Source organism: Yersinia sp. 22-579, from assembly GCF_030433455.1.
GTDB classification, from domain to species: domain Bacteria; phylum Pseudomonadota; class Gammaproteobacteria; order Enterobacterales; family Enterobacteriaceae; genus Yersinia; species Yersinia enterocolitica.
Genome location: NZ_JAUJTZ010000005.1, coordinates 115,344 through 173,014 on the forward strand (window position 1 = coordinate 115,344; position 57,671 = coordinate 173,014).

The following is a 57,671-nucleotide window of genomic DNA, read 5'->3' on the forward strand; positions in this document are numbered from 1 at the left end:
AACCTTCCCAGAATTGCACTGGGAAGGGCGAAAAATAGGTTACAGCACCGCTATTGGCTGGATGGGTTTTAATATGGCAGCTAATTGTGCTTGATGCTGCTCGCTGATTTCACTGCTGGCGGAATAACCCTCATTGTGAATAATCATTTCACCTAAGCCTACCAACCAATCATAAATATAAAATGCCGTATTATTGGTGGGTGTGGGGGCCAATTTGGTCAGCCTTTGTGCTGCGCCTACCGGTGTTGCGGATGTCGGGATGCGCGCAAAAATCTTATAACCCCGGTTAATGCGGCTATCTGGCCGTTGAGTTTCACTGATTTGTAGGAATCCGAGCCAGGCCACGAAATCACCCAACACCGTCAGGGCGCGAGAGACTTGACGATCGGCCTTAGTGTCGCGATGCAAACTGATTTGCTCATTGTCAGCCAGTATTTTAACCAATTGCCCGGTGACATCTAATCGAATGCTGGCGGTTATTAACTCAGCGACTAGCAACTCAATAGTCGGTTTGGTGATCCCCAATAACTCAATGAGCGGCCCGTTATCGGGTAACTGCCGTAGGTGATTAACCCAGTAGCGTTGCACATTCGCGGCATATTGAGTTTCATCATCCCCACCAGACTGCATAGCAGTTGGCGTCGGTTGTTCTGGTGATAAAGATGCGTCGCTAAACAAGTCAATATCAATGCCAATACTGAACGGATCGTGATGACTGTCACCAGCGGTTATCAGCTCAGCAACCCGATTTTGTTGTTGCAAATACAAAGCCCGCAACTCATCGTGCGCAGGTAATAATCGCTCCAGCAACTCACCATGCAGGCCGGTTCGGGTTTGCAGTGCTTTAAGCAACGTTTCTGCGATGCGCTGCTTTTGTTGTGATTCATTGGTGACTGGCTGATACCAACTGGCCAGCATGTTCTCAGTCAATTCGCGTTGCAGTTCATTAAGCTGCTCGGTGATGCGTTCGGCCTTAATATCACGGCGAATTTCTTGTGTCAGATAACTCACCATGCGTTCTATGCCGCGAGTATCCAATGCCAGCAAGGTACCCCAACTGCTATCACCGGGCTGACCAACATAGCGCTGTACCGCTTCGTCATGGTTTTTTGCACCATCTGAAGCTTTTGCGCCATTAGAAGCAATACGCTGGTCGAAAGGTGTTAGCGCCCAGATAAGGCCAGGATTACGGCGCGAACGCACTTGGGCATTTTCGCCCTGAGACTGTTTAACCCAATAATCCAGTGACTTACCCGCAGTTTTAACGTCGCTACGGTGACTCACGGCATTGCAGACCAACAGCATATTGATTTGTTGCCTCTCCGTATAACGCTCAAGGAGATAGGCGTTTTTTGCCCATGATAACGACGACGCCAGCGCATAGGGCGAATGCGATAATTGCGTTGGCGTATCGAATTCATCACCAAAATCAGGAAAATCTAATAATTCTACCGATTCGAATACATTTTCAGTGGCAGACATCCGTAATGGGATCTGTAGTTCCACTGCTAAAAATGTTAACTCAGCTAGTGACAATGTCACCGATTTTCCGGCAAGAGTTTCTTTCAAGGGTAGTACTTGAATCTGAGTATCAGCAGGGGTGTTCAGATCATTGAGCGTGGCGACATTCATAATGCCGTTGGCAGGCAACAACATGTCGTCGACTAACACACTTAGCGGGGCCAGTAATTGTGGTGCGCTATCCAGATGCTGTAATGTATAGGCAAAATGACGATAAGCATCCGTCAATGGCTGCGATTCGGCCCACAGCAGCGAAAATAAACTAGCCCGATCATCAATTCGTAAATAAGGTGCCAATTCAATGGCGACCGGCCAGAAGTGCGCTTCCAATCTCTTTTGGCGCGGTGCATCATGGCGAACCAGATAATCCCAAAGGCTAATGACATCATCAGGGGTTATCCCGGCAATCGCAGTCTGTTGCTTGCGCAGCGTCAATTGCTGGAGATGATCGGTAATATGTTGCTCACTCAGTGAGTGCTGCACCACGTCTTGCTGACTATCGCGCAGATACGCGCCCACCACTATTTTGACCAGTTCAATTTCATTCAGTAGCGAAAGTTGTACTGGATAAGTTTCATGATTGATAGCCACCTGGTGGCTAAATCGCGTCACCAGACCACTGGCTTGGTAGCCGGGTTTAATTTGCTGCCAAAAGTTAAGTGTCTTTCCCGCCAGGGTGGTTTCCAACTGACCGTTTTCATCGGCAATCAGCGCTGAAATCAAATGCTGTTTTCCGGCAGGAGATTGTCCAAAAAAGCCAATACTCATTGGTGTTAATGACATTTCAGCCAGATGGCGTGCCTTATTACGCTGGCGACGCAGTTTGACGGTCAGTTGATCAGCTTCAATATCCAAACGAATGGCATGTTGGCGCGTATTGTTAATCCAATCAATCGTCTGATCAATGCCTTGTGTAACCTGTTGCAACTGGCTATTGAGCTGTCGGCTGGTTAATGATTTCATTTTTTAAATACGCTCCCACTATCAATCCAATAATGGGTTGATGCTGAACCATTGCTGGCTAGTGTGTTTAATTTAAGACGCAGATGATGTAGTGGAACACGGCTGCCATCTTGCAGTACCGCATCAGCTATCTCAAAACGTTCCGGGCTACTGTTTTTATCAAAGCCAGTTTTGTCAAAGCCAGTTTTGTCATCACCTTTGACGAGTTTCAATCTGACATACAAGGCACCGTCTCCAGCAACTTTACGCGCCAGTTCTTGATCGACAATCGATAAGGTATAGAGCGGGGATGCTTGCCAGCGGTCATTATCAAGCTGGCGGAACCCCAGACATGATGTGCCTCTGACCTGAAAGCGCACGTCAGATGGCAGGGTAAAATCCGTACTATCAAGATCGATATCGCGATAGTAGACATTTTCATCGGTCAGGGCATCATTGCTGTCCAGCATGCCAAGATAGCGGATGGTCGAATAAGGCTGGAAGTCACCGGCTTTGAAGTAAAAACCGGCTAGCCGTAAATCGAGTGACAACAAACACAGCATTGCCCCCACCGCAGCGGTGGATTTAGGATTATCGATTCGGCCCTGTTTGTTAAATGGATACCAATCGTTGGTATGGTATCCATCCAGCGAAAGAATACGGTTATTCGGCAGCGGCTGTAAGTGGCGGAATAGGGCCTGAATGCCTGGGAAGCGCGAAGGGCGCCCCGTCAATAACAACACATCGCAACTGTAGAGCGATACCACTTCGGACAGCGAACGCAGGTTTTGAGTAATACTCATCCGGTTAGATAAAAACTCGCCGTGCAATTTACTTAATTTCAATACCAGCGGCACCTGCAAGATATCAAATGCCCCAGCATCGGCGGCCAGTTCACGCTGAACTTCGCTGTTAATGTATTCCAACACCTTCGATGTTGGTTGCTGCGATAATAGCTCACCAAAGCTGGCGTCGATCTCTGCGTTGGTATCCAGTGGGTCAAAGCTTTCATAAGCTTCCAAAATAGCTCGGCCTACTGGCATAAATATCTGTAAGGTGGCTTGCTGACGTAACGCCGATTGCCCATCCATTCGGCCATCATTACCGAACAGCCTATCCATCAGCGCATCAGTATTGGCAATAGCAACTTTCTTCAGCCGAGCCTGTAGGGCTGGCAAAATATAGAGCTGAATAACATCCAGCAAAATATCGTCACCCGCGACTTTAAACCCCTCGCGGAACAGTAGACGCGGGCTGATTTTGACATTATTGCCCATACCATCATCCAACCAGTATTGCGTAATGGCTAGATCCGTGGTGCCGCCACCAATATCAATTGAGGCGATTCGTAAGGTTTTCCCTGCGGTTTCGCCCGACTCCAGTTGCTTGTCTGGCCGTGCCATGCTGGCAAAAAACGCGGCAGTACGCCCACCGAAGTTAACCTGGGTTTCGTTATACAGATAAACCATCTGACCACAGGTGGCTTCATCCCATTCCATCTGAACCGTCGGCACCAAGACCAGGCTTTTAGCGCGGTCTTGCTCAGAGACCTGTTTTTGCTCAAAGATAAAATTATCATCTGCTGGATGCCAACCCATGGATTTCCACACCAGTGCAATAGCTTCATTCATCCGACGGCGGAAAATCTCCCGCTCGGGTTTGGGCATGGCTGACGGCAGAGTGAGAATAATGGCCCGCAGCTGGCGCGGGGCGTTGGCATGAGTCATTTTCAAGCGCTGTGCTGCGCTGTTTATTTGCATCAGCGCCTGTGCCAGTAGCTCCGATAACATAAATGTCATCAATGAACTACGGCTATAATGTGGCGAAAATACTGGCAGCCGCTCATCAACTGGCACGCTGTACAGGGGCTGGCCGTCATCATTCACCAGATGGGTCAGCGGCAATGCGGTGGCTAAGGGTTCATGTAGTTGCGCAGTTTGCGTTTCATTGAAACGCCAGCCTGGGGCATAGGTTTCTTCATCCCACAAATAGCGGCGTGGGCTAGAAATACCGGTAGAACCTTCGGTACCCAATCGGTGCAGCGCCATACGGCTGGCTTCATTACCGACACGAGTAATAGACGGCCAGACAAAAGCATCATCACGGCCACTTTCTACTGAAAAATTCTGTTTACCGAACTTAGCTTGAGCGAACTCAACCCGGCTCTCAAACAACTCATTATAAAGGTGGTGAGGCTCACTCAAATCGCGGATTTGTAATTCATAGGTTTGTTTCAGACCATGGCTTTCGTCGCTACTGTCTTCCACCAAAATACCGCAGGTATGAGAGTTACCGACATCAAGAATAAGGTCGACATTCACTGCGGGTTCTTGCAGGGTGCTGGTATTGATTTTGATCTCTGGCACACCCACTTGGCTGCCCAGTAATTCCAGTAAATTAAGATAGTGGGCTTGATATTCAAACTCGCGCAGCGATGCACTAATATGGCGAGCGGTGCGTTCTTCTTGCTCAGAGGCTTGCTGAATAAAGACTTCGCGTAACCAGCCATCCACCCAGGTCAAATCAAGAAATTCGGCTAATTCTTCATTATGGTATGCCAGCGCGAAACTTAATCCGGTTTTGATATCGTTTTCATTGGGCGCGAGATATTCGTTAGCATGACCTTCAGCGTAAACCTTGGTATCAAAAGCAAGGGTAACCCGTAAGGTATTGCCATCTTGATCAGGGCTATCCAACACTAAAATTTGTACTCTGGCCCAATTATCCGGCCCATTAGTGAAGCTGCGCGGGGGATTAAAACGCAGGAACGGTAGGGGGAGCCAAATTTTATTCAGCAGCTTAAGTGACTGTTCCAGCGGGAAGCTAAATTCCGGTTTTACAATCTCAGGGGCCGCGCCCGGTACCATCAGTGAATATTTGCCATTATGTTCATGGTAATTCAGCCGTAATAGCGGGCCATTGGCACTTTTGCGTACAAATTTATTCGGCAATTCGCTATCAAATTCAGGTTTTAATGCGAAGTCCAAAAACTGGATGCCACTATTCTGAATCAGCGAAATTTTCTGTTTATAGTCAGTGATCGTTGCCAGCATAATATTATTTAGTCTCGCGCTTCATCGTCATTGGAAGTGTGGTATTGGCATCATAACGGCCTTTGCAATCAGCAATACCGGTAAGACCTTGCTTACAGACGATCTCAGGCATTTGATATTTTGAACCATCACTACACTGCGCCCTATAGCGGCTGTTAATCACCAAATTCCCCGACTTCATGAGTCCGGCGGTAATATTGGCCTGACAGGTGACGTTGTCACCGTGGGTAATTTTTACCGTGCCTTTACCATTCTTAATCTGATATTTCAGGCTCGGTGCTCTACCGGTCTGGGCGGCTTTAATATCGGGGCTGACGCGCCAGTTGCCATTAAGGAAGGCGGTCGAACCCACCTTGACCGCATCGAACGGGAGGATCAGCGCACTCTTGCTCTGTGCGGCAGTTAACTCTGGTGCAGCAACCGGCTGTTCTACTACGACAGGTGCCGGGGGAACAATAGTGGCATGTTCTAGCGGGAGTTTTGGCTCCAACTGCGGCTGAGTCATCTTGATAATCGGTGTGCTGGCTTCAGGCTCGGCTTTATCTTTAACTGCCTTATCTTCAGCCACCTTATCTTTAGTCACCGCAGGCTTAACCTCTGGAGCCGCTGAAGCACTTTCCGGTATTCCGCCACTGAATTGCACGAATAAGGCGATAATTAATGCCACAACGGGCAATGCCCAGCTAAAGCGCAGCCAACGAGGTGTCTTTTTCTCAGGCAGCGACGGCGGTGCGGGTTCTGGCGTCGGCTCGATGGCTGGCGCAATGTCGACTGGCGGTAGTGGTTCGCTAATCGCGGCAACCGGCGGCGCGACCGGTGCAGGTGGTGCAACGCTCAGTGGTGAGAACGTCGGCTCAATAGCTTCAGCCGTTTGTCGTAAGCAATCGAGTGGGTCAGTTCGTGTTTTCTGATCCTGACTGACAAATCCCCAAAAAGTCAGTACCGGTTTGCCTGCCACTAGATAAACATGATTCTGATCGGGAAATTGCAGGGTTTTGGCCAGTAACACACCGAATAACCGCTGAGCGGCTTTATCTGATTTTTGGGCACGCTGACATAAATCATTGGCACTGGAGAGGCAGGCAGACAGTTGTTTTATCGCGGATTTTCGCTCTGTGGTGCTGGCTGCAACCCAAGAGGTGACTTTACCTTCAATTGGCGCATACCAGTCAATACGGTCACCTTGTTCATTGAGCTGAGGGATCGCCAGGCAATCGGCAATCGGCTGCTGTTTCTTGAGACGCAATGCCTCTCTAATCTGAAGTGCAGCAGCATAAACCGGTTGTCCGTTTTCGCCCAACGCCAGAATATCGTCCAAACTACCACTGCGTAAAAATGATTTCGCCACGCAAAAAGACCTTTTCAAAGCAGAAAATAAAGTGTTATCTGCGACAGCGACTATTTTAAGATCAGCGAAGGGGAATCAAACGCGGGAATAAGTGGCAAAATGGGGCGTTGTTTACCAGTAAAGCGGGTTCTCAGGAGTTACCCTGCAACGAAACTGGTTTTTCCGTTACAGGGTATTATTGACTGACCCAAAGACAACAGACGTGACAACACCTTTTGCAATAGCAACATTTAATCAATTTTGGCACGGTAAAATAGGTTGGAACGCCGCATTAAGTCAGCTATATTTTTAATATAAATAAGTTACTTTATAAATAAGCTGTTTTATAAATAAGTTGTTTTATAAATAAAGTGTCATGTCAGACTCTCAACCTGTTTTGTTGTTTGTCTTCTGGCCACAATACCTGCGGTAATAAAAGTGAGCAGGGCGGAGAGCAAACCGGTAACAATCCAAAATATTGATAATGTATGGAAGTTATAAAGTGTTTTGCCTGCTTCTATCACGGAGGTTTTATCAATAATAACCCCAGTAATAAACTCACCTAACCCGGCACCAGCATAGCTGGCAATGCCAATCGTGCCCAGCGCTGCGCCGGCAGCCTTCTTGGATGAAATATCAACGGCAATCAAGCCGCCAAGAAAACAGGTTAATGCACCTATTGTGGCACCGAAAATAATCATCGCTAGTATATCGGTATAATGATTTCGAGGCATAAATATCATTAAGGCAAAACCAAACGTATTTAATAAACCTATTATTCCGGCCATAACACTGCGATTACGCGGAAAGAATTTGTCTGATAAAATACCGGCGATAATAGTGCCAAATATACCGGCGATAGCATTTACCCCGATGATGCCTGATGCTTCCAGCGTGGTATATTGTTTCGCTTGTTGCAGGAAGAAAATACCCCAAGAATTCACCGCATAGCGGTCGATATACATAAATGCTGAAGCTAATGCGAGTGTCCATAATGCCGGATTACGCAGTGACCAAAGTTGGCTTTTCAATACTGAGGTTTTCTCTTCAGCCACACTTTCTGGCTCATTTCGAATCACACTGATAGGCGGGTAGCTGGCGCTTTGTGGCGAGTCAGTCATAAACAGCAAAATCAGGACAATCCCAACCACGCCCAGCATGGCGGTGGTGAAATAACCAAACTGCCAGCCAAAACCGGCAATAACAGCAGCAATAACCATATAGGTGACAGCCTCACCAATATTGTGTGCCGTTGACCAAATGGAGTAAAACGTTCCCCGTTCTTTATCGCCATACCAACGGGCTAATGAAACCACACAAGGGCCAACTCCCATTGATTGCGCCCAGCCATTAATACCCCAAAATAGTGTCAGCAGTAGGGCATTGGTAGTGGTGCCCATCATAAAGTTCATACCGGCACTGAGCAGCAGCCCCAAACTCATAAACCGCACGACATTGGCATGGTCAGCAATAAAACCATTAACTAACTTACCGATGGCGTAACAGAAAAACAGCGCCGAACCAATCATGCCCAATTCGGTTGGGGTGATGCCAATTTCCACCAATGCACTCTTGGCGACGGTAAAAGAGAGACGGCAAACATAAAACATCACATAAGCCACCGTCATCGACAAAAACGTGCCCCAGCGTAGAGTGATAAACTTCTTCTCATTAAACACCCCTTGCGGGGCTATCGCCGGTGCAGCTTTAAAGAAAGCGAAAATACCAGACATAATTTCACTCCAAATAGCGGATAAGCAAAGTGCATGCTGATTAAGCATTCTCCCGAGATTCCGTAAGGGGAGCGATTCATCCTTAATATTGTTGTGAGTGTGTAGGGTACATAATCAGAATGATGTTGCTGTTCCAGACAGTAAGTTAGTAGTAAGTAAGTAAGTAAGTAAGTAAGTAAGTAGTAGGCACCGCCCACGACTTCGATCAGCTATGACTTCAATGGTTGTTTAACAAACTCAGTTAGTTGCTGATAAACCTGTGGGTTGGCCATCAAGACCACATTGCCTTTTTGCAGCCCGCCATCAGCCAAAAAGTTATTGGTTATGCCGCCGGCTTCACGTACCAGAACTATCCCTGGCAGGCTGTCCCACGCATTCATATGGGGCTCGTAGTAGCCAATCAACCGCCCGGCAGCCACCTGCGCGGTCATCAATGCGCCGGAACCACTGCGCATAAACATGCCTCCGGCATGCAGCAAATGGTTGAGGAAGGGTAGGAAATCCTCTGGCGTGACACGGTGTGAGGTGCCAACTCCCATCACTCCATCGCGTACATCTTTGCCCGGATGAACCTGGATAGGTTTACCATTGAGAAATGCACCGCCCCCCCGGCAGGCATGAAACAGTTCCTGATGATTGGGATCGTAAACCACACCAATAACCGGTTCGCCATCGACAATTACACCGACAGAAACACACCAGGTATGCAGCCCGTTCAGGAAGCAGGCAGTTCCATCTATCGGATCGACCACCCAGGTACAAGCGGCATTGGTATGACCGCCGCCGGTTTCTTCCCCCAAGAAATCATCCATTGGGAAGCGCTGTGCAATCATATTGCGGGTCAATGCTTCGACTTCGCGGTCAGCCATACTGACCACATCTTGCAAATCATTACCTTTGTGTTGTATCTCTAACTCTTGCCGTTGCTGGTAAAAACCGAATGCCATAAAACCAGCAGCTTTCGCGACATCACAGGCAAATTGATAACGGGAATCAATGTCCGTCGCGCTTAATCTGGTCATATCCAATACTCCTTGTTAATTTTGCACTCGTGTGCAAACAAAGAAACTTATGTAGCCGATAACAACTCTGCTACATGATAATGGCGATAATGAAAATATTATTCCGTGATCACTTGCACATAAAACAAATCATTCATTTTATGCTGATTGTCGAACAACCAATTCCACTGGAATGGTCTTTTGTACCGACGGTTGTTCAAAGCGACGAATGCGATTTACCAGTAAATTTACCGCAGTTTGCGCCAAACAGTCGGTATCTTGCCGGATAGTCGTTAATTGGTAGGCGGCGTAGGTTGCCTGTGGGATATCATCGAAACCGATGATTCGAATCGGTTGCTGGGGCAGATGGCGGTGTAAATAATCCATTGCGCCCATTGCCAGCATATCGGTGGCACAGAATAGCCCATCGAGATCAGGGCACTGTGCGACTAAGGCCGCAGCAGCATCCCAACCCGCTTCATAACCACCTCTCTCACAAAAAATGCTCGCGAGTGGTTGCCCGTGGGCTGTCAATGCTTGCTCAAACCCCTGATGGCGCTGGCGGGTACTGAAATTGTGGGCATTTTCACCAATAAACCCGGCGACAGTCACCCCCTGAGCTAACAAATGATGGGCCGCCAAGGTCGCACCTTGCGCATTATCACTGCAAACCTGGTCCGCTCCGTCCAGTTCGGTCTGGCGATTGATCAAGGTGACAGGGATTTTTCTGGCGAGATACTCTTCGGCTAACGAGAGGGGGGGAGCGCCAGAGGTTAGGATCACACCGGCCACATGGTAACTCAGTAACTCTCGTAGCTGAGGTTCCAATTGTTTGGGGTCATCGGCGTTCATCAACAGCGGCATAAACCCTTGAATCGCCAGATTATGAGCCAATGGAGCCAGCAATTTACTGCGAAATGGGTTATCAAAACCCGCTGTCACTAATCCGATAAAATTACTGCTGCCGGTTATCATTGAGCGCGCAATAATATTGACCTGATAGCCAAGTTCAGTTGCTGCCGCCTGAACGCGCTGGCGTGTTTTTTCTGAAACAGAGGCTCCGGGAGTAAAGGTGCGTGAAACCGCGGAACGAGACACACCCGCTAACCTGGCAACATCACTGGCGGTAACCCAACTGTTTTTTGCTTCGCTCATCTTACTGGCTCGGTATTGTTTTGCGGTGGGCGCTTGCGGCAAGTATACGTTTCTGTAGATGTTGAATCATTAGTATTTTCGCGCTAAGACATTTAGATTATCAAAACAGCAAATCAGATTGCTGACAAAGCCAACGGAAGGAAATACCGTGAATCAATCACAAGCGACAACTCATCTCTCGGCCGTTGAGGCAATAGAGAGGCTGGAGACATTATACGAGGCGGCGCTGAGCGCATTGCGTGATGCTATCAGCGCCTATATTCGCGATGGGGCTTTGCCTGATGTGGGTGACCGGGCGAAGGGCTTATTTTCATATCCACAGTTGAGTGTCAGTTGGGATGGCCGATTCCGCGATCATCAACGCACCAGGGCTTATGGCCGTTTTTCGCGCACCGGTCAATACAGCACCACTATCACTCGGCCGACATTATTCAAAGAATATCTGACTGAACAGCTGACATTACTCGAAAGTGAATACAATGCGGTGTTTGAAGTGACACCGTCACAACAAGAAATGCCGTATCCCTTTGTTATCGATGGCTCTGACCTGATTCTCGACCGCTCGATGACCGCAGGGCTGGCCCAACATTTCCCGACCACCGATTTGGCCAAAATCTGTGATGGCATCACTGACGGTATTGATATTGCCGGCGCAGATTTCCCACTATCGCATTTTGATGCGCTACGGACAGACTTTTCCCTGGCACGACTCAAACATTACACCGGTACACCGGCAGAACATATTCAGCCCTATATTCTATTTACCAATTACAGCCGCTATGTTGATGAGTTTGTCAGCTGGGCCTGTCAGCAGATCCTGGATCCCTCCAGCCCTTATAAGGCACTATCTTGCGCCGGTGGCAGTTACATCACCGCTGAAAATGCCGAGCCAGAGAAGACAACATCTGATTTGGCGTGGAAAAAATACCAAATGCCGGCCTATCATTTAATCGCAGAAAGCGGGCATGGCATCACGCTGGTGAATATTGGCGTCGGCCCCTCTAATGCCAAAACCATTTGTGACCATCTGGCGGTAATGCGGCCACATGCATGGCTGATGATCGGGCATTGCGGTGGTTTACGTGAAAGCCAGGCGATTGGCGATTATGTATTGGCTCATGCTTATTTGCGTGATGACCATGTGTTGGATGCGGTGCTGCCACCGGATATTCCGATCCCCAGTATTGCTGAAGTTCAACGGGCATTATATGACGCCACCAAAGCGGTGAGCGGTATGCCGGGGGTTGAAGTTAAACAACGGCTGCGTACCGGAACGGTCGTAACTTCCGACGATCGTAACTGGGAGCTGCGTTTCTCGGCTTCTGCACTGCGTTTTAGCTTAAGTCGTGCGGTGGCGGTTGATATGGAAAGTGCCACGATTGCGGCGCAAGGATATCGATTCAGGGTGCCTTACGGCACATTATTGTGTGTGTCAGATAAACCGTTGCATGGTGAAATCAAGCTGCCGGGGCAGGCGAATCACTTCTATGAAGGTGCCATTTCCGAGCACTTGCAGATTGGTATTCGGGCCATAGATTTGCTGCGCACGGAGGGTGACCAACTGCATTCCCGTAAATTGCGCACCTTTAACGAACCTCCTTTCCGTTAATATCACTGTTGTTGCCCCTCGCGACTGAGGGGTAACGCACTCGTTGCCTCCAACTGAGAAAACAAGCCAATAATGTGTTGTAACACCGGATCGGATTTTTGCGCCTTATGGATATGCGCATAAATATTAAGTTTACTGCTATCCAGAAACGCTGTTTTAACTGTTTTCAGCGGTAAAATTGCACACATTTGCCGGGCAAAGAGTGCCGGAGCAAACATCAGAGCATCAGAGTGAGCAGTATGTATCAACAGGTTGCTAAATGAGGTGCTGCGGTAAGTGCGGTGAACCGTATAAATATCATCGAATGCAACCAAATATTGTTCTTTTTCGACGGCGTCCTGCGGCAAGATCCACCCCAGTAACTCTTCAGCTTTTAGCTCTTCAAGGGTAATGGCTTCTTTGACCCGTGGATGGTCATGTCGGCATACCAATACCGAGTTGGACTGAAATAGCGGGTAGCGCTGAATGGCACTGTCATTTTCCAGACTAAAACCAATATCAATATCGATTTGCCGTCTTCTTAATAACTCAAGCCGTTTTTGCACTGAGGGTTGATTGGAGAGAAATTCATACGACAGCGAGTGACCCTGCGGGGGATTTTGCATCATGTAGCCAAGCAACCAGAATTCAACTAATGAACTGCTCCGTATCCTGAGGGTACGCATAGCAACACCTTGCTGGTTAAGCAGCGCGCTTTTATTGACCCCTGAATCCATCATTTCCAGTGCAGGTTTGAAAATTTTATATAATTCAAGTGTCAATGCGGTTGGCTGCATGCCAGCTCCGCCTCTAAACATAATCGGATCGTTGTAATGCCTTCTCAGTTTATTCAGCACCACACTGACGGCGGATGCACTCATATCCAGCCTTACCGCCGTTTGCGACACCGTTCCTGTTTCGACAATTGCGCATAAAACGCGGGTGAGATTCAAATCAAGTGAGCTATTCACGCAGGCTCCCAAATATTATTTGGCTAACTATCAGTATAGACAGCACTTTTTGATTTTCAAAAACTAACTTTTAGCTTTGACGATAGTAATTGATACTTACAGAGCCTAGATTTACCTCACGAACCTCATAAAGCGTTTTCAATTTATATTTTTCATCGGATTTTTCTGAAGAATTATAAATGCAATCCTAATGACTTATAGGGGGATTCGTAAGGATAATGCCGCTTATGAAAATAGAATATTTCAAATACCCACATAATAATTGTGGAATTAATGATGCCACTGAAAAGATCAATTTATTTTTTTATAGTGATTCTGATTTATTGGCATATTCCCTCAGCCAACTGGTTCAGAGCATCAGTGATATCGATTATGCTCATTTAATTAAAGTCAATTTCTTTCATGTAACAGTCATTGATGAAGCTGTAATCAACATGTTAAGAAGTAGCGTGAATAATGTCATTATATTCGATCTTGATAGTATGTTTTACACTGAGAAAATACATGTGATAAATGATCTTAAAAAAACCAATCACACCCTACAGTCAATTGCACTTTGTAACGATCAGGAGTTTTTAATTTATTATAGATTCTATTCATCTTTTTTTGAACTAGTCTTAAGAAAGAAGATTAGAATCAATGAATTGACTAAATATCTCGGTGCATTTATTGATGGATTTATCGCGCGACATGGCGAATTCTCACCAAGTGAATACGTTTCATCGAAACATTACTTTTATATGTTAACAGATAAAGAATCAGCCATTTTAAAGAAAATCCTGGCTGGAGAAACCAACAAGAAAATAGCCAATACATTATTTATCAGTGAGAAAACCGTCTGTAGTCATCGTTCAAAGATCTACTCGAAATTTGGTGTCAGAACATTATCTGAATTATATTCAAGATTAAAACATGAATCACTCATTGTTTAATTTCTTTAAGGTAAAGAAGCAGCAACAAACTTGGCGCTGACAAATTAAATAAAACTAACACTCATCAAATTTAATTAAATCTAAAAACCTCATTCCATCAATCGTGGGCGGAGCGTTGCTATCTATATTTCGGAGTTTATATGCATAAATTTTACCGCTTTATAAAAACTTTTATGGTTAGCTGCCTGGTGTTATTAGGCGGATTTTCTGTGGTTGACGCTAAAGCTGAAACCGCACTTAATACCCAGTCCGGGCCAATTTATTTATCCTTGCTGGGGCCAGAAACCCAATTTGTGGTGGCTGATAATGCCACCATTACAGCCATAACTGATAGCGCGATTTATGGTGATAATAGTGCCAACTGGCGGCTGATTGTTTATGGTTCAGTGATTGATAATCCAAACTATTCTGTCGCCGCAGGCGTGGTTCATCTCGACGCTAAAACGGCCGCTGGCTCTCAGCTGGATAACTACGGCATTCTGGCGGCAAACCGAGCCGGAAACGGTGTGTCTGGTGTAAAACTGGAGAATGGGGGGGTTGTCGTTAACCATGTCGATGCCCAGATTAGCAGCCTTGGCGGTTACGGTATCGTATCCAGCGGAGCATTGGCCGCTATTTGGAATGACGGCGCCATTAGTGGTTATTCCAGCGGGGTCCGCTTGGCTAGCGGAGGTTCAGTTATCCAAAGTGCTACCGGGACGCTGGTCAGTAGCGATGGTGCTGGTATTTTATCTGATAGTGGTATTTTTTCGGTGAATAATGCGGGCAGCATTAGCGCCAATGGGGCCGCGGGTATCCTTGCGCGGGGTAACAGCAGCGGCTCTATCTCGAATAGCGGCACCATTACAGGGCCAAATGCCATTGCTATCCAGGGCAATGCCGGGATGATAATCAATAACACCGGCACCCTCACCGGCACCAATGGCACGGCGGTTGATCTTAGTGGCAGTAATAACCAGCTGATATTAGATACCGGCAGCGTTATCAATGGCAAAGTGGTAAGTCGCGGTAGCAATAACACCCTCGCATTGCTGGGTGATGGCACCGCCACTAATGATTTCAGTGGATTGTCCTCAGTTTCAGCCATTGGCACCGGTCTTTGGACTCTGGGCGGCAATGTCACGACCACGGCGGCCAGCACTTCAGCGTTGGAGGTACAAAACGGCAAATTAATCATCACCGGCCAATTGACCAACAGTGGCGTTGGGGCGGCAGCCAATGTCTCACACGGTGGGATATTACAAATTGGCACTGGCTTGAGCCGCGGTCATCTCATCAGTGACGTCAATATTGAACAGAGCGGGACATTCGGTGGTTATGGCAGCGTCACCGGCAAGGTGAACAATGCCGGTAATCTTATCGTGGGGCAGGCATTGTCCGGTGAGGGACATGGCGAGTTCACCATCAACGGTGACTACCATGGTCAGGGCGGGACAGTCGTCTTTGATACAGATATGGCAGCGGATAATGCTGCAACAGACAAATTGATAATCAATGGTTCTACTTCTGGTGAGAGTCATATCCGCGTTCAGAGCGCACACGGCGAGGGCGCTCAAACCTATGATGGTATTAAAATTATCACGGTCAATGGCCGTCAGTCTGACGGGCAATTTAATTTGCTGGGCCGTGCGGTGGCCGGGCCTTATGAATATTTTCTGCAACAAGGCACACTGACTGACCCGGACAACAAAGACTGGTATTTGCGTTCAACCTTTGGTGGCATCGCTCCGGTTAGTGGCGATACCGGTGGTGGTGACGATAGTGGTCGCGGTGCCACTAAAGACATTCCGGCGAGTAGCAAAACACTGCGCCCAGAAGCTGGCGGTTATATGGCCAATTTAGCTGCGGCACAAACCCTGTTCAACTTGCGACTCAATGACCGCGAAGGTCGCGCCGAAAACTCAAGTATGTGGCTGCGTCAGGTGGGTTCACGCACTGGCTTCAGTGATGGCAGCGGCCAGTTACACAGCACCGCCAATGCTTATGTGGTGCAAGGTGGCGGCGAAGTATTGAATGCGGCAATAGGGAAGAATGACCGCCTGGGTGTCGGTGTCATGGCCGGTTATGGTTATAACAATAATCAGACCCAATCTAACCGCACCGGTTATAAATCACGCGGCACGGTGGATGGTTACAGTGCCGGCATTTACGCCACCTGGTATCAGGATGCCAAAAATCAGCAGGGTGCCTATGTGGATAGCTGGTTGCAATACAGCAAACTCAATGCCAGCGAGCAGGGCGATGAGTTGGCAATGCAAAGTTATAACATCAATGGTTTGAGTGCCTCGGTTGAAAGTGGTTACCGCATGCCGGTGTATCATGGTGTCAACGGTGATGTGTTTGTGACGCCACAGGCGCAGGTTATCTGGGATGGACAGAAAGCAGATACGGTGCATGATGACAGTAATACCCAAGTTCAATCAACAGGAGCGGATGTTATCAATACCCGAATCGGTGTTCGAGTGGCGCGTGATAGTGTCAGTGATCAGGATAAAGGCAAGGATAAGCTGTTCACGGTTTACTCGGAAGTGAACTGGCTACATAACAGCAAAGATCCCGGTGTCGCGATGGATAATATTACAGTGAGTCAGGCTGGCAGCCGCAACGTGGGTGAAATAAAACTTGGGGCGGAAGGTAAACTGAATAAAAATTGCAATACCTGGGCCAATATTGGTCAACAAATAGGTGGCAGTGGTTACAATGACAGCCGCGTGACGGCGGGCCTTAAGTACGCATTCTAATCACTACTGATAAGAAAATTAAGTACCAATAAGAATGAAGCGCTGCGGGCAGTCCGTGGCGTTTTTCTTTTTCAAATCAGCTTGATGCGACTGACCCCATCACCTGCTGGATAAAATTATCCCGTACCCAATCTTGTATGCGATCATCCCAGGCGATACCCACTTGCCAACTGAGATTCTCTCCACTGAGTGGCATGATATTTATGCCAGGCGGCGCAATATGCACCACACTTTGCGGTAATAAGGCAACGCCGATACCAGCAATCACCAGCGCCAGTATGGTCTGAATATCTTCAACTTCTTGCGTCGTGGGCGCATACCATTGGTTTGATTGCAAAAATAGATCGGTTTGTGCATTGAGTCCACGCCCACGCTCAGTATATAAACGCAGCAATGGCAGGTATTTTAACCACTCATCGGGGGAGTGTGTTTTATTTTGTGGTGCCACCAGCACCAAGCGGTCGTCAAATAAAGGATAAAAATTCAATACCGCTGTGGGAGGAGCACGCACAAAGCCAATTTGCAGTTCACCGCGCGTTAATAACGCATATTGTTGCGCCGAGGGAATATCTTCCAGGGTGATAGAAATCGCCGGGAATTGCTGTCGGAATTGGGCGATACACTGTGGCGCGGTATAGAAAGTCGATAGACCAAACCCGATGGCGAGCAACCCTTCAATACCCTGAGCAACGCGGGCGGCAGATTGCAAAAAAAACTCGGATTGACTGACCGTTTTCTCAGCTTGTGCGAGTAATTGTTGCCCACTGCGTGTCAACGCCGCGCCATGTCGCCCACGGGTGAACAAGTGAATATTCAGCATCGATTCCAACAAGTTAATCTGCTTGGTCAGTGCCGGTTGCGTCACGCACAGGGCCTGTGCGGCATCGCCATAGTTGCCTTTTTGTGCGAGCATCACAAAGGCTTTCAGCAACTTTATATTCACTTATTCATTCCTGTTGGTAATCAAAAAAGGAAAATCATTCATTATAAAGTTATCAATAGCGCTGCTGTAATACCAGTCATGAAAATCAGCAATAGATATCCTTGGAGGATAATGTGACTGAATTACCATTAATCACCGCAGCAACGGTACAATTCCAGCATCAGGCCAACAATAAGCAATACAACCTATTGGTTATTGAAAGATTTATTGAGCAGGCAGCTCTGAAAAACATCAAAATACTGGCTTTCCCAGAGATGTGCATTACGGGATATTGGCATGTGCCTAAATTGACGGCAGCGCAAGTGACCGCTTTGGCTGAGCCGATTGAAAGCAGCCCATCGATTGCCTTGGTGCGGGCTTTGGCGCTGAAACATCAAATGTTGATTGGTGTCGGCCTGATAGAACAGGGGAACGACGGGCGACTCTATAATGCTTATGTCGCTTGTATGCCTGATGGCTCGGTGCACACGCACCGCAAACTGCATGCTTTTGAACACTCAGCTATCAGCAGCGGTGATTCTTACACGGTTTTTGATACCCCCTGGGGCGTCAAAGTCGGCATTCTTATCTGCTGGGATAACAATTTGGTGGAAAATGTGCGCGCAACCACCTTACTTGGCGCTGATATATTATTAGCACCGCATCAAACTGGCGGAACGTATTCACGTAGCCCATATGGTATGAAACCTATTCCACTCGATCTTTGGCAGCAACGCGCGGAAAGAACAGCGGAAATGACGGCGGCTATTCGCGGCGTGAATGGTCGGGAATGGTTAATGCGTTGGTTACCAGCCCGTGCGCATGATAATGGCCTGTTTATTCTCTTCAGTAATGGTATTGGCGCGGATGATGATGAAGTTCGTACCGGCAATGCCATGATACTGGACCCTTATGGCCGTATCATCAATGAAACCTGGGAAGCCGCCGATGTGATGGTCAGTGCTGAATTAGATTTGTCGTTAATCCCACTCAGCACGGGACGGCGCTGGATTTATGGCCGTCGGCCCGAAATGTATTCTATTTTAACTCAACGGCAAGGTTATGAACGGGATGCCATTTCAGCCCGTTTTTCCACTGACATTCCTGACGTGAAAAAACCATAAATTCGCCAACAGTCGGGGCTGGGAAACCAGCCTACCGGCGAACGCCAGTACCAATACTGATACTCGAGATGCCGCTTGAACCGCCACTCACCCCAACATGGCCAGTATTGGCACAGGCGACCAGTAATAGTGTGAGCATCACGAGGGTTAATGTTTTCATCTGAAGCCCTTGGTTAAATCAATACAAACAGTTTGAATCATATCATTCAGTATATAACTAAAGCGTATGGGGATCGGTGGTTTCATTTTGCTGACAGCGGAATAGGTCGTGCGGGAAATTATAAACAGCGTAAATGTATAGTCGCAACGGGCTGATTCAACCTGATTGGTGACAGTATCTGTTTAATAATCAGATCAATAGTTTCGCTCCCAATCAAGAGAATCGCTTATGCATTTTACTCAAGCCATTGCCAGACTTCCTGCTGACACCTGTGGTAGCGGCCAGACAACATCCCAATTGGGCGCACCGGATATTGCCGCCACCGGCCAACAATTTCTGGCTTATGTCGATACTTTGCTGCGACTTGGCCTGAAAGTGACCATATTACCGGCGGCTCCGGCCTTCCCAGATGCTCACTTTGTCGAAGATACGGCGGTGGTAATGCCAGAACTGGCAGTGATAACTCACCCCGGAGCGCCAAGTCGCCAGGGCGAAGTAGACACCATTGAGCCACTGTTCACCGATCGCCCTGTTTTTCGCATGAGTCATCAGGGGCATCTTGATGGCGGTGATGTGTTATTAGTCGATAAACAGTTCTTTATCGGGCTGACGTCGCGCACCGATAAAGCGGGAATTAGCGAGTTTACTGCTGCGGTTGGGCGCTATGGTTATCAAGTGACCGCCATTGAAGTGAGCGCCGGTCTGCACCTGAAATCCATTGTGAACTACGTGGGCCGCAACACCTTGTTGCTAACCGAGGATTACCAACACCATCCGGCCTTTGCTGGCTTTAACACTATTGTGATTACCGACGCGGAGTCTTACGCCGGTAATACCTTATGGATCAACGATACACTGATTACGCCGCAAGGTTATCCTGATACCTTGGCGCAAATTGAAAAACTGGGGATGCCTATTATCCAACTTGATACCAGTGAATTTAAAAAAATGGATGGCGGCTTGACCTGCCTCTCACTTCGTTTCTGATCTTTGCCAACACCGGGATTTTAATAATGAAAAAGACATTCGCTGCATTATTGACTGGCTTGATACTTTCCGCTCCCGTAGCGGCTCAGACGATAGAAACTATCAGTTTTGGTGTGGACGGCGGATATCCACCGTTTGATGTGCTGGCACCCAGCGGCGAGATCACCGGTTTTGATATTGATATCGCCAATGCATTATGTGACAACCTGCATGCCAAGTGTGTGTTCGTCAAACAACCTTTTGAAAGTATGATTGCCGCGCTGAATGCACGTAAGTTCGATGCCATTATTGCCTCGCTGAGTATTACTGATGAGCGCAAAAAAGAAGTCGACTTTACCGATCGCTACTACCGCAGTGCGGCACAATTAGTGGCACGCAAAGGCAGCCCATTGTCACCTGATGTTGCCAGTCTGAAAGGGAAAACTGTCGGAGTGCAGACCGGATCCATTCATGAAACTTACGCCAAAAAACATTGGGGTGGGCAAGGGGTCAAAATTGTCTCTTACGCCAATCAGGATAATGTCTATCTGGATCTGATGTCAGGGCGGATCAACGCCTCGCTACAGGATAATATTCAGGCCGCCAGTAGCTTTATTGATACGCCACGCGGGCAGAAGTTTGCTTTTGCCGGGCCGGTTATTCAAGACGAAACCATCTCATCTGATGTGGGTATCGCCGTCGGTAAAGATAACCCGGCCTTGCGCGATGCACTGAATGGGGCCATAAAAGCTATTCGTGCTGATGGTACTTACGACGCCATTCAGAAAAAGTATTTTAGTTTCGATATTTACGGCGAGTGATTTTTTGCCGTGACTTTTGCCACAACCGGGCGCTGGCACACATGCCCGGTTGTCGTTTGTTAGCCTTGGGAGGTCGATAATGGTCGCAGACTATTTGCCGTTACTGGCACAAGGGGCGGGCTTATCACTGTGCGTGATGCTGTTGTCACTGGCCGTCGCACTGGCACTCGGCCTGATCAATGCGGTTATCAAGCTGTTTGGCCCGCGCTGGCTACGTTGGATCTCTACCGGCTACACCACATTAGTGCGTGGTATTCCCGAACTGGTCATTATGCTGCTGCTCTTTTTTGGCGGCGAAATGTTGGTAAATGGTTTTCTTGGTCTGCTGGGGTTGGGGCCGGTTCGCTTCAATACTTTTGTTTCCGGCGTGCTGGCAATCGGCATTGTATTTGGTGCGTATTACACCGAAACCTTCCGTGGCGCTTTTCAAACCGTAGATCGCGGTCAGTTGGAAGCCGCTGTGGCTTACGGCATGCGCCCCGGACAAGTGTTTCGGCGGATTATGCTGCCACAAATGCTCAGTTTTGCTATTCCCGGCATCAATAATAACTGGCTCGGTTTGATGAAAGCTTCTGCCTTGATCTCGATTTTGGGATTGGAAGATATGGTATGGCTGGCCGAGCAGGCAGGGCGCGCAACACAAAAACCTTTCCTGTTCTACTTCCTGGTGGCGATGATTTATATGGTGATTACCGCGCTGTCCAGTTGGGGCTTTAGCCTGTTGGCGCAGCGTTATGCACTGTCAACCTCAACGGCGGCGAGGGTGCGTTCATGAATCTGCAAACCATCATGGAAGCGGTGCCGACATTCCTCTATAGCGACGGTTCTGATATGACCGGTCTGGCGGTGACTGCCAAGTTATTTTTGCTGTCAGTCGTGCCCGGTTTACTGCTGGCGCTGGTGATGGCTGTCGGGCAAGCATTCGGCCCACGTCCGCTGGCCTGGTTGATTCGCAGTGTGACTTATTTCTTTCGTAGCACGCCACTCTACCTGCAACTCATGCTCATCTACTATGGTCTGTCGCAGTTTGACATCGTGCAGTTAGGCTGGCAGGACGACCAACCCTTTTGGCTGCTGTTCCGTGATGCGACTTTCTGCGCCACACTGGCGTTGGTGCTCAATACCAGCGCTTATGTTGCGGAGCTATTGGCGGGCATGATGGTGACCTTCCCGCGTCAGGAGTGGGTGGCTGGCGAAGCCTTTGGTATGAGTCAGTGGCAAATCATTCGCCGTTTGGTATTACCAGCGACATTACGCCGCGGTATTCCGGCATTGAATAATGAAATGGTGTTCTTGCTGCATGCCACCTCACTGGCCAGTACCGTCACATTGCTTGATATCACCGGTGTGGCACGGGCTTTCTATGCAGCCACTTATTCGCCGTTTATTCCGTTTCTGATGGCGGCTGCGCTGTATTTGCTGTGTACCTTTATGTTGATTTTTTTGTTTTCACGCGCGGAACGGCGCTGGTTGGCCTTTGCCCGCCACGATTGAATCCAGCGGGCAATCCAGCTTTAAGCACGTTTGATAGCTTGTAACTCGGTGATGGTGACGATTTTATCGACGCGGAATTTTTTGCTGGTGAGCCAGGTGTCAGCCAGTAGTCGGTAGTGCTCCATGTTGCGACAGCCAATGCGCACCAGAAAATCAAAACTACCGCCGACCAACCAGCAATCCAGCACTTCTGGCGTTTTACGCACTTCTTGCTCGAAGGCCGCTTGAGAGTGCCCGTGGTCGGCTAAGGCAATTTGTGCCTGGATAACAAAAGCATGCTCAGGTTCCGGTAGCTCAATAATCGCACTGTAACCACGGATAATACCGGCGCGCTCCAACAGCCGAACGCGCTCCAAACAGGGGCGGGCGGTCAAATTGACCTGCTCGGACAACTTCTGATAAGAGATACGGCCATCCTGGCTCAGGATTTCAAGGATTTTTTTGTCAATTCGGTCAAGCCGGGGTTTCTTTTCCACAGATAGGACGTCCAATGAAAATCAATAATCATAAGTTACCTGAACATGCCCTAAGTGGGCAGCGTCAATTAACCAGTTTTCATTTCGGCCAGCCGGGTGTGGGCGAGAAAATCTACCTACAGGCTGGCCTACATGCCGATGAACTGCCCGGAATGCTGGTATTACATTATCTTAAAAGATTACTGAGTCAGGCGGAACGGCGCGGAGAAATTCAGAGTGAAATAATTATTGTGCCTATAGCTAACCCGGTAGGTATTGCACAAGTGCTGCTAAACAGTGGAATAGGCCGTTTTGATTTGGTCAGTGGCCGCAATTTTAATCGTGATTTCCCTGATTTGGCTAAATTAGTCTCACAACGGCCAGGGGCGGTGGCATCAAGCGAAAAAGAGACGACGCCGCAACAGATACGCCGCGCGATGGCCGATGCATTACAGGATTTGCCCGCACTCAGTGAAGTGGATGCTTTGCGCCAACATTTGCTGATGCTGGCCTGTGATGCTGATTTGGTGCTGGACTTGCATTGCGATGACCGCGCTATTTTGCATTTGTATGCGGATCCGGCCTGGCGAGCAGCAGTGGATGTGCTTGCACGGTTTTTGCATATCGACACCGTGCTACTGTCACAAGATAGCGGTGGCGGTTCGTTTGATGAGGCCTGTGGCTTGCCGTGGCATAGGCTAGCTGCACATTATCCTAACCTGGCCCCCGCCTGTATGGCCGTGACGGTGGAATTACGTGGGCAACAGGATGTCAGTCATCCGCTGGCCAGCGCGGATGCCGAGCGTATTTATCAATATTTACAACATCGTGGCGCTATTGCGGGGGTTGTTCCTGAAATTCCGCAGCGCGAGGTGGTGATGTTGCCTTTTTCCGCCGGGGAAATCGTCAATGCGCCCGCCAGTGGTTTGCTGTTGCTATTGCGTCAGCCGGGCGAATGGGTGACAAAGGATGAAGTCGTCGCTGAAATAATTGATCCGATTACTGATACGGTTAAAGCGGTGCGGGCCAAAGCGGGCGGGATTATCTATGCCAGCAGGCGTGCTCCGTTTGTGACGTTGGGAGCTGAAGTGATGAAAATTGCCGGGAAAACCCCCTACACCGGTGGCGGGGGGTTAGCGTCCTAAGTGTTACAGGTTTAACTCGCGTAGCAGTGAAAATGCCTGTTGGGTGTGTTCTTCACTGACCACAAAAGCACGCAATTGATGCTGGTTGTCTGTTGCGCGCGCAATCATTCCTTGTGGCGTTAAATTAATTTCCCAGTTGAGGTCATGGCGCTGGGTTTCGCCCGCGAAATATAATGGCAAATCTGGCGTTTTGACTTTGACCAACATCGCTGGAAGCTTAAGGCAATGCGCGCCTCCCAACAGGTTTTTCGCGAGTGTCATGGCAGAGACCAGAATGGGCTGCAAGAAGGGCAACACTTTCCCGCCAATCTCAGCGCAATCGCCAATAGCAAAGATATCTGGATCCGAGGTTTGTAGCTGTTGGTTAACCTTGATACCGCGTCCGATATCAAGCCCTGCGGCTGCCGCAACAGATGTTTCCGGCTGTAATCCCATCGCGGCAATAACCGCATCTACGCGATAGCGGTGGCCGCAATGGAGTGCTACCTGCAACCCATCCGCCACTTTTTCAATACTGTGCAGTTCATTATTAAAAACCAGGGTGATGCCCCTCTGACTGAAGCTATATTGCAAACGGCTGCTGATTTCTACGGGCAGGACAGAGGCCAGCAGGCTATGCGCTTTGTCCAGCAAAATCACACCCTTGCCCGCACGCTGCAAGTCCATCGCCAGCTCCGCACCGATGAGACCACCGCCTAATACCAAGATACGGCGGGCTTGTTGTAATGCTTCTTGATGCTGTCGGTACTCATTTTGACTGTTAAATGTACAGATCAACTCATTACCCGCAATCGGTGGCAGCATTGCTGTGGCACCTGTTGCCAACACCAGTTTGTGATATTGAAATACCTGATCGCCACACTGAACCTGCTTATTATGTCGCTGAATGGCAGTGATGCGGGTTCCCGTGTGCAGGGTTAGGCTATTTTCCAGCGCAAACTGTTCAGCGGACATGCGGGTCAGGTCGTCAGCACTTTGCTGACGACTGAAAACATGACTTAAATCTGGTTTGTTATAATCAACACCGCTATCAGCAGCAATCATATTGATGGCTACCTGTGAGTCGAGTTTGCGGATGTTTTTTACTACCTGACGGGCAGCAAAGCCGGAACCCACAATCACAATGTTCTCAACCATAACAGCCTCCCTTAGAGTGGATCGAAAACAGATTTGCCCAATCCACATTCCGGGCAAAGGAAGAAGTCCGGCACATCATCCCAGCACGTTCCTGGTTTAACATCTTGCAGCGGCTCACCCAGCGCCGGGTCATATACCCACTGACAGACACTGCATTGCATCGAGATACCGAGGTCTGCTGGTGCGGTAGAACTATTTTCTTCATTGATCGCTGGGGTTGTAGTATCAGGTAATGTGCTGCTATTCAATGGGTGTAAGGCCCATTCGCGGGCAATCTTGCGCCCATGTTCGCGGCATTCGTCCAGCCCATCATTGTCTGGTCGCCATTTCATTTTTAGCGAGAGGGAAATATCAAATCCGGCATCCATCAGGCGGGTTTGAATTCGGTCAACCGCGCCCCCCGTCCAGCCGAAACTGCCAAAAGCTGCCGCTTTTTTATTACGAAAGCGTAGCCCTGCCAGTTCTTCAAGCATGCCGGCAATTTTGGGCATCATCACATTGTTCATGGTGGAGGAGCCAACTAACACACCTTTTGAGCGGAATACCTGTGTCAGTATTTCATTCTTATCGTGACGCGCAATGTTGTAGATTTTCACGGCCACCGCAGGGTCGGTTTCATGGATCCCCTGAGCAATGGCATCAGCCATCATCCGAGTATTGTTTGACATCGTGTCATAGAAAATGGTGATACGATCTTCTTGGTAATCAGCGGCCCATTCCAGGTATTTCGCCACAATTTGGGTCGGATTATCCCGCCATACCACGCCATGAGAGGTGGCAATCATTGATACTGGCAGATTGAAACCAAGGATTTCATTGATCTTAGGTGTGACCAAGCGACTGAAGGGCGTCAAAATATTGGCATAATAGCGAGCGCATTGCTCATACAGCTCAATCTGGTCCACTTCATCATTAAACAAATGCTCGTCACAATAGTGCTGACCGAACGCATCATTGCTGAAAAGCACTGCATCGCCGGTGATGTAAGTCATCATGCTGTCAGGCCAGTGCAGCATGGGGGTTTCAACAAAAATCAGCTGCTTACCATTGCCAATATCCAGTGTGTCGCCCGTTTTGACGGTGATGAAATTCCATTCAGGATGATGATGATGTCCATTAATTGAGTCGATAGCATTGGTAGTGCAATAAATCGGGATGTGAGGGATGCGTGCCATTAATTCAGTTAATGCACCAGCATGGTCTTCTTCAGCATGATTAATAATAATGTAATCGAGCGTATTCAGATCAATCTCGCGCTCTAAGTTAGCCACAAAATCGCGGCCAAATTTCTGATCAACGGTATCAATCAGCACGTTTTTTCCTTCGCTGATCAAATAGCTGTTGTAGCTTGTGCCTTTAAGGGTTTTATATTCGGTACCATGAAAATCGCGAACTTCCCAATCACGTTGCCCAACCCATTTAATATTATTTTTAACCTGAATGGCCATGAACCGTTCCTTTACTAAAGTGAATGAATAACCTCACTGTAGAGAGCAAAGTACGTGCCATGATTTATCTTATTGATTTTATTAATTTAAAATTTATAGTTTGTCATTATGACACTATCAGTTTATTGTCATAAAGACTAATACTGTGTCGGAATGACAAAACATGAGTTTATCCATTCAGTCGCTCGCTCAAATAGCTATTGAATTGCAAAGCGGCTTATCTGGGCAAGACCGTTTTCAGAAACTAATCAGTAGCTTACGGCAATTACTACAATGTGATGCTTCGGCGTTACTACGTTATGAACACCAGCTGTTTCGCCCGCTGGCGATTGATGGTTTATCACCCGATGTGCTGGGCCGGCGTTTTTCACTGTCATCTCATCCTCGACTGGAAGCCATTGCTCGTGCGGGTAATGTGGTGCGTTTCCCCACCGATAGCCACCTTCCTGACCCTTACGACGGCCTGATCCCGGGCCATGATGAACTTAAAGTTCATGCCTGCATTGGTTTACCTTTATTTGCCGATCAAGAGCTTATCGGTGCGTTGACTTTCGACAGTATGAACCCCGCCCAATTTGACAGGTTTAGTGATGAAGAGCTGAAACTGATTGGTGTCCTGGCCGCTTCGGCACTGAATAATGCGCTATTAGTGGATGTTTTAGAGAAACAAGCTGTGCCTACGGTGAGTTCTTTAAATATCCATAAGCAGGCAGTCCAACATTCAGAAGATGAGATGATTGGTCTTTCGCCGCTGATATTGCAACTTAAGCATGAAATCAAAGTGGTTGCCGGATCAGAGCTGAATGTGCTGATTACTGGCGAAACCGGGGTAGGGAAGGAATTGGTGGCCAAAGCCATTCACCATTTATCGCCCAGATCGGCCAAAGCACTTATCTATTTAAACTGTGCGGCATTGCCGGAAAATGTGGCTGAGAGCGAATTGTTTGGTCATGTTAAAGGGGCATTTACTGGCGCAATACATGACAGAACCGGCAAATTTGAAATTGCTGACAATGGAACGCTTTTTCTCGACGAAATTGGCGAGCTTTCTTTGGTACTTCAGGCCAAATTACTGCGCGTTATCCAATATGGTGACCTGCAAAGAGTGGGTGATGACAGAACAAAACGGGTCAATGTGCGTATTATTGCAGCCACTAATTGTGATTTAAAACAATCGGTTATCGAAGGGCGTTTTCGCGTGGATTTGTTTCATCGGCTGAGTGTATTTCCGCTGCATGTTCCTGCCTTAAGAGAAAGAAAAGGGGATATCATTCTGCTGGCAGGATTTTTTGTTGAGCGAATAAGAAAGAAATTGGCCATCAAGCAGTTAGGTATTCCGCCCGAGACATTATCTATGCTCGAAAATTACCGTTGGCCAGGTAATGTTCGTGAGTTGGAACATGCAATTTACCGTGCCGCGGTATTAGCTCGCGCTTCGCAACATGCGTCAGAGTCATACTTTTTATCTCCTGAGTTATTTAATATTGCCGACTCAGTTACACCACATGTTGCGCATGAAATATTCAGCGAAAATCAACATGCGGCTGCGCAAAATTTGCAATCTGCCACTCGTGATTTTCAACGGCAATTGATTACCCAAATGCTAAAGGAAAAGGGGATGAATTGGTCGGCCTGCGCCCGCGCGCTTGAACTTGATACGGGTAACCTACACCGTCTCGCCAAACGACTGGGTATAAAACAATAAAACAGCGTGTTGAGCCAGTATTAGATAAATCACAACGCTTGCCATGATATCAGTTTGTGATATCATGGCGGGGCTTTGGCGAGCAAGGAACGCATAAATTAAGGACAATAATGTGATTAAATTGAACGCTAAGCATTACAAAACGCTACGAACTATTTTTGTCACACCGACATCAACAAATTTAGAGTGGCGTAAAATTGAATCTCTATTCATAGCGCTGGGCGCAATAGCTACAGAAGGAAGTGGTTCACGGGTTCGCTTTGAAATTAATAAGATAGTGGCTTCATTTCATCGGCCACATCCTGACAAGGAAGCGAAAGCCTACCAAGTGCGTGATGCCAAAACATTTCTTGAAGCTGTAGGAGTGGTACCATGAATACAATGACATACAAAAATTATGCCGCAAAAATTGAATACAGCGATGAAGATCAATGCTTGATTGGTCATATTGCCGGTATTCGCGACGTGATCGGTTTCCATGCAGATAACGTCGCTGATTTGCGTATCGCCTTTGAAGAAGCTGTAGATGACTATCTGAGCTATTGCGCCGAACAAGGCCGTGAACCACAGCGCCCAGCCAGTGGCAAAATTAGCTTACGCATCCCGCCAGAAATTCATTCAGCAATCAATATGGCTGCGGAAGTTTCAGGGAAAAGTACCAATCAGTGGATCAGTGAGACGCTGGCGAAAGCAGCGCACGGATAATTATCGTTCCTTATTGTGATTAATGCTTATAGCAGCAATAAGGGAGACATTCATCCCGCAAACGTTTATCAGCAATCTGCTGGTAGCAGCGGGCTAAATAAGCGCCCTCAACCCTGAGAAAATCAGGCTTGAGGGCGGAATATATACTATTTTATCAGTCGGTCAAAATCTGAAGCATCATGGCGCTCAGCTAACTGCTCTTCTGGCGCTCCCCAGGTTTTATTGACGATACGACCGCGCTGGACAGCAGGGCGCTTACCAATGGTTTCGGTCCAACGTATCAGGTGAGTATAGGATTTAACATCCAAGAATTCACCCGCTTCATATTGTAAGCCCAGCACTAGATTGCCGTACCACGGCCAGATAGCGATATCCGCAATGGAATACTCATCTCCCGCAATATATTCATGAGTCGCGAGTTGTGTATTGAGCAAATCGAGCTGGCGCTTGGCCTCCATAGTGAAACGGTCGATGGCGTATTCAATTTTCACTGGCGCATAGTGATAAAAATGGCCGAAACCACCGCCCAAATAAGGGGCCGCACCTTGTAGCCAGAACAGCCAATTGAGTGCTTCGGTTCTGGCAGCAGGGGATTTTGGCAAGAAATGGCCGAATTTATCCGCCAAATACAGCAGAATAGCGCCAGACTCAAAAACCCTAACTGGTGGGGTGGTTGAATGATCCATCAAGGCCGGGATTTTTGAATTTGGATTAACGGCAACAAACCCACTTGAGAACTGATCACCTTCACCGATACGAATCAGATGAGCATCATATTCCGCACCTTTCTCGCCCAAAGCTAACAACTCTTCCAACAAAATGGTGACCTTTTGACCATTCGGCGTGCCCATGGAATACAGCTGTAAGGGGTGTTTGCCAACCGGCAGGTCAGCTTCGTATCTGGCACCGGCAGTCGGGCGATTGATTTTGGACCACACACCACCGCTGGCATTGTTTTCCGTCCAGACTTTAGGTGGTTGATATTCGTTATCTTTCATCGTAGATGACCTTATTTGAGAATGAAGACGAACTGAATAATACTTATAGTGATTATGCCTCAATCATAAAGAATAACAGGGATAATATTTCTGTCATTCCGGCTCCCTATAGTGAAGTTGCTTTTTACCTTTGGGCAATAAAAATAATTAGGGAACTTAACATGCAGATGAAAAAATTCAGATTGGCATTGCTGGCCAGTAGCATCGCGTTCAGTACCTCGCTTTGGGCGCAGGCTGTTGAAGTGCCAGTAACACTGGTCGGGCATGCGGTTTTGCCAGTGAAATCAACGGTTGCAGCGCCTGCTGATGCGCCGACTGATTTACAACAAAGTGGCAAATACACCAGTGGTCAACGTGTGAATACATTGGGCGCAGTCGCCGGTAAATCTGCCGATCGCCCAACAGGAATCGGTTTGCCAATCACCGGCCAGCCACTGCAAGGCCACTCTGGAATAAAACACATGCCCGATGGCACCTATTGGGTGTTGACCGACAATGGATTTGGTAGCAAAGCTAACTCGCCGGACGCCATGCTGTATCTCAATCACTATGACATTGATTTCAAAAATGGCAGTGTCACGCCACTGCAAACTCTGTTTTTGCACGATCCTGATAAAAAAGTGCCTTTCCATATCACCAATGAGAGTACTGATAAACGCTATCTGACCGGCAGTGATTTTGATCCCGAAAGCTTCCAGTTTGCCAATGATGCACTATGGATTGGTGATGAATTCGGTCCTTATCTGATTAAGACCGATTTGAACGGAAAAGTGTTAGCGGTATTTGAAACTCAGGTTGATGGTAAAGTAGTAAAATCACCTGATAATCCAACACTTACGTTGCCAGGCGCTCCGGATGGTAAACAGAATTTTCAAGTCGCGCGCTCAAAAGGATTTGAAGGGATGGCGGTGTCACCGGATGGTAGCAAGCTGTATCCCATGTTAGAAGGTGCGCTGTGGAATGGTGAGAAATTTGAAAACATTGATGGCAAACGCTACCTGCGCGTGTTGGAATTTGATGTTAAAAATCAGGCGTGGACAGGGCGCAGCTGGCAATATGTGCTGGAAGATAACCAAAACGCCATTGGTGATTTCAATATGATTGATGCGAAGCATGGATTAGTGATTGAACGCGACAACGGTGAAGGAACAGCTGATAAAGCCTGTGCAGCAGGGGCTGCGACCGATAAGTGTTTTAGCCAGATAGCCAAGTTCAAGCGTGTCTACAAAATCGCCTTTTCTGATGAAAACGCTGGCAAACCAGTAGAAAAAGTTTCATATATTGACCTGCTCAATATTAAAGATCCGCAGAACCTGGCACGTAAACCGCTAAATAATGGTGTACTGACATTCCCATTCTTTACCATTGAAAACGTTGATGTGGTAGATGCGAACCATATCATTGTTGGTAACGATAATAATTTCCCATTCTCCTCCAGCCGTCAGCCTAATGAGGCAGATGATAATGAGTTTATCCTATTGGATGTAAAAGAGTTATTGAGCCAGTAGCTGACTCAATTCTTCCTGACAAGCCCGTATAGAGCGGGCTTTTACTCTTGAGTATCATGCTTCATACAGTACTGTTGATGCTTCTTTGACTTGCCGTTCAAGAATATTAAGCGTCTTGGATAATACATTTTCTTGTTCTGTAAACCATTGATCTTTATCAGGAAGAGAAGTGGCCAGCCGCCATGACTCTTCACCCTCCAGAGCTTTCAGTTCGTGTAATATCGCGTCAATTTGTTTTCTGACTTCATCGATTTTACGCCGCAACCGCTCAAGATCATCAATAAGATCACTGGCCATCAATGGCTCAAGTCCTTGTTTTAAACTCTCCAGCAATGCGTGAATAGCAGGGAAGTCACCACGTTGGCGGGCTTGGTTGAGCTGAACCATCAGCTGATGAGCTTTTTCTTTAAACTCATCAGCGACTAAATCTGGATGGCAGAGCCGGCTGGCTTGCCGCCACAACCGTTTGAGTTCCTGACGCTGGTGAGAAGAAAATTTCTTGTCATTATTAAGCCGTTGCTCGGCATCTGTTTGTTTTTCCTGATAACTTTCATATTTCTCTTTGGCTTCTTCACGTGCCTTGCGCGTTGATTCAGTGTTGCGCGTACAAAAGGTGTTTTCCAACTCTTTAATTTCAGTCAGTAATGCGTTAATTAATTCTGCCTGTTGCTGAATTCGGTTTCTTATCTCAATAGATTCATTGGAAACAGAAGGGAGCTCCAACCAACGCTGTTTTAATGCAGCAAGCTCATCTATCGCCTGAGAGATATACTGCTGACAGTTGCGATAATCGCGTTCTCTGCGGCGAGCTTCAGCCTCGGCTTTGCGCAAGGTACTTTCCGCCAACTGTTTGCGCAAATTAAGAATTTGCTTCATCAACGGGCCGAGACGCACCAGGTAAAGGTCATTAAAATCATCTAGCAACTGAATACGTTCATTACGTTTATCGATTAAATCGCTTAACTGTTCCTCCAGCGCTTTCAACTCAAGCTTGCAAGCCGACAGTTCGATATCTTGCCACTGCGTGACTCCTTGTTTGCTTCCCAGCCACGCAGAAATAGCCTCCAGAGCATGGGTGAATTTTCCCTGTTCGATCGCCATGACGATAAAAACCAGTACGGCATCTTGAGTTTCACCTTTAAGATAAGGGAGTTGATGTCGAATAATGTCGTCATCTTCAAGCTCAATACCGCTTTTAATGATCTCAAGCCGTTTAATGAGTTTTTTCATAAATATAGAATTTGCTGATCGCTAGACAGAATACCTACATACTAAACAACGGCTTCACATTGTTCCAGATGAATGAGGAGTGATTCGGTCAGGATGCTCAGATAGTTAGGCGGGCATGTGCTATAAGTCACATTCGACGCGCCGCAGGCAAAATCACAATGAATGTTAAGGGTAGAGAGTCACTACATTCCAATACTGCTACGCGAATTCTGCATCACTTGTGGTACTGCAAAAAGTATAGAATTCACGTAGCGCGATCGTGTAAATATTATCGTTTAAATTCAATTAATTAAAATTTTCGTCGCTTCAATTTGCGGTTTAGATAAACTCTCTAACCCATTGCACAGCAAAATATTGAAATAGCGTTTTAAAAAACGTAAGATCTCAAATCACTCCGAATATTAAGCAATCCAAAGTTACCAAAATGAATAAATACCAAGATCGCGATAGCACGGCGACCGCTAATAACATTCAGTTCGGGGAAAAATGAGTGAATCTGACTACCTCCATCTCATCTTCTCGGCATCCGTTTCACTATGCACCGTTTAGAAATTTATTCTTCGCCCGGCTTCTCACTGTATTAGGCAATGGCATTGCACCTATCGCATTGGCTTTTGCTGTCTTGGATATTGGCGGTTCCGCCACCGATTTAGGCTTAGTTGTTGCTGCGCGCTCAATTTTCAATGTGGCCTTTTTATTGATTGGTGGGGTACTGGCGGATCGCTATTCCCGAAGTATTGTTTTGTTATCTTCCTCTACCATTGCTGCATTGTCCCAGGGGGTGGTTGCCTGGTTGGTACTTGATGGAAGCGCGACAATCATGGGATTAGCTGTACTGGGAACGATTAATGGCGCAGCTGCGGGCATCGCACTACCAGCTTCTTCGGCCATGGTTCCGCAGACAGTACCTGCGCATAACCTCAGGGCGGCGAACGCTTTTATTCAAGTGGGTGTCTATGCTGGAACGATAATTGGTGCCTCATTGGGCGGCATTCTGACCAGCACTATCGGGCCGGGATGGGGCTTGGCGGTTGATGCTTTGGGATTTGCCGCCGCAGCACCGTTATATTTCTTTATTCGCGTCAATTCAACACAGTCTTTGGAATCGAATACCAACATTTTGCAAGATCTGCGCGATGGTTGGAAAGAGTTCATTGCCCGTTCATGGGTTTGGGCTATCGTCGCCCAGTTTACGATTATTAATGCGGCTTTTAGTGGCGTAGTGATGATTCTTGGCCCAATCATTGCCGATGCATCATTTGGCAGGGCAGGTTGGGGCATTATTGTTGCAGCGGAGAGCGTTGGTCTGATTGTAGGTTCATTTCTTGCTCTACGCTGGCGTCCACGGCGCGACCTATTTATTGGTGTCATATTAGTTTCGCTTTGCGCTGTACCTATCGTGCTACTCAGTATGATTTCGTCGACATTTGTTCTAATGGCTGGTTTCTTTATTGCTGGCGTCGGCTTTGGGCAGTTCGGCGTGGTTTGGGCCAATTCGCTACAAACGCATATTCCTGCCGATAAACTTGCGCGAGTTTATGCCTATGATGCGATGGGGTCATTTGTGGCGATCCCGGTTGGAGAACTGGCAGCCGGACCGCTGGCCATGCATTACGGCAACTCAACGGTTTTGTTAGCCGCCGCCGTTGCTGTGGTGATAGCAACAATCGCGGCCAGTTTTACTCCGGCGATTCGGCAGCTTGATAATACGTCCAAGGTTAAAGAGCAGCACACATACATTTAATGTAATGGCCAACAGATAGAAAAGGAGAGGCCACTGAACGAAAACCCAGATGATGATTGTATGGTATGTGTGCTGATATTTAATTTAACATAATATACATTATGCGCACTAAGGTAAGCATAGACAGGATCCGTGGTTTAACCGGTCGTCCAACATCATCCATCCATACTGATAACCTGAGACTCATCTCCAATCTGTATATTGGGTATCTGACAATGCTGTTCTCCAGATTTGCGCATCTGCAAATTACACAGACCAATCGATGACATCCATGACGCCCTTTTGTTTTATTCTTTCATCTGCTGTGCAATTATCCGAAAGACTACCCGTTCGACTGGCTAAAATAGAACATGAGAACAATACTTAGTATGGTTTCATATGTTGTTAATTATTTTTTGCAGAGGAATATTATGAAAATATTGAAAACAATGGCAATGCTGGTTGTTCTGGGTACATTCTCTTCCGCTGTCATATCAGCCGAATTACTCACAAAGGAAGAACTCAATAATAATCCGCAGCAGTATGAAAAAATCGGCAATATCGTTACTGCTAATGAATTAGCCACCATGGATGCTAAAGCTGAGTTGTCCAAAAAGGCCGATGAATTAGGCGGAGATTATTATGTAATTACCTCAGCAAACACAGATAATAAGATTCACGCCACGGCTGATGTGTATAAGAAAAAGTAGCGATGAAGATTCAAGTATTAACGTTAAAGCTGGCTGTTATATTTACAGCCAGCTTTGTCTTCGAGCACCGCATGTGCTACGTGACGTTGTCACAATAAATCCCCCTTTTTAATCCTACATTAATCCGGTATGCTCGAAATATGTCATCAGATTCTCCGGATTTGAAACGTGATTTCATTGTTTACATCAACACGTCTGTTTTTCGTTAGATCAGTGGGTTACCAAAATTTATCCTGGTCTGTAGCATGAACCAGGTTAACGCTATCACCTCGTCAAAAGTACCAGGCCCTGCTCTACCCTTATTGGTCGCGGGCGCTTTCTTTATGGAAAACCTGGATGCGACGGTGATTGTTACCGCTATGCCGCAAATGGCTTCAGCATTTGCTGTGCATCCTATTGATATGAATATTGGTATTTCTGCTTATATTCTTACTCTGACGGTGTTTATTCCTGCCAGTGGTTGGATTGCCAATCGCTTTGGTGCGCGCAATGTTTTTACCACCGCCATGGTTATTTTCACATTGGCTTCAGTGCTCTGTGCCTTAAGCGCGGATCTTGCAACATTCACTGCCGCCAGAGTTTTACAGGGATTTGGCGGCGCGATGATGGTGCCGGTCGGCCGACTAATTGTCTTGCGCAATACCTCCAAAGCGGATCTGATTAAAGCTATCGCGACCATTACCTGGCCGGGCTTAGTCGCCCCGATTCTCGGGCCTCCCGTCGGTGGATTTCTAACCACCTATGCATCCTGGCATTGGATATTTATCTTAAATGTTCCGCTGGGTATGCTGGGATTATGGCTGGCATGGCGGCTTATCCCACAGGAACCACCACAAAAAGAGACATCTTTCGATATGCTGGGTTTCTTGTTAACCGGCTCAGCTTGTTTCAGCCTAATGTTTGGGCTGGAGTTATTTAATCGCCAAACTTTATCACGCTGGATTCCTTTGTTGTGTATTAGTGCCAGTCTGCTATTAGGTGGTTTGGCGGTTTATCACGCCAAACGGCAGATTACGCCGCTGATTGACCTGTGGGCCTTACGTATAAAAAGTTACAGTGTCACAATTTGGAGTGGGAGTTTGTACCGAATCGCGATCGGTGCCGTACCCTTTTTACTGCCGTTACTGTTCCAGATTGGATTTGGCATGAGCGCTTTTCATGCTGGTTTATTAGTGCTGGCCGTTTTTGCCGGTAACTTGATGATGAAGCCTTTTACTTCAGCCATCTTATATCGCTTCCGTTTCCGTTCTACCTTGTTGGTCAATGGGTTACTTAATGCGGTCACTATCTTCTCTTGTGCGCTGATCACCCCAGAAACACCTTATGTATTGATTATATTGCTGCTATTTGTCAGCGGATTAACGCGGTCAATGCAGTTTACCGCACTCAATACCTTGGCCTATTCTGAAATTCCAGCACCGAAAATGGGCGGTGCCAATACCTTTTCCAATATGATTCAGCAGTTGGCGATGGGACTGGGTATTGCTATCGGCGCTCTGGCTCTGCGTATCGCAGAGTGGTTCCATCCCTATCGGGCAGGAATGATCCCATTGGAAAACTTCCAGATAGCATTTGTGGTTATTGGTGTGGTCGCATTACTATCGATAGTGGATACATTAACACTTAGCCGTGATGCGGGTGATGAAGTGCGGAAAAGACCGTCCAGACTGAAATGAATGAAAGCTGGACAATGGCGTCTCTCAGTACTTAAGAGTATGTTATTCATATTAAATTATTGGCAGCGAAAAATAAGGAATAAATATGATCGTTTTCGTTACAGGCGCGACCTCCGGGTTTGGTGAAGCTATCGCCCGCAAATTTATCAGTCACGGTCATCAGGTTATTGCCACTGGCCGTCGTCAGGAGCGGTTGGACGAATTGAAAACTGAGCTGGGCGAACAACTGCATACTGTGCAGTTAGATGTCCGTAATCGCGCGGTGATTCAACATGTTATTGACGAACTCCCCGCTGAGCTGAAAAATATTGATGTGCTGGTGAATAATGCTGGTTTAGCATTAGGCTTGGAACCGGCTCACAAAGCCAATGTTGAAGATTGGGATACGATGATTGATACCAATACCAAAGGTTTGGTGAATATGACGCGTGCATTACTCCCTGAGATGGTGGCACGCGATGTCGGCCATATTATTAATATTGGTTCTACTGCCGCTAACTGGCCTTACGCTGGCGGTAATGTGTATGGCGCGACCAAAGCCTTTGTTAAGCAATTCAGTCTGGGTCTGCGCGCCGACTTACATGGTACACACATTCGCGTCACGGATATTGAGCCTGGTATGGTGGGTGGCACGGAATTCTCTGCGGTGCGTTTTAAAGGCGATGGCGAGAAAGTGAATAAGACCTACGATGGCGCTAACCCATTAATACCAGAAGATGTTGCCGAAGCGGTATATTGGGTGGCCACATTGCCTGCTCGCGTCAATATTAATACCTTAGAAATGATGCCGGTCAGCCAATCTTTTGCCGGATTGAGCATTCACCGCGAAGGTTAACCTGTGTTTGGGGCGTTCACCGCCCCACCCTTAATTGACCCGCCAGCCTGCAACAATAATCAACATCCCGACCAGCGCTACTCCCGCACCAACCCAATCAAACAGAGATAACTTCACGCCATCAACCACTCTCAGCCAAATTAGCGCCGTCGCCACATAAACACCGCCGTAAGCCGCATAGACCCGACCACTGGCGGCAGGATGCAAGGTTAATAACCACACAAACAGCGCCAGACTGGCGGCTGCGGGTAGTAATAACCACATGCTTGCCCCTTTGCGCAGCCATAAGTAAGGCAAAAAACAGCCAATAATTTCAGCCAATGCAGTGACAAAAAATAGCAATGACGTCTTTAACATGCACATATCCCTTTTGATACTGCTTTTAAAAACAACCACACATAGTGCGAGAGGTTAATGACAAAGTGCCCGTCACGGTGAAAACAGGCAGATCGTAAAGACGCCGTACTTCTTTTGTTAAAACAAGCATCCTTGTAGGCTCGAGCCGCGCCATCCATGGCGCGGACGCTTTACTCTTCTACCTGTCCTCACCTTACAAGATCGAGTCGTTGGGTTTTGTCAGCAATCGGACACACCTGGTGTGCTTAATTTACTTATGTTGCCTGAATATCCACTCACGCACTGGTTCGATGTTATAGGCAATACGCCAGGTATTTCGATGCCCGGAAGCCCCGGCCATCGATTCGCCTGTGGGTACCACGGTTCCTGTACGAAAAGTAATGTAGTTAATCGACGCATTTTCAGCATCAATTTTTTCGAATGCACGACGAAATTGTTCCGCATCCCAGGTTCCATCCCAGACGGCCTCAGCAACTTTTGCGCCTTCTTTTTTCAACACATCAATAATGGCATTCTGTCCCGGCCAAGCCTTGTCATCATCCTGGGAAACAATAATCCACAGTTTCTGGCCTGCCAACGACTTGACCAGTGCGGGATCCCACTGCCCAGCCACCAACAATGATGCAGCAAAAAGATCAGGGTATTTGATATTCATAGCAATAGACATCATACAGCCACCGGATTGCCCGGTAACATAAAGACGTTTGCGATCAATATTATACTGCTGGCACAGGGCATTTATCAGATCGATGGTGGTATCCAGCATATCTGACGTCTGCGAATTATCATCAGCGATGATTTCAGCATACTGCGGTGCCAGAATAAAACAGGGCCGCTGGGCTTGATCTGCTGGCGATGCCCAAGAGATAGCCCCTAATCCCTGAAACAATGTGGTTTGGGTTACATCACTGGTTGCCCGGCATCATGCATAAACAACACCAGTGGCCATGCGTGTTCTTGGGTGTAACCTGCTGGAACATATAAATTGTATTTTAGTGTTTTTCCGGTCTTAGGATCTCGGTATTCCAGTTGTTTAAAATCATCAACAATGAGGTTTTTCACCTTATCAGTCGCCAGCTCTTTTTCTTTCGGCAAAATAGCCTGACCGGAAACGGTATGAAGTTCAGATAGTTGGGTAAATGATGCCGCTGCCGCCGGATAGACCGTGTCATAAACCGGTATGTCCCCTGCCTTACCTGGCCCGCCTTGCCCTGGATTCTCACTTTTATCTTTTTTAGGTTGCGGCAACTTTTCAGCTAAAGCGGCGTTTTTATCTTCCGGCGATAAAGCGATGATGACATATTCCCCACTTGGCGCTTTATCTGCCGGATCCGCTGAATGGCTGGTAAATACATCGGTAACAGTACGACCTTCAACCGTGAAATCCGTTGGCTTCAGCTCCTTACCATTGACGGGCTGATTGTATTGCACCGCAACCCCTGTCAAGCGGACACCGTCACCATAAACCTGAGTAATTGCAGTTCCATCTACGACAGTCGGCTGTTGGTTGGCGCTGGTTTTATTGGCACTTGCCGCAAAAACCGGTGCGCTGAATTTGAGCACAATGCCCAGCCCTGCCACCATCGTCAGAAATTCACGCCGTGTTTTCATAACGAACCTCCTTCTCTACTTGTCGATAGCCCAAAATGGCTATATGACCTACGTGAGAACACCTGATAATACGTCAGCTGTTGTTGACTGGTTTATATACCGTGACCAATGATATAATTTTCTCTCGCTGATGGTGTGCCAGTAAATTATATGATGATTTCGCATCACCGACTCATAAAGGACTTAAGACGATGAAAATAACTAGCTTGCCCCGCCTGATGCGCGTTTTTCTCCCCGTAGCGCTGCTGGCTTTGCCGCTGGCATGGCAAACCACCGCGTTGGCACAATCAGCAACCTGTACTGGGAGTAGCACCTGCGTTTCTGTTGGCGGGAACAATGACCCAATGTCAAAAGAACAAGCGCGCCAAAGCCAGCAACAGTGGGATGATACCCATCGCTTGCGGAATAAAGTGAATAACCGGGTCGAGAAGAATTTTGATAAATACGATCGTGCCGAAGACGCAAAAGACAATTGCGATCGTAGTGCAAACTTTAATGCCTATTGGGAACCGAACACTGAACGTTGCCTGGATCGTCTATCCGGTCGCCAGATTAATCCGTAATTGTCGGTAATGGCTCGGATTGACTTGAGGTTATGTCAACCCGCGCTATTCTTACGTTAGGCAAGCTATTCATCCACATAAGGATTTTATGATGAAAAAAACGCTTATTATCGGCACATTGTTATTATCTCTGGCCCCTTTGGCTGCTTTGGCATCCTGTGAAAGTGTCAAAGCAGATATCGCGCAAAAGATTATCAATAATGGCGTGCCTGAATCTGGTTTTAAACTGGATATCGTCCCTAACGATCAGGTACAAAATGCGGGTGGACAAGTGGTTGGGCATTGTGAAAATGATACTCAGAAGATTGTTTATACGCGTATAACTGACAGCGAATAATCTTTTGACTCGTATAGGGTGCACTTTTGAGTGCACCCTACTGTATTTACCTTCATTTGACATCAATGTACTCAGATTAATGCCATGATTTATTTGTTAATCAATCACCTCGGAGATTCATCGTCTGCAATGCTGGCTGAGTTTTAGTAAAGTTATTAACGACTTTCTCCATCTCATATCCGGATAATCCTTTATTTTGCAGGTATGCCGCTGAATGTGGCACTGGTGGTGTTCCACCTAAATCACAAAAAAACTCTCCGGCGGGATTATCGGGAAACGCTGCTTTACAATTCGTATAGCAAGCTTGATGTTGATGCATACAAGCAAATGCAGGAGCAGTCAGTGGCAGGAGAACGAATAACATTAACATTCTGTATTTCATATAGACCTCGAGACAACTATTTATATAAAACTTTATGGAACGCCCTCAACTCAGTTTTAAATACTACGCCTTGTACTAACCAGTTCTTATGAAATAAGCAGCGATCTATCAATAAAGGTTTTTTATACTCATTTGTAGATATTAAAATCATCATCCTGAATGACTTTTAATGTCACACCTCGAGTTAGAGTATTGATAAAATGAATAAATATTCGCTAGCTATTATCTTGCTCACCATTAACAATGGTTTTCCCTAAACTTGCCACCAGTTGCTTTATATGAAACGGCCTGCCCATTGGTATTACTATCGCGCCATGCTACGCCGCCTGATGATTGCCATCATGCTGGGCATCATTTCTGCGCTAATTGTCTGGTTGTTCCATCAAGCGATGTTGGGGCTTGAGTGGTTATTATTTACCCGTACCGACGGCAGCCTGGTTGCGGCGGCATCTTCTATTAGTGGCTGGCGGCGCGCATTAACCCCCGCATTAGGGGGATTGGCTGCGGGCTCATTATTGTGGGTATATCAGCGTTATCAACATCGAAAACCCAGTGCTCCCACCGATTATATGGAAGCGATTGAAACCGGTGATGGTCGATTAGATGTTTCTGCCAGTTTGATCAAATCTCTGGCTTCACTACTGGTGGTATCCAGCGGCAGTGCCATTGGCCGTGAAGGTGCCATGGTGCTGTTAGCTGCATTGTTCGCTTCTGTATTTGCTCAGCGCTATGCAAAACCTAAGGAATGGAAACTGTGGGTCGCTTGTGGTGCCGCTGCCGGTATGGCCAGTGCCTACCATGCACCACTGGCCGGTAGCTTATTTATTGCGGAGATTCTATTCGGTACATTAATGCTGGCTTCCCTTGGGCCAGTGGTGATTGCTGCTGTCAGTGCATTGCTCACCACCAACCTGTTACATGGTGGGCAAGAAACGCTGTATCAAGTACAAACGCTGTCATCCCCGTGGCCGATACAATATCTGCTAATGGCACTATTGGGATTATTCGCCGGTTTCTGTGGGCCACTGTTCCTTAAAGGTATGACAGCCAGTGGGCATGCATTTCGCTCCCTGAACTTATCACCGCCGCTGCAATTGGCTCTGGGTGGAATGATTGTCGGGCTGTTATCACTCATTTTCCCTGAAGTTTGGGGCAATGGTTACAGTGTGGTGCAATCATTATTGACCACCCCGCCGGGAATTTTGTTAATTGGCGGTATTTTGGTTTGTAAGTTGTTGGCGGTACTGGCCAGTAGCGGTTCGGGTGCTCCCGGTGGGGTATTTACGCCAACACTGTTTGTTGGTGCGGCGTTGGGGATGTTATGCGGTCAAATATTTGCCTGGTGGCCCATGTTGGGTGACAATATTGCGTTATTAATGGCATTAACGGGCATGGCGACATTACTGGCTGCGACCACTCATGCCCCTATTATGGCGGCGCTAATGGTGTGCGAAATGACAGGAGCCTATACCCTGTTGCCAGGGCTACTATTATCCTGTGTTATTTCGACAACAATAGCCCGTTGGTTACGCCCTATTTCGGTATATCACTCACGCTAAATTAAAGTTTGATGGATATATTACTGGGCTATTGCGGTGAGATCTAAATACTTTGCTAACGGCTTTTGTTCTGCATGGGGCAAATAAGGTAGTTGCCCTAATTGTGGTGCAGGTAAACGTTCGCGTAACATTGCTATAGTTTCAGCGTAATGTGCCAGTCCCGGATTAATACGATTGGCAACCCAGCCTAATAACGGCAAACCATCATTGAGAATAGCTTGAGCAGTTAATAAGGCATGATTAATACAACCTAATTTAATCCCAACCACCAAAATCACCGGTAATTGTTCTTGAATTACCCAGTCAGAATAAAAACGTTGGTCATTCATCATCACTTTCCAGCCACCGCAACCCTCAACGACAACGGTATCGGCTTTAGTTGATAATCGCAGCAATCCTTCCGTCATTTTATGGTAATTAATCAGGGTGTCGGAGCAGGCATGGATAACATCCCCCGCCAGTGGGTATGGGTTAACTTCCTGATAATCCACTTCAATAGAGGATGAAGCTTGTAAAATCAGTGCATCTTGGTTGCGTAATCCTTCGGGAGTTTCTTTGCTCTCCGTCGCCACTGGCTTATAGCCAACAGCTGTTCTGCCATTTTGGCTTAAGGCCTGAAGTAAGGCCCGTGACACAACAGTTTTACCAACAGCAGTGTCGGTACCCGTCACAAAAACACGCGTTAACATAACAATACTCCGCAATCTGGCCACTTCGACTCACGTCTTTCCGCCTAATATTAGCGAAATTGGTAACATAGATAAAAGTCTAGGCGATGCCGACCACAGACAGCTTGCGTTAGCGCAATGTTTTGCCGAACTGAGAGAGGTTTTTAGCGGATAACGCTCAATAATATGGGGAATACACCCAATATACCCACTAATAATTAACTCTTAATTATTAGTAATGCCCTATCCTTGCAGTAATTTCACCAATAGAGAGCCATTATATAACGCTTCTTTTACCAGAGCGGCTCCCGGCATTGTCCCTTGATTAAAAAATGCCGTTGGCTCAACCAAAATATGCTCGCTATAAGCAGGTAGGGCTTGTTGGCGAATACAAGATGCAATGGCGGGATGCAGAATAGAAGCCGCTTTATTTAATGGTGAACCGACCAGAATCTTTTCCGGATTAAATAAATTGACCATAATGGCAATAATGCGCCCGACACTGTGGCCAACGCCCAAAATAATATCTTTGGCCAATTGATCACCGGCCAAAGCCGCATCACATAAAGACTCAACTGTCAGTGGTGAGCCATGTAATAACGAACTCATTGAGCCATTTAATCGCTGTTGGGCAATTTCCAGCATATTCTCAATACTGGCAACCGTCTCCAGGCAACCATGATTGCCGCAATAACAACGTTTGCCATAAGGGTCAACTTGAGTGTGGCCAATTTCAACCACACTGCGGCTGCCTGCGTGTAATACCCTGCCCGCGGTAATAACCCCTGCACCGACATTATGGTCAATCACCACTTGAATCACATTCTGACAGCCACGCGAAGCGCCATACAAGGCCTCTGCCATCGTCCAGGCGCAAATATCATGTTGCAGATAAACCGGTAATCCCGTTCGCTGCTCCAATGCCGGGCCAAGTAGCATCTCGTCCACGTCATAAAATGGCATTTTATGCACAATGCCCGCCGGTGCATCGATGATGCCGGGCATGGTAATGGCGATAGCTGTCAGCCTTTCAAGTTTTTCCTGATGGCGGATAAAGAATTGATCGACTTCGCTGAGAATTCGATTGAGTAAGGGCTCTGAGTGGCTATCTGGTAGGGGAATTTGATCTTCAACCACCAGTTTACTGCTGAGGTCACGCAGCGCGAGAGTTATCGAACCCCGGCTAATCCGTCCGGAAACATAATGCCAAGCCTCGGTATCCAGAACCAAACCAATTGCTGGCCGTCCACGACTACCAACATCTTGATATTCGGTTTCTTTTACCAAATGAGCTTCAACTAATTCCCGCACAATCTTGGTGATACTGGCGGGGGCCAATTGCGCCCTCTTAGACAGTTCAATACGGGATATCGGGCCGAACAAATCAATCAGCCGATAAACGGCCCCTGCATTGGTCTGCTTGATTTGATCAATATGCCCAGGCTGTCCATCCGTTATCACTAAACCGGCTCCTTCTCTGTCACCGAGTATTTTTCGCGCTTCTAAATAAAGATTATCGGCTATGTTGGGGCTTTTAGCATATGGCGTCAACTATTTGATTAGTTATGTGATTTACTGCACATAATCACCGATACCCTTTGACTATGCGCTGATTATTTAGACGAATAAAGGTCGAAAAACACTCACCACTATTATTTAACCTTAATAACCCAAAATGCCTTTATGCTTTATCTATTGGGCTATCCGCCATCATTAGGCGGATCAATGCTTCTGCCGGCGCGGTCACCGGGCGATGTTTGTGATTCACCAACCACACCTCAGTTGTCGCACTGCTTTCAGCTAACGGTAAGTATTTCACCCCATCCACTTTTACCCGAGTGAATGACGCTGGCAAAATAGAAACACCTAAACCGGCGGATACCAGCCCGACAATGGTCATCGCCTCCCCGACTTCTTGCGTGATATAGGGAGTGATCCCAGCGCGAGCCAACAGCGTGAGGATCTCATCATAAAGCGCAGTACCTACCTCGCGAGCAAAGAAAACAAAAGGTTGATCAGCCAACGAACTAAATTTGACACTGCCAAGAGGTAAAGCAGCTAACGGACTTTCTTCGTGGACCACCGCAACTAAAGGTTCGCGTAACAACAGGCGGTATTGCAGCGCATCGGGCAAGCGAGTGTTGCGCATCACACCAAGATCAAGTTGACCATCCAACAAGGGTTCAATTTGCTGCTTGGTATTCACTTCCTGCATTTTAATATGAACGTGCGGGTGCAACTGGCGAAAAGCGCGTAAATTCTTCGATACGGTGCTGATAAACGGTGCCGACGAGGTAAAACCAATGGTTAACTCTCCCGATTCCCCACGATGCAAACGCGCTGCTTTCTCTGCGGCCGCGCTGACCTGCGCCAGAATTTGGTAAGCCTCCTTTAAAAACAGTACACCGGCCTGCGTCAGACTGACATTGCGGTTATTGCGAGCAAATAATCTGGCTCCGATTTGCTCTTCCAATATGCGGATTTGTTGGCTCAGTGGGGGCTGAGAAATACGTAAACGCTCTGCTGCTCGCCCGAAATGCAACTCTTCAGCCACCGCGATGAAATAACGTAAATGCCTGAGTTCAATACTCATTCGACTCCATTGATATTTTTAAAGTCTTATTATGAATAATTAATATATTAGACAAAAAACTCTGCTATTTCTATGATCCTATTATTACGCCGAACCACGATTGAGCCTGTGCTCTTACGGCGAACAAACTGTTTTGATTGTGCTGGTTTTTATTGTACTAATGATAAGGAAATACCTTGACCACCTCTTTGCGCACTACGGATACCGCAGTGTCGAACCTCGCCGCAAATGACGATGCAACTGCTACCACGTTTAAAACTACTCGTTTAACTAAACGCCCTTATATTCAACGCGGTACACCTGAATTTATTCGTGTCACCCTGGCCTTCTTTTCAGCCGGATTAGCCACCTTTGCCCTGCTTTATTGCGTGCAGCCAATCCTGCCGTTGTTATCACAAGACTTTAATATCTCACCGGCGAGCAGCAGCTTATCGCTTTCAACCTCCACCGGAATGCTGGCTTTTGGCCTGATGTTTACTGGCCCTCTTTCTGATGCCATTGGTCGTAAATCCGTTATGGTAGTGGCATTGATGCTGGCTGCTATCTGCACCTTGATTTGTTCTTTTATGACCAGTTGGCATGGGATTTTGTTGATGAGGGCTTTGATTGGTTTATCCCTTAGTGGCGTTGCCGCTGTGGCGATGACCTATCTTAGTGAAGAAATTCACCCCAGTTTTGTCGCGCTCTCGATGGGGCTGTATATCAGCGGGAACTCGATTGGTGGGATGAGTGGCCGTTTGATTACCGGGGTGTTAAGTGATTTCTTTTCCTGGCGCATCGCTCTGGCGGTGATAGGTATATTTGCTTTGGCCGCTGCTTGTATGTTCTGGCGTATTCTTCCGGCCTCTAAGCATTTCCGTCCCACGTCATTACGGCCCAGAACGCTAATGATCAATTTCAAACTACACTGGCGTGATTCGGGCTTACCATTGCTGTTCGCTGAAGGTTTTTTAATCATGGGCAGCTTTGTCACTTTGTTCAATTATATTGGTTATCGTTTGCTGGCACCGCCTTATTATCTCAGCCAGGCGGTGGTGGGTTTATTATCGATAGTCTATCTGACCGGCTCATATAGCTCCCCCAAAGCTGGCGCGTTGACCACTCGCTATGGCCGAGGGCCGGTATTAATGGCTGCAATAGGTATGATGTTGATTGGTGTCATTATCACCGGTTTCTCTCCGGTAATAACAATCTTTATTGGCATGATGGTATTTACTGCCGGTTTCTTTGCCGCGCACTCTGTTGCCAGCAGTTGGATTGGCCGCCGCGTGCGCCGCGCTAAAGCCCAAGCATCTTCACTTTATCTATTCTGTTATTACGCAGGCTCGAGTGTCGCAGGAACATTAGGCGGTATTTTCTGGCTTAATCTAGGTTGGGCCGGTGTTGTGGTATTTATCGCCACCCTTTTGTTGCTGGCATTGTATGTTGGGCAGCGGTTACGGAAATTGCCAGAAGCGGCCAAAATTTAATCTTAGATGAGGTAAAGCCGATTGAACGCCAAATTACAATTTGACGTCCTCTCTGCTATGTACCTATTATTAAGGGGAGCTTAACGACCCTAAGTGATTGTTGCTTGAGATATAAATTAAGTATCTAGTGTATTAAGGGATTTATTACGAGATATTTCCTTAATTTATGTAAGGTCAGGAGAAAATATGACAAACCACTTCCTCACGCTTTGGGACATACTCGCGACAACATTTTCCATTTTCTTTTTCATCGCATACTTGCTGATTCTGTTTCAGGTCATTTCCGACCTTTTCAGAGACCATGAATTAAGTGGGTTTTATAAAGCGATTTGGATTCTGTTTTTACTCTTCATTCCACTACTGACGTCTCTGGTCTACCTCATCACACGAGGTAAAGGTATGGCTCAGCGCTATCGAGCCTCAGTACAAAAATCAGTATCCGAAACCAATGAGTATATCCGTCACGTTGCAGGTAAATCGCCAGCAGAGCAGATTGCTGACGCGAAAAAATTATTAGATGAAGGGACTATTACTGAAAGTGAATACCAGCAACTAAAAGCGAAAGCATTGTCCTGATATTTTGATTTATCACTATAGCCAACACGAAAATGTGTCGGTTATAAAGGCTAAATGTCACTTACCCTGCCATTTAGCCTTTTTTATTTCTGAATTAAAGCGATAAAAATAATAGGCAGTGGTGCTTAGTCGCCATGGAGATTATAATTTCAGCCTTATGCTTATATTGTTTGCGAGATTCAGGAATGAAACACTCTTCGCTACGGCGTGCGCTATTATTAGCCGGTATTACCCTGCCCTTAGTCAATTTTTCGCTGCCAACCTGGGCCGCTGCGATTCCGGGGTCATTAGACAAGCAATTGGCAGCACTTGAGCACAGTGCTAACGGTCGTTTAGGTATTGCGATGATTAATACCGCCAATGGCACCAAAATTCTGTATCGCGGAGCTCAACGTTTTCCATTCTGTAGCACTTTTAAGTTTATGTTAGCCGCTGCTGTATTGGGTCAAAGCCAATCTCAGCCGAATTTGCTCAATAAGCATATCAATTACCATGAGAGTGATTTGTTATCTTATGCCCCCATTACGCGTAAAAATCTGGCGCATGGTATGACAGTTTCTGAATTATGTGCGGCTACCATTCAATATAGCGATAACACGGCCGCGAATTTATTAGTCAAAGAGTTGGGTGGTTTAGCGGCTGTTAATCAGTTTGCTCGCAGTATTGGCGATCAGATGTTCAGGTTAGACCGCTGGGAACCGGATTTAAACACCGCACTACCTAATGACCCACGTGATACCACCACTCCTGCGGCTATGGCAGCTAGTATAAATAAATTGGTATTAGGTGATGCATTGCACCCTGCCCAACGAAGCCAACTCACGGCATGGCTGAAAGGAAACACCACCGGGGATGCCTCGATTCGCGCGGGTGCCCCTACTGACTGGATTGTGGGTGACAAAACAGGTAGTGGCGATTACGGAACCACCAATGATATTGCGGTACTTTGGCCGACGAAAGGTGCACCGATTGTTTTAGTGGTGTATTTCACGCAACGTGAAAAAGATGCGAAGCCACGTCGCGATGTATTGGCCTCTGCGACCAAAATAATTTTGTCGCAAATATCCTGACTTTCTGTGCGGGTGGCGTTACCCGCCTTTTAACTGCTATAGATGTTTTTGACATTATGGCAAATACCCTATGATTAATGGCAACTCTGGCTTTCAGAGGTACTGTTTTACTGATATAACCCATGGTATGTTGTAACTAAAATAAGACTAATTAAAGATACGATGAATAAATATGACCTGATAGAGCGGCTAAATAACCGTTTTACCGCATTGGAAGCCGGATTGCAGGAACTCCACCAGCAACTTGAGCATTTACCCCTGCTCGCTGCCCGCGTATTTTCCTTGCCTGAAATAGAGAAAGGCACAGAACATCAACCTATTACGCATATCCCCGTGAGTGCAACCGTGGGAACAGCAGCGAGAGATTTGGCTATACAGCATTATCAGCGGTTGTTTATTCACCACCAAGGTCAGAATGTTAGCAGCAAAGCAGCCCTCAGACTTCCGGGAGTCCTCTGTTTTTCGGTGACGGAGAGCCAATTAGCTACTTGCCAAAAAAGCATTCAACACATTAATCAATTGAAAACCGAGCTGGAACATATCATTACCGTTGAATCTGGCTTGCCGAGTGAGCAACGTTTCGAGTTTGTTCATACCCACCTGCATGGGTTGATCACGCTAAATACCTATCGCACCATTACGCCGTTGATAAACCCCAGTTCGGTTCGCTTTGGCTGGGCGAATAAACATATTATTAAGAATGTTACCCGCGCAGACGTGCTGGCGCAGTTAAATAAAAGCCTAAATGCAGGCCGCGCCGTTCCCCCTTTTAGCCGTGAACAATGGGTAGATTTAATTAGCCAAGAAATTAACGATGTTCAACGTTTGCCGGAACAGGCGCGCCTCAAGATTAAACGGCCGGTTAAAGTACAACCTATTGCACGAGTTTGGTATCAGGAACAGCAGAAACAAGTCCAACATCCCTGCCCAATGCCTTTGATTGCCTTTTGCCAGCTTCAATCGATAGCCGAATTACCTAAATTAGGCGAATTAACTGATTATGATGCCAACCAGATTAAACATAAATATAAGCCAGATGCCAAACCATTACAGCTGTTGGTACCCAGATTACATTTATATGTCGATATATAGATAAAAATCTAAGCTAGTCATTTATTCTAATAAAACCTATAAGATTACGGTTCTTCTGGTGATTTTTATAAGTAAGTAACTCAATCACCAGAAGAAATTAACACCTTCACGCAGAACTTTTTTAGGTACATAGTTACTCAAACCTGACGCATGGCAATATTCAATCAACTCTTTTAAAGAGTGACACCCCACTTTTTCATAAATAAACCTAAGTCTATTTTCAATTGTTCTATTTGATAAAAATAGTTTTTCTGCTATTTCTTTTGCTGTCATTTTTTGAATTGCATAAAATATAATATCAAGTTCTTTCTCTGAGAAATCATCTACCGGCGGAGTTAGTGTAATAACTGAGGGTTTTAAACTTTTAAAAAAATCACATACGGAAATAAAATTAAACTTTTTACCAAAAAAAACAGTCCCTAACACATCCCCATTTTGACTATAAATAGGAAATTTTGGGAAGTACCACGGTGAAAGAATCCTTTCACGCCCAAAAGGCGAGGTTACAATGATCTCAGCCCCCTCTCGGCTTTGCTCTGCCTTTCTGTCGTGAGCCTTGAAGTCATCACTATACTCGGACCAAGAGCATGGCATCTCCTCATCTAAGCGTCCTTCAAAATCAAAACCGGGCTGAATATCAAACAAATCAAGACAAGATTCATTTAAATAAACAAATTTGGATTTATTATCTTTAATCGCCCAAGGAATACGAGCTTTTTCCATTATGGAAATGAGCGATAATTCACTGAGTGAATTAACAGTCAAACCAGACTCATCTGGGGGACTACTTTTTTTACTTTCCATAGAATAAACTCCTGCTGAGTCAAAACAACACTTTAATAAATACAAACCACCTTATCCATAGCCAACCGGTGGCCCACACAAAAACAGTAGCAGTCAATGAAACTATTCACGAATATAAAGAGTGACTTAATTTAAAATACATCATGGATATATAAGTCACCCAAAGAAGCAGGTATTATTCTATGCTAAAAACGAAAAAAAACACTACCTAAATAAGATGATTTATTCTTTTTTAATACCATCATCAGAATCAATTTTAATCATCACGCTTATTAGATTCTGACATTATGATGCAACCGAACTCTCTCCCTAACAGCGCAGGAAAGAGATACCCGCGCTGTAGGAAAGTGAGAATGGCGATTACTTCATACTTCCAACCATATCTTCCGGTTTAACCCATTCATTGAACTGCTCATCAGTAACATAACCTAGCTTCAGCGCCGCCGCCTTGAGGGTTAGCCCCTCTTTATGCGCTTTTTTGGCAATTTCTGCCGCTTTGTCATAACCAATATGAGGATTCAACGCAGTAACTAACATTAGCGATTCATTTAGTAGCTGAGTGATACGGTCACGATTAGGTTCAATGCCAACTGCGCAATGCTCATTAAAACCGCGCATACCGTCGGCGAGCAGACGAATAGATTGCAGGAAGTTATGAATCACCAGCGGGCGGAATACGTTCAGTTCAAAGTTACCAGACGCCCCACCAATATTGACCGCCACGTCGTTACCCATCACCTGCGCGCATAACATGGTCATAGCTTCACATTGTGTCGGATTGACTTTACCCGGCATGATAGAACTGCCAGGTTCATTCTCAGGAATAGAGAGCTCGCCAATGCCACTGCGGGGGCCTGAGGCTAGCCAGCGCACATCGTTGGCAATTTTCATCAACGAGGCCGCTAAACCTTTCAATGCACCGTGACCATGAACTAATGCATCACACGTTGCTAATGCCTCAAATTTATTCGGCGCGGTGACGAAAGGTTGCTGGGCCAATACTGCAATCTCATTGGCGACGCGCACCGCATATTCAGGGTGAGTATTCAGCCCCGTCCCAACGGCCGTGCCGCCCAACGCCAGTTCACACAGATGAGGAATAGTGGCTTCAATATGTTGCACATTGTGCGCCAACATCGCCACCCAGCCGGAAATTTCCTGCCCCAGCGTCAGTGGCGTGGCGTCTTGTAAATGCGTCCGACCAATCTTCACAATGTCGCGATAAGCTTCGGCTTTATCGGCAAGGGTCTGTTGCAATACTTTCAGCTCAGGTAACAGATCCTCTCTTAACCCAATAACTGCGGCGACATGCATTGCGGTTGGAAATACATCATTTGAACTTTGGCTTTTATTCACATCATCATTAGGGTGAACCAGACGATCATTACCTCGTTCGCCCCCTAACAATTCACTGGCCCGATTGGCCAGCACCTCATTCATATTCATATTGGTTTGCGTGCCAGAACCGGTTTGCCAAATCGAAAGTGGGAACTCGCTCGCATGTTCGCCATTCAAGACCTCATCTGCCGCATGCATAATCGCTCTTGCCCGTTCGGCGGGGAGCAGCCCCAGCTCCATATTGACCTTGGCCGCTGCGCGTTTGGTCAATGCCAACGCATGAATCAGTGCCGTCGGCATCTTCTCTTGTGAAATACGAAAATGCTCCAACGAGCGCTGGGTTTGTGCACCCCATAATTGATCAGCCGGTACATCGATAGGCCCCATTGAGTCCTTTTCACTGCGGGTAGTCACCATCACTGTCTCCTTAGCATATGAATAGAAGGTTGTAGTATGACGTGTATATGATGGCATATTTATCGCTACCGTTATGCGATTGATTCGCATTTCTCTCATTTAGTTATATTCGGTTATAAGACGGATTGCATTACTACTTGCAACCCCTTTGGCCCCATTGTTTACTAAGGAACGATTTTTATCAGGGCGATGAATTTCGCCAGATTCAACGGCAGATGACCTCTATGCAAAAAATGAAGAATGCAGTACAAAACTACGCCTGGGGCAGTACCAATGCGCTTACCGAGCTTTACGGCATAGCCAATCCGCAAGGCAAACCTATGGCTGAATTATGGATGGGCGCTCATCCCAAAAGCAGTTCTGAAGTTGCAGATGCCAGCGGCCAATGGCATTCATTGCGCGATGTGATTGAGAAAAACCCTGATGCCACTTTAGGTCACGACGTTTTTAAACGTTTTGGTGAGTTGCCCTTCCTATTCAAAGTGCTGTGCGCCGCCCAACCATTATCGATTCAGGTACATCCAAGTAAGGCTGCGGCAGAAATTGGCTTTGCCAAAGAAAATCAGGCCGGTATCCCGCTGGATGCGGCCGAGCGAAATTACAAAGATGCTAACCATAAGCCTGAGTTGGTTTATGCCCTAACACCTTTCCAGGCCATGAATGGTTTCCGTACTTTGGATGATATTGCGGCCCTGCTCCAGCCATTAGCCTCCGCTCATCCGGATATCGCCGCGTTTCTACGCTCCCCTGATACCGAACATTTATCCACCTTATTTGCCAGTTTGCTGAGTATGGCGGGCGAAGAGAAAACGCGTGCTTTGGGGATATTGAAAGCGGCACTGAATAATCAATTGGGTGAGCCGTGGGATACTATTCGCAGTATTTCGCGTTTCTACCCGGATGACAGTGGTTTGTTCTCTCCGTTGTTGCTTAATGTGGTCACCCTGCAACCGGGTGAAGCCATGTTCTTATATGCTGAAACCCCTCATGCCTACCTTAATGGCGTGGCGCTGGAAGTGATGGCAAATTCGGATAACGTATTACGCGCGGGACTGACCCCTAAGTTCATCGATATCCCTGAATTAATGGCTAACCTGCAATTTATTCCGAAACCTGCCGCTACTTTGCTGACCACGCCCCAACAGCAAGGCAACGAGTTGGTATTCCCCATCCCTGTTGAGGATTTTGCTTTTTCACTGCATACATTAACCTCAGAGCCACAGGAATTGGCGCAAAACAGTGCGGCCATTGTATTTTGTGTTCAAGGTCAGGCGATATTGAAAAAACAACAGCAAGAAATCACTTTGCAACCCGGTGAGTCTTGTTTCATTCCGGCTAATGAATCGCCAATCACCGTCCATGGAATAGGCTCAATTGCCCGTGTTTATAACGCGGGGTGAACGAAGTGACTTATTTTGTTGTCTATTGCTGGCCTTTTGATGCTGTGGTGGTTAAATTTCACCAGCGCAATAAGTCGTTATCGTCGCAATAATATTTGTGTACGGTTAATCTAGGCCTATATTAATTTGGGAGATGTTGTTTTCTATGCATCTCTTTGGTGTTATTTAACTAGCAACTCATTACCGCGTTCAACAGTGAATTTGGTGTATTAGAAAAGGATGAACAGAACAATGAAAAAATCGTTAGTGGCTGTCAGCGTCATAGTCGTACTTGGCGCAGCATGGACTGGGGCCTCATGGTATACCGGCAAATTGATTGAACAACGTATGGGCGAATTGGTTAATAACGCAAATGACCAGATCAGAACCTTGCTGCCGAAAGCCGGTGTGAAGTTCGCTTATAAAGATTACCAACGTGGCCTGTTCAGTAGTCAGGTGCGCTATGTGTTGCAAGCAGATAGCAGCGTCGCAGGTGAAAAAGCCTTGAAAGATGGTGATGAAGTCGCATTCATCGAAACTATCGATCACGGCCCTTTCCCATTGGCGCAGCTAAAAAAATTCAATCTGATCCCGAGCATGGCGTCGGTACATACCGAACTTGCGAATACCCCTGCATTGAAAAAACTGTTTGAAGTCACTAAAGGCCAATCACCGTTTACTGCGGATTCGCGCATTTCATACAGCGGCGATACCTCTTCTGCCATTACATTTATTCCCATTGATTATCAGCAGAACACCACCAGCATGAAATTCTCTGGTGCAAAAATTGATGCTGATGTCTCCCGCGATCTGCGTGATGTGAAAATGAGTGGTTCAAGTGATAGCCTGGTTTTCGCCAGCAAAAATCAGTGGGATCAAGTTGAGCAATTTAGTCTGCAAGGTTTGGTGATTAAAAGTGATACCAATATCGGCAAGTTTGATCTCAGCATTGGCTCCCAACTACTGGGAATCAAACAAATTGGCCTCAGTATTGATGGTAAAGAGACCGCGACATTAGTGGGCTTTAACCTGAATACGCAATTGGGCGAAACCGATAAAGACTTGAACGGCAAGCTGACTTACACCCTGGACGCATTAAAAATTCAGGATAATGACTTCGGCTCTGGTAAATTAGCCTTCGCCTTCGACAAACTTGACGGTCAAAGCTTGAAGCAGTTTACCAATGCCTATAATCAGCAAGTATTGAAGGCCGTTCAGGCAGGTGAAAACCTCGATCCGGTTGCTTATCAAGAACAAATGACCGAAATACTAATGGCTAACCTTCCGGCCTTGCTGAAAGGCAACCCAACTATAAGCATTGCACCACTGAGCTGGAAAAATGCCAAAGGTGAAAGTACCTTCACTCTGAATATCGCGCTGACTGATCCAGCACAAGCGAAAGCCGGTAGTGAGCCGATGCTGGCGCAATCAGTGAAAAAAGTCGACGCAACATTGACCATCCCAATGGCTATGGCCACTGAGCTGACAACCCAGGCCGCTCGTCTGCAAGGTTATAATCCAGAAGAAGCACAAAAACTGGCACAACAGCAAGTTCAGGGCATTGCAGCCATGGGCCAGATGTTTAAACTGACGACCACCAAAGATGATGTTATTAGCAGCAGCTTCCACTTTGCTGATAACCAGGTGGATTTGAATGGTCAGAAAATGTCACTGCAAGAGTTTGTTGGCCTGTTTGGTATGTTCGGCGGCGCACCTGCTGAAGAAGATACCGGCACTGAATCTGAAGATGCGCCCGTCGCACCAGAAGCAGCAGCACCAGCACCAGCACCAGCACCAGCAGCACAATAAATATGAGATGTTAAAACCATAAGAAACGGGGCCAGATGGCTCCGTTTTTTTTATTCAAAGAGGTCTAGATTATGGAAGATAAACCAATATTAGGGCCAGATCCCCAGTGTAAGCACCCGATGGCGGGGTTTCCTCAAGTATGCTTTATCAAAAATACCACACAAAATCCGAACATTATTATTGGTGATTATACCTACTACGACGATCCACAAGATTCTGAAAACTTTGAACGTAACGTGCTTTATCACTACCCCTTTATTGGCGATAAGCTGATTATCGGCAAATTCTGTGCATTAGCTCATGGGGTGAAGTTCATTATGAATGGTGCCAACCATAAAATGTCTGGGTTATCGACTTACCCATTCAATATTTTTGGTAACGGCTGGGAAAGAGTCGCCCCGTCCAGGGATGAGCTGCCTTATAAAGGCGATACTCATGTCGGAAATGATGTGTGGATTGGCTATGATGTGTTGATTATGCCAGGTGTCACCATTGGCAATGGGGCAATTATTTCATCACGCTCAGTGGTCACGCGCGATGTGCCCGCTTATAGTGTGGTCGGTGGTAATCCTGCAACACTGATTAAAAATCGCTTCTCAGCCGAGGTTATCGGTAAGCTACAAACTATTGCCTGGTGGGATTGGCCAATAGACGCGATCAGTCGCAATCTACACCTGATCGCTGCCGGTGATATTGAAGCATTAGCGCGAGCAGCCAGCGAGATTGATCACACCTAATCAGGCCGATCCCCGACGGATCAACACCGGCGGTAATATGACGCTTTGCAGTTGTAAATTTCCCCCGGAAATACGCTGAAGCAAACGCTGCCCGGCACTGTAGCCAATTTCCCGGGCAGAACTGGTGATAAAGGTCAAGGGTGGCTCAGTAAGTTCTGCTGCTGGCACATCACCAAAACCAATTAATGCTACTTGCTGATCGAGATAAGTATCTACTCCTGCACTACCAATCGTCCTGCCAGTGCGTAAAATACCAAAATAGGCGCCCAATGCGATGGATGCTTGATGACATATAATCGCGCTGACATTAGGGTGACGCCGTAACAGCTCTTCAGCTGCATCTGCCGCCGCCTGTTGCTGACCATCACATTCGACCACCCATTCCGAGCGAAACGGTAGCCCATACTGCACTAAAGTGGCACAAAAGCCCCCGAGCCGTTCAGCCCGCGTCAGCGAGTGCGAATGTCCGCCAAGATAGGCAATTTGCCGATGACCACGACCAATCAGAAACTCGGTCGCCATTTTAGCGGCTTGCATATTATCAGGACGCACCACATCGACGCCGTCCAGCACATTGGAGCGGGCAGCACAAATCAGTGGAATATCATGTTCAGCAGCCTTTTCTCGTAGTCCCATTTCCCGCTTGGCCCCACCACCCAGCACCAGGCCATCGACACCTTGATCGATAAGCGTGTCAAAACAACGCAATAATCCTTTGCCCTCGCGGCCACTTTGCGTCAAAAACAACAATTTACCTTCAGCTTCAATGGCTTCACTTAAGCCGGCGGTCATTTCCGCATAAAAAGGATCGCCAATATCACGCACAATCAAGCCAATGACACCTGACTCCCCGCCGCGTAACTGTGCCGCCTGGCGGTTACGGACATAGCCTAATCGTTCTATTGCCTGATTAACTCGCTCGGCTGTCGCCGGAGAGATACGCCCTTTGCCACTGATCGCTAACGAAACTGTCGCCACAGAGACACCAGCCAATTTAGCGACATCAGTGATTGTCGTTTTTTTAATTGTCATGCCAAAAAATAAGCCAAGTTAAACGTTTAATCTGATGATTTACTCTAATACAAAAGTAGGATCAGTAATTGTGACTTATCACTCATATTATCTGGGTTAAACGTTTTATCTTATTTTACCTCCAGACAGGGAGGCGAAATAGTCGCCATTAT

Annotated in this window: 49 protein-coding genes and 1 pseudogene; 27 read left to right on the plus strand and 23 right to left on the minus strand. The window is 46.9% G+C overall.

Going from position 1 to position 57,671, the window contains the following annotated elements; genetic code table 11:
• Positions 1-39 precede the first annotated feature (39 nt).
• From QSV56_RS07795 to QSV56_RS07820, 6 genes are all read right to left on the minus strand, one after another.
• Positions 40-2,484, minus strand: a complete 2,445-nt coding sequence (locus QSV56_RS07795) for a putative virulence factor (protein ID WP_301211789.1) — start codon at positions 2,482-2,484, stop codon at positions 40-42.
• Positions 2,481-5,516 (minus strand): virulence factor SrfB, encoded by a 3,036-nt coding sequence (locus tag QSV56_RS07800; RefSeq protein WP_301211791.1) that lies wholly within the window; start codon positions 5,514-5,516, stop codon positions 2,481-2,483. The genes QSV56_RS07795 and QSV56_RS07800 overlap by 4 nt, the downstream gene beginning before the upstream one ends.
• 4 nt (positions 5,517-5,520) lie before the next feature.
• A complete protein-coding gene (locus QSV56_RS07805; RefSeq protein ID WP_046050931.1) occupies positions 5,521-6,864 on the minus strand; it encodes an SrfA family protein in 1,344 nt (447 codons plus the stop codon).
• A gap of 353 nt (positions 6,865-7,217) precedes the next feature.
• Positions 7,218-8,576 (minus strand): MFS transporter, encoded by a 1,359-nt coding sequence (locus QSV56_RS07810; RefSeq protein WP_013649894.1) that lies wholly within the window; start codon positions 8,574-8,576, stop codon positions 7,218-7,220.
• A 209-nt stretch (positions 8,577-8,785) separates the two neighbouring features.
• Entirely contained in the window at positions 8,786-9,598 is an 813-nt protein-coding gene (locus QSV56_RS07815; protein ID WP_050157838.1) for an inositol monophosphatase, read from the minus strand.
• A 138-nt stretch (positions 9,599-9,736) separates the two neighbouring features.
• The gene (locus QSV56_RS07820) at positions 9,737-10,732 is read right to left on the minus strand and encodes a LacI family DNA-binding transcriptional regulator (RefSeq protein ID WP_020424080.1); all 996 of its coding nucleotides are present in this window, start codon (positions 10,730-10,732) and stop codon (positions 9,737-9,739) included.
• A 148-nt stretch (positions 10,733-10,880) separates the two neighbouring features.
• Between QSV56_RS07820 and QSV56_RS07825 the strand changes: the two genes are divergently transcribed.
• Positions 10,881-12,341, plus strand: coding sequence for an AMP nucleosidase (locus tag QSV56_RS07825; protein ID WP_050131576.1), 1,461 nt, complete (start codon positions 10,881-10,883; stop codon positions 12,339-12,341).
• A 2-nt stretch (positions 12,342-12,343) separates the two neighbouring features.
• On the opposite strand, the gene QSV56_RS07830 is transcribed toward QSV56_RS07825, so the two are convergent.
• Positions 12,344-13,291 carry a LysR family transcriptional regulator gene (locus tag QSV56_RS07830; protein ID WP_072086036.1) on the minus strand — a complete coding sequence of 316 codons (948 nt, stop codon included), beginning with the start codon at positions 13,289-13,291 and terminating at the stop codon, positions 12,344-12,346.
• Positions 13,292-13,518: 227 nt separating this feature from the next.
• Between QSV56_RS07830 and QSV56_RS07835 the strand changes: the two genes are divergently transcribed.
• A complete protein-coding gene (locus QSV56_RS07835; RefSeq protein ID WP_301211799.1) occupies positions 13,519-14,223 on the plus strand; it encodes a LuxR C-terminal-related transcriptional regulator in 705 nt (234 codons plus the stop codon).
• A 140-nt stretch (positions 14,224-14,363) separates the two neighbouring features.
• Complete coding sequence (locus QSV56_RS07840; protein WP_050131581.1) at positions 14,364-16,964, plus strand: autotransporter outer membrane beta-barrel domain-containing protein; 2,601 nt, start codon at positions 14,364-14,366, stop codon at positions 16,962-16,964.
• A gap of 76 nt (positions 16,965-17,040) precedes the next feature.
• Here the strand turns inward: QSV56_RS07840 and QSV56_RS07845 are convergent, their stop codons facing one another.
• Positions 17,041-17,907 (minus strand): LysR family transcriptional regulator, encoded by an 867-nt coding sequence (locus tag QSV56_RS07845; protein WP_050131582.1) that lies wholly within the window; start codon positions 17,905-17,907, stop codon positions 17,041-17,043.
• Between the two features lie 113 nt (positions 17,908-18,020).
• On the opposite strand from QSV56_RS07845, the gene QSV56_RS07850 reads away from it, so the two are divergent.
• A complete protein-coding gene (locus tag QSV56_RS07850) occupies positions 18,021-19,010 on the plus strand; it encodes a nitrilase family protein (protein ID WP_050121840.1) in 990 nt (329 codons plus the stop codon).
• Positions 19,011-19,041: 31 nt separating this feature from the next.
• On the opposite strand, the gene QSV56_RS07855 is transcribed toward QSV56_RS07850, so the two are convergent.
• Complete coding sequence (locus tag QSV56_RS07855) at positions 19,042-19,170, minus strand: hypothetical protein (protein ID WP_258018744.1); 129 nt, start codon at positions 19,168-19,170, stop codon at positions 19,042-19,044.
• 228 nt (positions 19,171-19,398) lie between these two features.
• Here QSV56_RS07855 and QSV56_RS07860 point away from each other — a divergent pair, with 228 nt between their 5' ends.
• The 4 genes from QSV56_RS07860 (at position 19,399) to QSV56_RS07875 (ending at position 22,451) form a co-directional block, all read left to right on the plus strand.
• The gene (locus tag QSV56_RS07860) at positions 19,399-20,157 is read left to right on the plus strand and encodes a dimethylarginine dimethylaminohydrolase family protein (RefSeq protein ID WP_046050928.1); all 759 of its coding nucleotides are present in this window, start codon (positions 19,399-19,401) and stop codon (positions 20,155-20,157) included.
• 26 nt (positions 20,158-20,183) lie between these two features.
• Positions 20,184-20,957, plus strand: coding sequence for an ABC transporter substrate-binding protein (locus tag QSV56_RS07865; RefSeq protein ID WP_013649902.1), 774 nt, complete (start codon positions 20,184-20,186; stop codon positions 20,955-20,957).
• A 79-nt stretch (positions 20,958-21,036) separates the two neighbouring features.
• Positions 21,037-21,732, plus strand: coding sequence for an ABC transporter permease (locus QSV56_RS07870; RefSeq protein WP_046050927.1), 696 nt, complete (start codon positions 21,037-21,039; stop codon positions 21,730-21,732).
• Positions 21,729-22,451, plus strand: a complete 723-nt coding sequence (locus QSV56_RS07875; protein WP_019083111.1) for an ABC transporter permease — start codon at positions 21,729-21,731, stop codon at positions 22,449-22,451. Before QSV56_RS07870 ends, QSV56_RS07875 begins: the two co-directional genes overlap by 4 nt.
• Before the next feature lie 20 nt (positions 22,452-22,471).
• Here the strand turns inward: QSV56_RS07875 and QSV56_RS07880 are convergent, their stop codons facing one another.
• Complete coding sequence (locus QSV56_RS07880; RefSeq protein ID WP_005165550.1) at positions 22,472-22,927, minus strand: Lrp/AsnC family transcriptional regulator; 456 nt, start codon at positions 22,925-22,927, stop codon at positions 22,472-22,474.
• Positions 22,928-22,941: 14 nt separating this feature from the next.
• Between QSV56_RS07880 and QSV56_RS07885 the strand changes: the two genes are divergently transcribed.
• Positions 22,942-24,051, plus strand: a complete 1,110-nt coding sequence (locus QSV56_RS07885; protein WP_046694998.1) for a succinylglutamate desuccinylase/aspartoacylase family protein — start codon at positions 22,942-22,944, stop codon at positions 24,049-24,051.
• Positions 24,052-24,054: 3 nt separating this feature from the next.
• Here QSV56_RS07885 and norW read toward each other — a convergent pair whose 3' ends face one another.
• Both norW and norV read right to left on the minus strand, forming a co-directional pair.
• Positions 24,055-25,188, minus strand: coding sequence for an NADH:flavorubredoxin reductase NorW (gene norW, locus QSV56_RS07890; RefSeq protein WP_046694997.1), 1,134 nt, complete (start codon positions 25,186-25,188; stop codon positions 24,055-24,057).
• Positions 25,189-25,199: 11 nt separating this feature from the next.
• Complete coding sequence (norV, locus tag QSV56_RS07895) at positions 25,200-26,636, minus strand: anaerobic nitric oxide reductase flavorubredoxin (protein ID WP_301211809.1); 1,437 nt, start codon at positions 26,634-26,636, stop codon at positions 25,200-25,202.
• A gap of 163 nt (positions 26,637-26,799) precedes the next feature.
• Here norV and norR point away from each other — a divergent pair, with 163 nt between their 5' ends.
• The 3 genes from norR to QSV56_RS07910 all read left to right on the plus strand — a co-directional run bounded on the left by norR (position 26,800) and on the right by QSV56_RS07910 (position 29,046).
• On the plus strand, positions 26,800-28,341 hold the full coding sequence (gene norR / locus QSV56_RS07900; RefSeq protein WP_019079421.1) for a nitric oxide reductase transcriptional regulator NorR: 1,542 nt from the start codon (positions 26,800-26,802) through the stop codon (positions 28,339-28,341).
• A 112-nt stretch (positions 28,342-28,453) separates the two neighbouring features.
• Entirely contained in the window at positions 28,454-28,717 is a 264-nt protein-coding gene (locus tag QSV56_RS07905; RefSeq protein ID WP_080358043.1) for a type II toxin-antitoxin system HicA family toxin, read from the plus strand.
• Entirely contained in the window at positions 28,714-29,046 is a 333-nt protein-coding gene (locus QSV56_RS07910; RefSeq protein WP_050334130.1) for a type II toxin-antitoxin system HicB family antitoxin, read from the plus strand. Before QSV56_RS07905 ends, QSV56_RS07910 begins: the two co-directional genes overlap by 4 nt.
• A 146-nt stretch (positions 29,047-29,192) precedes the next feature.
• Here the strand turns inward: QSV56_RS07910 and yghU are convergent, their stop codons facing one another.
• Positions 29,193-30,044: a glutathione-dependent disulfide-bond oxidoreductase gene (yghU, locus tag QSV56_RS07915; protein WP_219649227.1), complete on the minus strand. Its 852-nt coding sequence runs from the start codon at positions 30,042-30,044 to the stop codon at positions 29,193-29,195.
• Between the two features lie 161 nt (positions 30,045-30,205).
• Between yghU and QSV56_RS07920 the strand changes: the two genes are divergently transcribed.
• Positions 30,206-31,552 carry an esterase-like activity of phytase family protein gene (locus QSV56_RS07920; RefSeq protein ID WP_050157831.1) on the plus strand — a complete coding sequence of 449 codons (1,347 nt, stop codon included), beginning with the start codon at positions 30,206-30,208 and terminating at the stop codon, positions 31,550-31,552.
• Between the two features lie 54 nt (positions 31,553-31,606).
• Here QSV56_RS07920 and QSV56_RS07925 read toward each other — a convergent pair whose 3' ends face one another.
• Entirely contained in the window at positions 31,607-32,782 is a 1,176-nt protein-coding gene (locus tag QSV56_RS07925) for a DNA repair protein (protein ID WP_046694993.1), read from the minus strand.
• A 490-nt stretch (positions 32,783-33,272) separates the two neighbouring features.
• Here QSV56_RS07925 and QSV56_RS07930 point away from each other — a divergent pair, with 490 nt between their 5' ends.
• From QSV56_RS07930 to ydfG, 4 genes are all read left to right on the plus strand, one after another.
• The gene (locus QSV56_RS07930) at positions 33,273-34,526 is read left to right on the plus strand and encodes an MFS transporter (RefSeq protein WP_019079428.1); all 1,254 of its coding nucleotides are present in this window, start codon (positions 33,273-33,275) and stop codon (positions 34,524-34,526) included.
• A 410-nt stretch (positions 34,527-34,936) separates the two neighbouring features.
• Positions 34,937-35,215: a DUF1471 family periplasmic protein YahO gene (yahO, locus tag QSV56_RS07935; RefSeq protein WP_005169775.1), complete on the plus strand. Its 279-nt coding sequence runs from the start codon at positions 34,937-34,939 to the stop codon at positions 35,213-35,215.
• A gap of 245 nt (positions 35,216-35,460) precedes the next feature.
• Entirely contained in the window at positions 35,461-36,891 is a 1,431-nt protein-coding gene (locus QSV56_RS07940) for an MFS transporter (protein ID WP_301211819.1), read from the plus strand.
• Positions 36,892-36,976: 85 nt separating this feature from the next.
• The gene (ydfG, locus tag QSV56_RS07945) at positions 36,977-37,726 is read left to right on the plus strand and encodes a bifunctional NADP-dependent 3-hydroxy acid dehydrogenase/3-hydroxypropionate dehydrogenase YdfG (protein WP_019079430.1); all 750 of its coding nucleotides are present in this window, start codon (positions 36,977-36,979) and stop codon (positions 37,724-37,726) included.
• 30 nt (positions 37,727-37,756) lie between these two features.
• On the opposite strand, the gene QSV56_RS07950 is transcribed toward ydfG, so the two are convergent.
• Together QSV56_RS07950 and QSV56_RS21950 are read right to left on the minus strand one after the other, a co-directional pair.
• Complete coding sequence (locus QSV56_RS07950; protein WP_005165757.1) at positions 37,757-38,083, minus strand: YnfA family protein; 327 nt, start codon at positions 38,081-38,083, stop codon at positions 37,757-37,759.
• 250 nt (positions 38,084-38,333) lie between these two features.
• Positions 38,334-39,694: pseudogene (locus tag QSV56_RS21950) on the minus strand (PHB depolymerase family esterase).
• Between the two features lie 191 nt (positions 39,695-39,885).
• On the opposite strand from QSV56_RS21950, the gene QSV56_RS07965 reads away from it, so the two are divergent.
• On the plus strand, positions 39,886-40,257 hold the full coding sequence (locus QSV56_RS07965) for a DUF1283 family protein (protein ID WP_019079432.1): 372 nt from the start codon (positions 39,886-39,888) through the stop codon (positions 40,255-40,257).
• Positions 40,258-40,348: 91 nt separating this feature from the next.
• Positions 40,349-40,594, plus strand: a complete 246-nt coding sequence (locus QSV56_RS07970) for a DUF1161 domain-containing protein (RefSeq protein ID WP_005165762.1) — start codon at positions 40,349-40,351, stop codon at positions 40,592-40,594.
• Between the two features lie 100 nt (positions 40,595-40,694).
• On the opposite strand, the gene QSV56_RS07975 is transcribed toward QSV56_RS07970, so the two are convergent.
• Positions 40,695-40,976, minus strand: coding sequence for a hypothetical protein (locus QSV56_RS07975; protein WP_046050918.1), 282 nt, complete (start codon positions 40,974-40,976; stop codon positions 40,695-40,697).
• Between the two features lie 278 nt (positions 40,977-41,254).
• Here QSV56_RS07975 and clcB point away from each other — a divergent pair, with 278 nt between their 5' ends.
• Positions 41,255-42,535 carry a voltage-gated ClC-type chloride channel ClcB gene (clcB, locus tag QSV56_RS07980; RefSeq protein WP_046694987.1) on the plus strand — a complete coding sequence of 427 codons (1,281 nt, stop codon included), beginning with the start codon at positions 41,255-41,257 and terminating at the stop codon, positions 42,533-42,535.
• 20 nt (positions 42,536-42,555) lie between these two features.
• On the opposite strand, the gene bioD is transcribed toward clcB, so the two are convergent.
• From bioD to QSV56_RS07995, 3 genes are all read right to left on the minus strand, one after another.
• On the minus strand, positions 42,556-43,224 hold the full coding sequence (gene bioD, locus QSV56_RS07985; protein ID WP_046694986.1) for a dethiobiotin synthase: 669 nt from the start codon (positions 43,222-43,224) through the stop codon (positions 42,556-42,558).
• Positions 43,225-43,446: 222 nt separating this feature from the next.
• Complete coding sequence (mlc, locus tag QSV56_RS07990) at positions 43,447-44,664, minus strand: ROK family transcriptional regulator Mlc (RefSeq protein WP_019083124.1); 1,218 nt, start codon at positions 44,662-44,664, stop codon at positions 43,447-43,449.
• A 220-nt stretch (positions 44,665-44,884) separates the two neighbouring features.
• A complete protein-coding gene (locus QSV56_RS07995) occupies positions 44,885-45,796 on the minus strand; it encodes a LysR family transcriptional regulator (RefSeq protein WP_046050915.1) in 912 nt (303 codons plus the stop codon).
• Positions 45,797-45,972: 176 nt separating this feature from the next.
• Between QSV56_RS07995 and QSV56_RS08000 the strand changes: the two genes are divergently transcribed.
• The 4 genes from QSV56_RS08000 (at position 45,973) to tus (ending at position 50,003) form a co-directional block, all read left to right on the plus strand.
• Positions 45,973-47,265, plus strand: a complete 1,293-nt coding sequence (locus tag QSV56_RS08000; RefSeq protein WP_050157819.1) for an MFS transporter — start codon at positions 45,973-45,975, stop codon at positions 47,263-47,265.
• A gap of 186 nt (positions 47,266-47,451) precedes the next feature.
• Positions 47,452-47,841, plus strand: a complete 390-nt coding sequence (locus QSV56_RS08005) for an SHOCT domain-containing protein (protein WP_005169809.1) — start codon at positions 47,452-47,454, stop codon at positions 47,839-47,841.
• Between the two features lie 185 nt (positions 47,842-48,026).
• Positions 48,027-48,911, plus strand: a complete 885-nt coding sequence (gene blaA, locus QSV56_RS08010) for a class A beta-lactamase BlaA (RefSeq protein ID WP_046694984.1) — start codon at positions 48,027-48,029, stop codon at positions 48,909-48,911.
• A gap of 162 nt (positions 48,912-49,073) precedes the next feature.
• Positions 49,074-50,003 (plus strand): DNA replication terminus site-binding protein, encoded by a 930-nt coding sequence (gene tus / locus QSV56_RS08015; protein WP_019083126.1) that lies wholly within the window; start codon positions 49,074-49,076, stop codon positions 50,001-50,003.
• An 84-nt stretch (positions 50,004-50,087) separates the two neighbouring features.
• On the opposite strand, the gene QSV56_RS08020 is transcribed toward tus, so the two are convergent.
• Positions 50,088-50,807, minus strand: a complete 720-nt coding sequence (locus QSV56_RS08020) for a PAS and helix-turn-helix domain-containing protein (RefSeq protein ID WP_019079441.1) — start codon at positions 50,805-50,807, stop codon at positions 50,088-50,090.
• Between the two features lie 360 nt (positions 50,808-51,167).
• Positions 51,168-52,562 carry a class II fumarate hydratase gene (fumC, locus tag QSV56_RS08025; protein WP_019083127.1) on the minus strand — a complete coding sequence of 465 codons (1,395 nt, stop codon included), beginning with the start codon at positions 52,560-52,562 and terminating at the stop codon, positions 51,168-51,170.
• A gap of 224 nt (positions 52,563-52,786) precedes the next feature.
• Between fumC and manA the strand changes: the two genes are divergently transcribed.
• From manA to vat(F), 3 genes are all read left to right on the plus strand, one after another.
• Positions 52,787-53,962, plus strand: coding sequence for a mannose-6-phosphate isomerase (gene manA, locus QSV56_RS08030; RefSeq protein ID WP_019083128.1), 1,176 nt, complete (start codon positions 52,787-52,789; stop codon positions 53,960-53,962).
• Positions 53,963-54,193: 231 nt separating this feature from the next.
• Positions 54,194-55,750: a YdgA family protein gene (locus QSV56_RS08035; protein WP_050131600.1), complete on the plus strand. Its 1,557-nt coding sequence runs from the start codon at positions 54,194-54,196 to the stop codon at positions 55,748-55,750.
• Positions 55,751-55,821: 71 nt separating this feature from the next.
• Positions 55,822-56,487, plus strand: a complete 666-nt coding sequence (gene vat(F) / locus QSV56_RS08040; protein WP_019083130.1) for a streptogramin A O-acetyltransferase Vat(F) — start codon at positions 55,822-55,824, stop codon at positions 56,485-56,487.
• On the opposite strand, the gene malI is transcribed toward vat(F), so the two are convergent.
• The gene (malI, locus tag QSV56_RS08045) at positions 56,488-57,519 is read right to left on the minus strand and encodes a Mal regulon transcriptional regulator MalI (protein WP_050159441.1); all 1,032 of its coding nucleotides are present in this window, start codon (positions 57,517-57,519) and stop codon (positions 56,488-56,490) included. It lies immediately after the preceding gene.
• Positions 57,520-57,671 lie beyond the last annotated feature (152 nt).

Coding starts and splice junctions, on each gene's coding strand:
- QSV56_RS07795 (WP_301211789.1), bottom strand. CDS start 2,484: ATGAAATCATTAACCAGCCGACAGCTCAATAGCCAGTTGCAACAGGTT.
- QSV56_RS07800 (WP_301211791.1), bottom strand. CDS start 5,516: ATGCTGGCAACGATCACTGACTATAAACAGAAAATTTCGCTGATTCAG.
- QSV56_RS07810 (WP_013649894.1), bottom strand. CDS start 8,576: ATGTCTGGTATTTTCGCTTTCTTTAAAGCTGCACCGGCGATAGCCCCG.
- QSV56_RS07815 (WP_050157838.1), bottom strand. CDS start 9,598: ATGACCAGATTAAGCGCGACGGACATTGATTCCCGTTATCAATTTGCC.
- QSV56_RS07820 (WP_020424080.1), bottom strand. CDS start 10,732: ATGAGCGAAGCAAAAAACAGTTGGGTTACCGCCAGTGATGTTGCCAGG.
- QSV56_RS07835 (WP_301211799.1), top strand. CDS start 13,519: ATGAAAATAGAATATTTCAAATACCCACATAATAATTGTGGAATTAAT.
- QSV56_RS07840 (WP_050131581.1), top strand. CDS start 14,364: ATGCATAAATTTTACCGCTTTATAAAAACTTTTATGGTTAGCTGCCTG.
- QSV56_RS07855 (WP_258018744.1), bottom strand. CDS start 19,170: ATGAAAACATTAACCCTCGTGATGCTCACACTATTACTGGTCGCCTGT.
- QSV56_RS07860 (WP_046050928.1), top strand. CDS start 19,399: ATGCATTTTACTCAAGCCATTGCCAGACTTCCTGCTGACACCTGTGGT.
- QSV56_RS07865 (WP_013649902.1), top strand. CDS start 20,184: ATGAAAAAGACATTCGCTGCATTATTGACTGGCTTGATACTTTCCGCT.
- QSV56_RS07870 (WP_046050927.1), top strand. CDS start 21,037: ATGGTCGCAGACTATTTGCCGTTACTGGCACAAGGGGCGGGCTTATCA.
- QSV56_RS07875 (WP_019083111.1), top strand. CDS start 21,729: ATGAATCTGCAAACCATCATGGAAGCGGTGCCGACATTCCTCTATAGC.
- QSV56_RS07885 (WP_046694998.1), top strand. CDS start 22,942: ATGAAAATCAATAATCATAAGTTACCTGAACATGCCCTAAGTGGGCAG.
- norW (WP_046694997.1), bottom strand. CDS start 25,188: ATGGTTGAGAACATTGTGATTGTGGGTTCCGGCTTTGCTGCCCGTCAG.
- norV (WP_301211809.1), bottom strand. CDS start 26,636: ATGGCCATTCAGGTTAAAAATAATATTAAATGGGTTGGGCAACGTGAT.
- norR (WP_019079421.1), top strand. CDS start 26,800: ATGAGTTTATCCATTCAGTCGCTCGCTCAAATAGCTATTGAATTGCAA.
- QSV56_RS07910 (WP_050334130.1), top strand. CDS start 28,714: ATGAATACAATGACATACAAAAATTATGCCGCAAAAATTGAATACAGC.
- yghU (WP_219649227.1), bottom strand. CDS start 30,044: ATGAAAGATAACGAATATCAACCACCTAAAGTCTGGACGGAAAACAAT.
- QSV56_RS07920 (WP_050157831.1), top strand. CDS start 30,206: ATGCAGATGAAAAAATTCAGATTGGCATTGCTGGCCAGTAGCATCGCG.
- QSV56_RS07925 (WP_046694993.1), bottom strand. CDS start 32,782: ATGAAAAAACTCATTAAACGGCTTGAGATCATTAAAAGCGGTATTGAG.
- yahO (WP_005169775.1), top strand. CDS start 34,937: ATGAAAATATTGAAAACAATGGCAATGCTGGTTGTTCTGGGTACATTC.
- QSV56_RS07940 (WP_301211819.1), top strand. CDS start 35,461: ATGAACCAGGTTAACGCTATCACCTCGTCAAAAGTACCAGGCCCTGCT.
- ydfG (WP_019079430.1), top strand. CDS start 36,977: ATGATCGTTTTCGTTACAGGCGCGACCTCCGGGTTTGGTGAAGCTATC.
- QSV56_RS07950 (WP_005165757.1), bottom strand. CDS start 38,083: ATGTTAAAGACGTCATTGCTATTTTTTGTCACTGCATTGGCTGAAATT.
- QSV56_RS07965 (WP_019079432.1), top strand. CDS start 39,886: ATGAAAATAACTAGCTTGCCCCGCCTGATGCGCGTTTTTCTCCCCGTA.
- QSV56_RS07970 (WP_005165762.1), top strand. CDS start 40,349: ATGAAAAAAACGCTTATTATCGGCACATTGTTATTATCTCTGGCCCCT.
- QSV56_RS07975 (WP_046050918.1), bottom strand. CDS start 40,976: ATGAAATACAGAATGTTAATGTTATTCGTTCTCCTGCCACTGACTGCT.
- clcB (WP_046694987.1), top strand. CDS start 41,255: ATGAAACGGCCTGCCCATTGGTATTACTATCGCGCCATGCTACGCCGC.
- bioD (WP_046694986.1), bottom strand. CDS start 43,224: ATGTTAACGCGTGTTTTTGTGACGGGTACCGACACTGCTGTTGGTAAA.
- QSV56_RS07995 (WP_046050915.1), bottom strand. CDS start 45,796: ATGAGTATTGAACTCAGGCATTTACGTTATTTCATCGCGGTGGCTGAA.
- QSV56_RS08005 (WP_005169809.1), top strand. CDS start 47,452: ATGACAAACCACTTCCTCACGCTTTGGGACATACTCGCGACAACATTT.
- blaA (WP_046694984.1), top strand. CDS start 48,027: ATGAAACACTCTTCGCTACGGCGTGCGCTATTATTAGCCGGTATTACC.
- tus (WP_019083126.1), top strand. CDS start 49,074: ATGAATAAATATGACCTGATAGAGCGGCTAAATAACCGTTTTACCGCA.
- QSV56_RS08020 (WP_019079441.1), bottom strand. CDS start 50,807: ATGGAAAGTAAAAAAAGTAGTCCCCCAGATGAGTCTGGTTTGACTGTT.
- fumC (WP_019083127.1), bottom strand. CDS start 52,562: ATGGTGACTACCCGCAGTGAAAAGGACTCAATGGGGCCTATCGATGTA.
- manA (WP_019083128.1), top strand. CDS start 52,787: ATGCAAAAAATGAAGAATGCAGTACAAAACTACGCCTGGGGCAGTACC.
- QSV56_RS08035 (WP_050131600.1), top strand. CDS start 54,194: ATGAAAAAATCGTTAGTGGCTGTCAGCGTCATAGTCGTACTTGGCGCA.
- malI (WP_050159441.1), bottom strand. CDS start 57,519: ATGACAATTAAAAAAACGACAATCACTGATGTCGCTAAATTGGCTGGT.